The organism is Amycolatopsis sp. NPDC051045 (assembly GCF_040682955.1).
In the GTDB taxonomy this organism is placed as follows: domain Bacteria; phylum Actinomycetota; class Actinomycetes; order Mycobacteriales; family Pseudonocardiaceae; genus Amycolatopsis.
Map to the genome: position 1 here is coordinate 1 of NZ_JBFBCC010000033.1, position 54,584 is coordinate 54,584.

Consider the following 54,584-nt stretch of genomic DNA (forward strand, 5'->3'; position numbering starts at 1 on the left):
GTTTGTCTTCCGGTACTCCTTCAGGACCTCGGCAAGCAGCCCGGTGTTCAGTTCGACCTCGGTCGTCGACCTCGGCGAGAGCCATGGCTGGCTGTGCACAGCGGTCCCGCGCCGGGTGCTGCGTCCGGGTGAGGAGGCGGGCGTCACGGGTTCGGGACCTGCGGGCTGGGTATCCAGGCGGAGATCCCTCGCACCTGTGGAGGCCCAGTGCAGCCTTGGCCCGGTTCCCCCTACCCGCTCGGAGCCGACTATGACGGCGTCGGCACCAATTTCGCGCTCTTCTCCGAGGTCGCCGACCGCGTCGACCTCTGCCTGTTCGACCCCGACGGAACCGAGACCCGGATCCGGCTGCCGGAGGTCGACGGCTTCGTCCACCACGGCTACCTCACCGGGATCGGCCCCGGCCAGGAGTACGGCTTCCGGATCCACGGGCCGCACGACCCGGCCCGCGGGCTGCGGTGCAATCCCGCCAAGCTCCTGCTCGACCCGTACGCCAAGGCGGTCACCGGGCGGGTGGACTGGGACGAATCCGTGTTCGGCTACCGGTTCGGCCACCCCGAGGAGCGCAACGACGACGACTCGGCGGCGCACACCGTCCGCGGGGTCGTCGTCAACCCGTACTTCGACTGGGCGAACGACCGGCCGCCGAACGTGCCGTACAACGAGAGCGTCATCTACGAGGCCCACGTCCGCGGGCTGACCAAGCTCCACCCGGACATCCCGGAGGAGCTGCGGGGGACGTACTCCGGGCTGGCGCACCCGGTGATGATCGAGTACCTCAAGACCCTCGGGGTCACGGCCGTCGAGCTGATGCCGGTCCACCAGTTCCTGCACGACCACGCGCTCACCGAGCGCGGCCTCGCCAACTACTGGGGCTACAACACCATCGCCTACCTCGCGCCGCACAACGAATACGCCGCCTCGATCCTGCCCGCGACGCCGGGCAGCGAGGTGCACGAGTTCAAGGCGATGGTGCGGACGCTGCACGAAGCGGGTATCGAGGTCATCCTCGACGTCGTCTACAACCACACCGCCGAGGGCAACCACCTCGGGCCGACCCTGTCCATGCGCGGCATCGACAACCAGGCCTATTACCGGCTGGTGGAGAACGACCCGCAGTACTACATGGACTACACCGGCACCGGGAACTCGCTGAACGTCCGTCAGCCGCACACCCTGCAGCTCATCATGGACTCGCTGCGGTACTGGGTCACCGAGATGCACGTCGACGGCTTCCGGTTCGACCTCGCCGCCACCCTCGCCCGCGAGTTCTACGACGTCGACCGGCTGGCCACGTTCTTCGACCTGGTGCAGCAGGACCCGGTGGTGAGCCAGGTCAAGCTGATCGCCGAGCCCTGGGACGTCGGCCCCGGCGGCTACCAGGTCGGCAACTTCCCGCCGCTGTGGACCGAGTGGAACGGGGCCTACCGCGACACCGTCCGCGACTTCTGGCGCGGCGAGCCCGCGACGCTGGGCGAGTTCGCCTCCCGCATCACCGGGTCCTCGGACCTCTACCAGAACGACGGCCGCCGCCCGTTCGCGTCGATCAACTTCGTCACCGCCCACGACGGCTTCACCCTGAACGACCTGGTCTCCTACAACGAAAAGCACAACGAAGCCAACGGTGAGGACGGCCGCGACGGCGCCGACGACAACCGGTCGTGGAACTGCGGTGCGGAAGGCCCGACCGAGGACGAGAAGGTCCTCGACCTGCGGGCGCGCCAGCGCCGCAACCTGATCGCGACGCTGCTGCTGTCCCAGGGCGTGCCGATGCTCCTGCACGGCGACGAGCTCGGCCGCACCCAGCAGGGCAACAACAACGCCTACTGCCAGGACAACGAGCTGTCCTGGGTGGACTGGTCGCTGCTGGAGCGCCACCGCGAGCTGTTCGAGTTCACCTCGGCCGTCATCGACCTCCGCCACCAGCACCCGGTGTTCCGCCGTCGCCGGTTCTTCGCCGGGCGGCCGATCCGCCGGGGCGACGAGCTGCGGGACATCGCCTGGTTCACCCCGGCCGGCGACGAGATGACCGACCAGGACTGGGAGGCCGGCTTCGGCCGCAGCATCATGGTCTTCCTGAACGGCACGGCGATCCCCGACCTCGACGCCCGCGGCGAGCGGGTGGTGGACGACTCGTTCCTGCTCTGCTTCAACGCCCACGACGACGACATCACGATGACCGTCCCCGACGGCGAATACGGCGCGGAGTGGGCGATCGTGCTCGACTCGGCGACGGGCGAGGTGTTCCACCGGTCCGTCGGCGGCGTCCTGGTCGGCGGCGTGGCCGGCGACCAGCTGGCGACGCCCCGCACGGTGCCGGGCCAGGGCACGCTGGTGGTCGGCGGTCGGTCCCTCACCGTGCTGCTGCGCACCAAGGAGCACGACGCGTAAGCCCGGACACGCGGGGTAGCCGGGACGCGACGGGTCACCGCGACCCGGCTACCGCCGCGTGAACGAGAGGCACCCATGGACAAGGCAACGCACCACCTCGAGGTCGGAGCACCGGCCCAGGCCTGCTATGACTGGTGGCGGCCGCTGACCCGGCTCCCGGAGATCTTCTCCGACGTCGAATCGGTCGAGGCGGTCACCGGGGACGGGACGCGGACGCGCTGGAAGGTGGCGGGCCCGGCCGGTTCGACCGTCGAGTGGGAAGCGCGGATCACCGAAGACTCCCCGCCGCACCGGCTGGCGTGGACCACGGTCGCGCAGTCCGATCCCGACGTCACGAACTCCGGCGTCGTCCGTTTCGAGGACAAGGGCGACGGGCGCACCGAGCTGGAAGTCAGCCTCGAGTATTCGCTGCCGGGCGGGAAGCTCGGCGAGGCGGTCGCGGCGCTGCTGGCGAATCCGCAGCGCAAGGTCGAGCGCGCTTGCACCGAGTTCAAGCGGATCATCGAAACCCGCTGACCGGCGTGGGACGTCGGCGGGCCATGACCAGCAGCCGCCGACGTCCCTGGTGACCACGCGGTGCGTGGTGGGTCAGCCGAGGCCGGGACCCCGGGCGGCGTGCGGCCCCGAACCGGTGCGGCCCGCACGGGCGGTCAGCAGGCCGAGGGCGATCATGCCGACGCCCAGGACGAGGTGCAGCCAGTCGTCCGCGGTGTTGACGGGCACGAAGTTCGCGTCACTGCCGTGGTCGATGATCAGCCCGTACAGCCACAGGACCAGGTAGACGGCCCCGCCGGCGAGGAGGAACAACCGCGCGCCGCGCGCGGTGCGGGCCGAGACGAGCCCGGCGATCCCGAACAGCAGGTGGACGATGTTGTGCAGGATCGAGACCATGAACAGGCCCAGCAGCATGGCCATCGAGTCGTGACCGGCGAAGCTCAGCTGGTCGTAGTGGGTGGTGACGCCCGGGATGAACCCGAGCACGCCGACCAGCAGGAAGACGGCCGCGACGACCGCGGCGGCGACCTGCACGGGCGTTCTGGGGCGGGTGTTGGTGGCGGTGGACATGGACGTTCCTTTCGGCGATGGCGGCGGCCGACCGCGCTGAGGCGTGGTCCGGCCGGTGGACGGCGCTACGCCGGACGACGTACCCGGCCGGATCACCGCTAAGCGCCGATCCGGATCTCACTGAGGTTGCGGCTCGGCTTCACGAAGGCCCAGCCGCCGCGTCAGCTCGGCGAGCATCCCCGGATCCGCCCGGACGGCGGTTTCCAGCTCCACCTCGGCCGGGAGGCCGGGTCCGAGCGGCAGGAGGCTGTCGAGGAGCACGCCGGCCGCGCACAGCACGAGCTCGGTGTCCCCGACCGGCGGCAGGCCGGCGACCTCGCGCAGCCACGGCGTCAGCACGACGTCGAACGCGCCGGCGGGCCCGCCGCGGCAGCAGAACTCCACCCGGTACCGGAGGCCGTCGACCGGCCGCACCTGCCAGACCGTGCTCGACGCGCTGAGGGTCATGCCTCCCGGTACCCCGCCGCCCGACGGGCAAACGGCCGGAGTTCCGGGTGTGTCCGGCGGCGATCCGGGAAGCCGGGTCGGGACCGTGACACCACGAGAATCGAGGACCCGGCATGAAATGGCCGATCGGAGCACTCGCCGTGGCGGGGCTCGCGGCGGGCACCGTCGCGGCCCGGCGGAAGTCCGCGGAACCGGACCGCTGGCTCGGCGTGACCGTCAACCTGCCCCCGGACGAAGTGGAAAACGACCCGCGGCTGCGGGAGGCCTTCGCGACCCTCGCGGAGGACGCCGAGACGCGGCTGCGCCCGGCCCCCGGTGGACGCGGCACGGAGCTGGCGGCCAAGCCGCTGCAGCCGCCGGCCTCCGGGCTGGGCGGTGCCGCGCGGCGGCTGGCCGGGCGCGACCCGCGGCAGCCGGTGCGCAGCGCACTGCGGGACATCAAGTCGGTGCTCGAGACGGGGGAAGTGCTCCGCACCGACGCACCGACGACCGGGAAGCCCACGCCCGGCGGGATGCTCGTCCGCCTGGCCACCCGGCGCGCGGGCGGGGAGGGACGGTTGTGAAGGCGTTGTGCTGGGAAGGCGTCAACGAGCTTTCGGTGCGGCAGGTGCCCGACCCGGAGATCCGCAACGAGCAGGACGTGCTCCTCAAGGTCACCGCGACCACGACCTGCGGCTCGGACCTGCACCTCATCGGCGGGTACATCCCGGCGATGCAGGCCGGGGACGTGCTCGGCCACGAGTTCGTCGGGGAGGTCGTCGAGGTCGGCTCGCAGGTCCGCAAGCACCGGGTGGGCGACCGGGTGGTCGTCTGCTCGTTCATCGGCTGCGGCCGCTGCTGGTACTGCGCCCACGACCTGTGGTCGCTGTGCGACAACAGCAACACCAACCCGGGCATCGGCTCGGCGCTGTTCGGCTACGAAACCGGCGCCGTCTTCGGCTACTCGCACGCCATGGGTGGCTTCCGCGGCAGCCACGCCGAGTACGTCCGGGTCCCGTTCGCCGACTACGGCGCCTTCCCGGTGCCCGAGGGGCTCGACGACGACAGCGCGTTGTTCGCCTCCGACTCGGCCCCGACCGGCTGGATGGGCGCCGACCTCGGCGGCGTCCGGCCGGGTGACGTCGTCGCCGTGTGGGGCTGCGGCGCGGTCGGCCAGATGGCGGCCAAGGCGGCCATGCTGCTCGGCGCGGAGCGGGTGTTCTCGATCGACCGCTACCCCTACCGGCTGCGGCTGACCGAGCAGCACATCGGCTCCGAGCCGATCGACTACTCCAGCACCGACGTGGGTGCCGAGCTGCGGGAACGCACCGGCGGCCGCGGCCCGGACGTCTGCATCGAAGCCGTCGGCATGGAGGCGCACAGCGCCGGCGCGCACCACGCGTACGACCAGGTCAAGCAGCAGCTGCGGCTGGAGACCGACCGGCCGGACGCGGTCCGCGAGGCCATCTACGCCTGCCGCAAGGGCGGCACGGTGTTCGTCCTCGGCGTCTTCGCGGGCGTCGTCGACAAGTTCCCGCTCGGCGCGGTCATCAACAAGGGCCTCACCGTGCGCGGGGCCCAGCAGCACGGCCAGCGCTACGTGCCGATGCTGCTCGACCGGATGTCCCGCGGGGAGCTGCCGGTCGCGCACCTGGCCACCCACCGCATGCCGCTGGAGGAGGGGCAGCGGGCCTACGACCTGTTCAAGCACAAGAAGGACGGCTGCCTGCGCGCGGTCCTGCACCCGGGCGGCTGAACGCGCCCGGAAAACACCCGTTCGCCGCGTGTATCCGTACCCGGGTGCGGGTACGCGCGGCGCGACTCAGTCCGGCAGCGTCAGGTGGGAGTCCGATGACCGCAACTCCGGTGCGCCCCGCTCCGATCCCCCACCGGCCGGTGTGGCGGGGGCAGCGCGGCGCGACGATCCTGAAGACCATCCGCACGACCGATCACAAGACGATCGGCGTGCTGTACCTGACGACGTCGTTCGGGTTCTTCCTGATCGGTGGGCTGACCGCGTTGCTGATGCGGGGTGAGCTGGCCCGGCCCGGCCTGCAGTTCCTGTCGCCGGAGCAGTACAACCAGCTGTTCACCATGCACGGCACGATCATGCTGCTGCTCTACGCCACGCCGAACCTGTTCGGGTTCGCCAACTTCGTCCTGCCGCTGCAGATCGGTTCGCCGGACGTGGCGTTCCCCCGGCTCAACGCGTTCTCCTACTGGCTGTACCTGTTCGGCGGCACGATCGTCCTCTCCGCCTACGCCACGCCCGGCGGGCCGCCCGACTTCGGCTGGACCGCGTACACGCCGCTGTCCAACGCCATCCACAGTCCCGGCGTCGGCGGGGACCTGTGGATCTCGGGGCTGATCGTCACCGGCCTCGGCACCATCCTCGGCGCGGTCAACATGATCACGACCGTGGTGTGCCTGCGCTGTCCCGGGATGCTCATGTGGCGGATGCCGATCTTCACCTGGAACATCCTGTTCACCTCGATCCTGATCCTGCTCGCGTTCCCGATCCTCACCGCGGCGCTGTTCGCGCTCCTGGCCGACCGGCACCTCGGCGCGCACGTCTTCGACCCGGAAAACGGCGGCGCGATCCTGTGGCAGCACCTGTTCTGGTTCTTCGGCCATCCCGAGGTCTACGTGGTCGCGTTGCCCTACTTCGGGATCGTCACCGAGATCATCCCGGTGTTCAGCCGGAAACCGCTGTTCGGCTACAAGCTGATGGTGTTCGCGACCATCGGGATCACCGGGCTGTCGGCGGTGGTGTGGGCGCACCACATGTTCGCCACCGGCGCGGTGCTGCTGCCCTTCTTCTCGATCATGACGTTCCTCATCGCGGTGCCGACCGGGATCAAGTTCTTCAACTGGATCGGCACGATGTGGAAGGGGCAGCTGACGTTCGAGTCACCGATGCTGTGGTCGGTCGGCTTCCTCGTCACCTTCCTGCTCGGCGGCCTGACCGGGATCATCCTCGCGTCGCCGCCGCTGGACTTCCACGTCCACGACAGCTACTTCGTCGTCGCCCACTTCCACTACGTGCTCTTCGGCACGATCGTCTTCGCCACCTTCGCCGGCATCTACTTCTGGTTCCCCAAGATCACCGGCCGGATGCTCGACGAAGGGCTGGCGAAGTGGCACTTCTGGACGACGTTCATCGGCTTCCACACGACGTTCCTCATCCAGCACTGGCTCGGGGACGCGGGCATGCCCCGCCGCTACGCCGACTACCTGTCGAGCGACAACTTCACCTGGATGCACATGGTCTCCACCGTCGGCGCCTTCCTGCTGGGGCTTTCGGTGCTGCCGTTCATCTGGAACATCTTCAAGAGCTACCGCTACGGCGACCCCATCGACGTCGACGACCCGTGGGGCTTCGGCAATTCGCTCGAGTGGGCCACCACCAGCCCGCCGCCCCGGCACAACTTCCTCGAGCTGCCCCGCATCCGCTCCGAACGCCCCGCGTTCGAGCTGCACTACCCGCACATGGTCGAACGGATGCGCGCCGAAGGCCACATGACCCGCGGGCACCCCGGCAACTCCGCTGATCCGGCCGAGCTCGCGGCCGCCGCCACCCAGCCCGACGAACAGGGCGAAAGTGACGACCCCCGCGGCCGCTGACCCCGGCCCGCCGCTCGGAGCGTGGGAACGGCGGCGGCTGCGCGGGATCGAGCGGGGGCTGCGAACGACGGGCACCCGGGTGCGGCTGGTGCTGTGCCTGGGCGTGGACGCCGTCGCGCTGGCGCTGCTGGCCGCCGGGATCTTCCTGGCGCTGCCGTGGTTGTTCGCCGGGTGCGTCGTCGGCAACCTCGCCGTCTGCCTGCACTTCGAGCGGCGCAGCCCGCACCACCGAGCGAAGGGAAACCCATGGCCGAAGTGACCGTCGACGACCTGCGCGGGTTGCTGGAGTCCGACGTGCCGGATGCGGTGCTGGTCCTGACCGGCGGCCGGCTGGTGGTCGAACCGTCCGGGGACCGGACCGCGGGCGCGAGTGAGGTGATCACCCGCAGCGACCTGCGCAAGCAGGCGGAAGACCGCGGCCTGGACCTGATCGCCGCGACCCTCACCACGACGATCGTCCAGCGCGGGGGCTGAGCACCGGAAAGCCGCCGGAACCGACGGGTTCCGGCGGCTTTCCGGCCTGCCTGGTCGCTCAGAGGATCGGTGCACCGCCCGTCACCGCGACGCGCGCCCCGGACACGTAGCTGCCGTCGTCGGAGGCCAGCAGCACGTACACCGGCGCCAGCTCGGCCGGCTGGCCGGCGCGGCCCAGCGGTACCTGCTCACCGAAGGACTTCACCTGCTCCTCCGGCATGGTCGACGGGATCAGCGGCGTCCAGATGGGGCCCGGCGCGACGCTGTTGGCCCGGATGCCCTTCGGCCCCAGCATCTGCGCCAGCGCCGCGGTCATGTTGGCGATGCCCGCCTTCGTCACGTCGTAGGGCAGCAGCTGCGGGGTCGGGCTGTCGGAGTTCACCGACGAGCTGCCGATGATCGACGCCCCCGGCTTCATGTGCGGCACCGCCGCCTTGGCCAGGTGGAAGAACGCGCTCAGGTTGATGGCGAGGGTGCGGTCCCACTCCTCGTCCGGGATCTCCTCGAGCGTCTCGTGGCTCATCTGGAAGGCGGCGTTGTTCACCAGGACGTCGATCCGGCCGAACTCTTCGACCGTGCGGGCGACCAGGGCCCGGCAGTGCGCCGGATCGGCGACGTCACCGGGCACGACGACGGCCTTGCGCCCGGCTTCCTCCACCCAGCGCCGCGTCTCTTCCGCGTCCTCGTGCTCGTTCAGGTAGGAAATCAGCACGTCGGCGCCTTCGCGCGCGTACGCGATCGCCACCGCGCGGCCGATCCCGCTGTCCGCGCCGGTGATGAGCGCCGCCTTGCCGGTCAGCTTGCCGGAGCCGCGGTAGGTGTGCTCGCCGTGGTCGGGCCGGGGCGTCATCGCGGCGGTCGTCCCGGGCGGGGTCTGCTGCTGGGCGGGCTGCTCGGACACAGTGGCTCCTCGGATGACGGGGATGGATCTCTCCTCCCGTGTTCCCGGCGGTGGGCGATTCACACGCCGTCGATTTGTCATCTTGATGATGACTTTAGGCTTGTCATCGTTTGGATGACTTGTTAAAACAGAAGTGCGTGTTGACACGAACCGTCGAAGCCCAGAAGGAGGAGGACACGATGTTGATGCGCACCGACCCGTTCCGTGAGCTGGACCGCCTCACCCAGCAGGTCCTCGGCACCGCTGGAACCTGGTCGAAGCCGGCCGCGATGCCGATGGACGCCTACCGCGCCGGCGACGAGTTCGTGGTCTGCTTCGACCTGCCCGGCGTCGCCCCGGACGCGATCGAGCTCGACATCGAGCGCAACGTCCTGACGGTCAAGGCCGAGCGTCGCCCGCTCCCCGGCGGGAACGACGTGGAAATGCAGGTTTCCGAACGGCCGCTCGGCGTCTTCTCGCGCCAGCTGTTCCTCGGCGAAAGCCTCGACACCGAGCACATCGCCGCCGACTACGAAGCCGGCGTGCTGACGCTGCGCATCCCGGTGGCCGAGAAGGCCAAGCCGCGGCGCATCGAGATCAGCGGCGCCCAGTCGGACCGCAAGGAGATCCAGGCCTGAGCGGCGAACGATGAACGACCAGATCCGTGCCGCGGCGGAGAGGATCTTCGCCGCGGCCGCCGAACTCGGCACCACCCGCCAGGAGGCGATCCTGGTGACCCGGGCGGTCCACGCGGTCAAGAAGGGCCGCCCGACCGACGTCGCGCTCACGGACACGCCGCAGCACCGGCGACGCAAGCTGGCCCACGTCGTCGGCTGCGCGCTGTGGGACCCGGCCCTCGACGCGGACGCGGTGCTCGCCGCCGTCACCGGCGCCGGCCGCACGGCGCCGCGCGAGCACCGACCCTCGGTCGCCGCCTGACCCACCGCGCAAAGCGGCGTCCGACGCTACGGCACCGGGTCGGCGCGGCGCACGGTCACCGAGGGCCCGCTGCCGGTGCCGGACAGCGGGGTCGAGCCGAACCAGTCGAGGCACACGACCATCGCGTCGTCCTCGGCCTGCTTGCCGTGGCGGCGGGTGGAGAGCTCGCGCAGCACGGCGCCGGGCACGTGCGCCGCCGGCAGGTCGGCGGTCGCCGTGACCGCCTCCGCGAGCTCGCGGTCACCGTAGAGCTCGCCGTGCGGGCCGAGCGCGTTGTAGACGCCGTCGCTGACGAAGACGAACCGGTCGCCGTCGGCCGCCTGGAAGCCTTCGAGGCTGTAGATCGTGCCGTCGAACGTGCCGAGCGGGAGCTGTTCGTCGAAGAGGATCCGCTCGGCCTTGCCGTCCCGCAGCCGCCAGAGCCGGGGCGAGCCGGCGTCGACCACGGCCACCGCGCCGGTGCCGAGGTCGAACTCCAGCAGCAGCGCGGCCACGTGTTCGGCCCCCCGGTAGTGCGCGTAGACCGCTTGGTCGGCGAGCTCGGCTTGCGCGTCGAGCGGGATCCCGGCGCGCCGGGCGTTGCGCAGCGCGTTGATCGCGAGGTTGGTCAGCAGGGCCGCTTCGCTGCCTTCGCCCATGCCGTTGATCAGCGTGACGGCGAGCTTCCGGGCCGAAGCCGACCAGTCGAAGCAGTCGCCGTAGATGGCGTAGGCGGGCTCGAGCTGGCCGCCGAGCGCGAATTCGGCGCGGGTGCAGGCGCGCCCGGGCAGCAGCTGCCACTGCATTTCCGCGGCGAGCGTCAGCCGCGAAGACCGCCGGGCCTGGATGTAGAGGTCGGTGTCGCGGTCGGCGACGAACAGCTCGTGGCCCAGCGCTTCGGCGAACCGCTCGAGCTCGGCCCACACCGGCGGTTCGGGCTCGCGGGGCAGGGTGACGGCCAGGACGCCGAGCCGGTCGCCGCGGACGCTCACCGGCAGGTAGCCGGTGACGCGGTCGCCGTCGCGGGAGAACGTGGCCGCCTGCGCGAGGAACGCCGCGCCCGGGGTCGTGCCGTCGACCGGGATCGGCTCCGCCGTGTAGGGCTGCTCGCCCACCTGGCACAGCTCGGTCAGGGCGTAGTCGGCCATCAGCAGCTCGACCGCTTGGGCACCGAAGTGCTCGCCCAGGCCCGAGCGCAGCGCCCCGGGCAGGTCGTGCGGCGGTACGTCACGCAGGAGACGCTCCACCGCCAGGGATCTGTCCAACGCCTGCCTCCTGCTCACGGGTCCGCGCGCGTCGGCGCCGCGGTCGGTTCTGTCGAGTCTGCGCCGCTCCGGCGGGCCGGTCTACGGCGAGTCGCGTGAGCTGTGCTGCCGGTTCAGCATAGGGATGCCACAGTGGACGCCGTGGATCGATCCCGCGAGCAGCCCGGCCCGGACGGGACGGCTGCCGTGTCGAGCCTCGCCCGCCTCTTCGAGTCGGTGGTGGAGGGCGAGCGGGACGTGTCGCCGCGCCCGCTTTCGGTGTCGCAGCTGCGCGCGGTCGTCGCGCTGGATCGCCACGACGGGGTCAACCTGCGGGAGCTGGCCGAGCGGCTGGGCTCGACCCCGCCGCTGGTCAGCAGGCTGTGCGACCGGCTCGAGGCGGTCGGCTTCCTCGAACGCCTGCCCAGCGCGCGCAGCCGGCGGGAGCTGACCCTGCGCCTGTCCGACCGCGGCCGCGCCTACCTGCAGGATCTGCGGGCGCGACGCCGGGACCGCGTCGAGGCGCTGCTGGCGAAGATGAGCCCGGCGGGCCGGAGCGCACTGGCCGCGGGACTGGCCGAGTACCAGACCCTGGCCGAGGCGGCCGGGCAACCCCCCGAGTTGCATCACTGACATAATTGTTGTTATATAGCAATACTTAGGTCGGCGTACAGCAGAGCGCGCCCGAACACCGGAGGAGGAGTCGGTGCTGGGCACGGACGACAGCCAGGTCCGCACGGTCTTGGCGCGCATGCTGGAAGAGGACCGGTCCGCGCTGGCCCGCGACTGGGCCGGGCAGGAACCGCGTGACGGCGACCGGAGCGGGCAGGAACTGCGCCGCGAGGCCGTCGAGCTGCTGGTAGCCCTCCGGGAGGCGCTGACCGGCACGCTGCCGGTGTCCCGGATCGTCGATCAGGACCCCGCGGTGCGGGACGCGCTGACGTCGCTGTCGGAGCGCCGGGCCCGGGCGGGCGCCCAGCCGTCGGCCACGGCCATGGCGATCCTCGCCCTCAAACGCACGATGCTGAGCGCGATCGAGCGGCACACCGACGATTCCGCCTTGCGCTACCGGGCGGCCCTGCTGGTCAACGAGCTGCTCGACAGCGCGGGCGTACTGACCTTCGAAGTCTACTCGGCCGGCCGCGAACGCATCATCCGCGAGCAGCACAGCCAGATGCTGGAGCTGTCCACGCCGGTCGTGCGGCTGTGGCGCCACGTCCTCGCGGTGCCCCTGATCGGCACGCTCGACAGCGCCCGCACCCAGGTCGTGATGAACAGCCTCCTGGAAGCGATCCAGGCGAACGAGGCGCGGGTGGCCATCATCGACATCACCGGCGTCCCGACCGTCGACACCGCGGTCGCGCACCACCTGCTGCAGACCGTCAGCGCCGTCCGGCTGATGGGCGCGGAATGCGTGATCAGCGGCATCCGCCCGTCGATCGCCCAGACCATCACGCAGCTGGGCATCGACCTCTCGCACATCGTCACCCGGGGCTCGCTGGCCGACGCGCTGGCGACCGCGATGCAGCTGCTCGGCGACAGCGCCCACCCGGGCGCGGTGACCGGGTGAACGCCGGCCTCCCGATCCTGCGGCTCGGGGACATCCTGCTCGGCGGGTTGCCGAGCGACCTGGACGACAAGACCGCCCTCGCGCTCACCGACGAGCTGACCACGCGGATCGCGAACGAAGGCATCCGCGGGGTGATCATCGACATCTCGCGGCTGGAGATCATCGACTCGTTCGTCGCCCGCGTGCTCCTGCAGCTGGCCGGCACCGGGCGGCTGCTCGGCGCGCGGATGATCGTGGCGGGGATGCGCCCGGCCGTCGCACTGACCCTGACCGAGCTCGGGCTCCAGCTCACCGGCGTCCGGACCGCCCGCAACGCGGAACAGGCGATGGAACTGCTGGGCTGGCGCCGTCCCGGCGAGGCCGCCGAAGAGGCGCCTCATGCTTCCTGACGAGCGGACCGGCCACGGGCACGACGTCCCCTCCCGCGAGCACCCCGTCCGGGTCGAAGGAGACCTCCTCGCGGCCCGCCACGCCGTGCGGGCCGCCGCGGTCGCCGCCGGCTTCTCGATCATCGACCAGACGAAGATCGTCACCGCCGCCAGCGAGCTCGTCCGCAACGCCTACATCCACGGCGGGGGCGGCACCATGACCGTCGAGGCCGTGCGGGACCCGGCCGGGCGGCTCGGGCTCCGGCTCCGGGTGCGCGACGAGGGGCCCGGGATCCCCGACGTCGACCAGGCGATGACCGACGGGTTCAGCACCGGCGCCGGGCTCGGGCACGGCCTCGGCGGCACCCGCCGGCTGGTCGACGACTTCCACCTCGACACCGAGCCCGGTCGTGGCACCACCGTCACGGTCGTGCGCTGGAAGCCATGACCGCGATCACCGCCGGCGGCACGCACCAGATCCGCGTCGACCACCCCAGCGCCGGGTACGCCGCCGCCCGCGTCGCGCGGCGGACCGCGCACGACGCCGGGCTGGCGGACGTGCTGGCCGACCGCGCCGCGGTGGTGGCGGCCGAACTCGCCGGCAACATCGACAAGCACACCGGCGGCGGTTCGGTGTTCGTGCAGCGGTCGCTCACCGGCCGCGGGGTCGACGTGCTGGCCGCCGACGACGGCCCCGGCATGGCCGACCTCGACCACTGGCTGCTCGACGGCAACACGACCACCGCCACCCTCGGCACCGGCCTCGGCGCGGTGAAGCGGATGGCGACCGAATTCCGGATCACGTCCTCGCCCACGGCCGGGACGCTCGCCGCCGCCCGCCTGCTCGACCCCGCCGCGCCCCCGTCCCGCCGCGCGATCGGGCACTTCCGCCTGGCCCGCGACGGCGAGGAGCACTGCGGTGACGCCGTCGCGCTGGCCGACGTCACCGGCAGCCGGACCGCCGTCGTCGCCGACGGGCTCGGGCACGGACCCGACGCCGCCGAAGCCGCGGACGCCGCGCTGCGCGTGTTCACCGAGAACCCGGACCGCCCGCTGTCCCACCAGCTCACGAACATGCACCGGGCGCTGCGCACGACCCGCGGGGCCGCGGTCGCGCTCGTGCGGATCGCGCCGCGGCGGCTCGAGTTCTGCGGCGTCGGCAACGTCAGCGGCGCGAGCGTCGGCGACGGTCCGTCCCGGCTGCTGCTCAGCACCCCCGGCATCGTCGGGTTCACGCTCCCGGCGGCGCCGGTCCGGCACCTGGCGCTGGCCGACGACGACGTGGTGGTCCTGCACACCGACGGCGTCGGCACCGGCTGGCGGGTCCCCGGCCGGGCCCCGGACCTGCTGCTGCTCGCCGCGGACCTCGCCCACCGGCACCGGAACGCGCGCGACGACGCCGCCATGCTCGCCCTGCGCGCGGACCGGTCCGCCTGATGCGCCCCGACCTGGCCCGGATCCGGCGGCGGCTGCGCACGGCCTGCGTCGAGGCCGGCGTGCCCGCCGACGACCGCGGGCGGCTGGTGCTCGCCGTGACCCTGCTCGCCGAGCCCGCCCTGACCGCCGGCGAAACCGTCGACGTGGCGACGGCGGCTTCGGACCGGCGGCTCGCCGTCACCGTGCGGCTGGACCACGCCGTGAGCCAGGGCAGCCGCGACGCCCTGCCGCTGCTGCCCGAGCGGGGCGACGGCGAGACCCTCACCTGGCACCTCGCCGGCGGCAGGCCCGCCTCCCCGGCGGACCCCGACGACGACCGGGCCACGCGCGAAGAGATGCTCGCGCTGATCGCCCGCGCCGACACCCTCGCCCAGGAACAGCGGGACGTGAAGCACGAGCTCGCCGAAACCAACAGCGGCGTGCTGGCGATGTACGTCGAGCTCGAACAGCGGGACGAACAGCTCCGCCGCGCGCACGCGGCCATCTTCCGCGAGCTGGAGGACGCGCTGCGCCCGCGGCCGCCCGCCGTGCCGGGCCTGGAGCTGGCCGTCCACTACTCCCCGACCGACCAGGACTCCCCGACCGGCGGGGACCTCTACGACTGGTTCGTCCTGCCCGACGGGCAGGTCCACGTGACCCTGGTCGACGCGGTCGGCCACGGCGTCACCTCGACCCGGCACGCCCTCACCGTCACCCACGCGATCCGCACCCTGGCTCTGGAGGGGCACCCGTTCCCGGACCTGATCGCCCGGGCCTCGCTCACCCTGGCCGCGATCGAGCCCGGGCTGATGGCCACGGTCCTGCTCGCCCGCGTCGACCCGGCGACCGGCCGCACCCGCTTCGCCAACGGCGGCCACCCGGAGCCCGTGCTCGTCACCGCGGCCGGGCCGGCGCGGCTGCTGCCCGCCCCGGTGCCCGGCCGCGGGGTCGGCTTCCCCGATCCGGGCAGCCGCGAGCTCGTCGAGGTGGTCCTCGGCCCGGGCGACACGGTGCTGCTCTACACCGACGGCCTGGTGGAAAGCCGCAAGGACATCGGCGAAGGCCAGGCCCGGCTCCTGGCGCTGGCCGCGATCCACCGCTCCCGGCCGGCCGCGGGCCTGCCCCGGGAGCTGGTGACCCGGATGCACGACGTCGTCCTGCACGCCGACGACACGGTCGTCCTGGCCCTGCGCCGGACGGTCGTGGCGTAGGCCCTCCGGCGCCGGGTATCCCGTCGCATGGCTATCCTGACCACGTCCGGCCGCGTGCGAGCGCTTTCCGCCGGCATCGAACGCCCGGGTCGCCCGCCCGTCGTGCTGCTGCCGGGCCTCGGCGCGCCCGGCTACCTCGTGGACACGCTGCACGGGTGCGCCGCGGCCACCCGGAGCCACCTGCTCGACGTCCCCGGCTTCGGCGGGCCGGGTCCGCTCGCGTGCGAGCCGGAGATCGAAGCGATCGCCGGTACCGTCACCGCCTGGCTGGACCGGCCGTCTGTCCTGTTCGGACACTCGACGGCCGCGCAGGTCGCCATCGCCGTCGCGGTGCGGCGACCGGACCTCGTCCAGGCGCTGGTCCTGGCCGGGCCGACGTTTCCGCCCGCGCTGCGCCGCCTCGGCCCCCTGTCCGCGGCCTTCCTGGCCGACCTGGTCCACGAGTCGCCCTCGGCGCTGCCCGGCACCGTCCCGCACTACCTGCGCGCCGGGCCGCGGCGGCTGCTGCGGATGATCCGCTCGGCCCAGCGGGACGCACCGGAACGGGCGATGCCGCTGCTGCGGTGTCCCGTCCTGGTCGTGCGCGGCCGCCGCGACACGCTGAGCCCGGAGAACTGGGCGCGTTCCCTCGCCGGCGCCGCCCCGGACGGCTCGTTCGTCACCGTGCCCGGCGCACACACCTTCCCGGCCCGCTCCGGCGGCTCGACGTCGGCGTTGATCACGGAGTTCGCCGAGGGTTAGCCGCGGTGGGCCCGGGTATGCCGACGACCCGTCGGAAGGAGGCGCTGTGCGTGCGATGGTGTACCGCGGGCCGTACAAGATCCGTGTCGAAGAGAAGGACGTCCCCGCGATCGAACACCCCGGGGACGCGATCGTGCGGGTGACGCTGGCCGCGATCTGCGGTTCGGACCTGCACCTGTACCACGGGATGATGCCCGACACGCGCGTCGGCATGACGTTCGGGCACGAGTTCATCGGCGTCGTCGAGGAAGTCGGTTCGGGGGTGCAGAACCTGAAGCGTGGCGACCGCGTCATGGTGCCCTTCAACGTCTTCTGCGGCACCTGCTGGTTCTGTGCCCGAGGGTTGTACTCGAACTGCCACAACGTGAACCCGAACGCCACCGCCGTCGGCGGCATCTACGGCTACTCCCACACCTGCGGCGGCTACGACGGCGGGCAGGCCGAGTTCGTCCGGGTGCCCTTCGCCGACGTCGGGCCGACGCTGATCCCCGACTGGATGGACGACGAAGACGCCGTCCTGCTCACCGACGCGCTCGCCACCGGCTACTTCGGCGCCCAGCTCGGCGAGATCGTCGAAGGCGACGTCGTCGTGGTCTTCGGGGCCGGGCCGGTGGGCCTGTTCGCGGCGAAGTCGGCGTGGCTGATGGGCGCGGGCCGGGTGATCGTCATCGACCACCTGGAGAACCGCCTGGAGAAGGCGCGCACGTTCGCCCACGCCGAGACCTGCAACTTCACCGAACACGACGACATCGTCGTGCACCTGAAGAAGCTCACCGGCCACCTCGGTGCCGACGTCGCGATCGACGCGGTGGGCGCGGAGGCCGACGGCAACCTCACCCAGCACTTCACCTCGGCCAAGCTGAAGCTGCAGGGCGGCTCGCCGGTGGCGCTCAACTGGTGCATCGACGGCGTGCGCAAGGGCGGCACCGTTTCGGTGATGGGCGCCTACGGCCCGATGTTCAGCGCCGTCAAGTTCGGCGACGCGCTCAACAAGGGCCTCACGCTGCGGATGAACCAGTGCCCCGTGAAGCGGCAGTGGCCGCGGCTGTTCGAGCACATCCGCAACGGCTACCTCAAGCCGAGCGACATCGTCACCCACCGCATCCCGCTCGAGCACATCGCCGAGGGGTACCACATCTTCTCCGCCAAGCTGGACGGCTGCATCAAGCCGCTGATCGTCCCGAACGCCGGCTGAGGAAGGAACGACCATGACCTACACGTCGGAGCGGCCGCCGATCGCCGAATCGAGCGACAGCCTGCGCGCGCGGATCCCGGGCTGGGGCGCGGACCTGGACCCGAAGGACCGGCCGTCGGTGCCGAAGCTGCAGTGGCAGGAGGACAAGACCGGCGCGCACTGGGAATTCCCCGAACGGCAGCCGGAGAAGTGGCCGCGGGAACGCTCGATCGAGCACGCGTTCCTGACCCCGGTCTTCGGGACCTCGTGCCCGCCGAAGGGCCTTTCCGGTGCGCTGCGCAAGTACTCCTACCGGAAGTACAGCGAAGGGCGGGCCGCGCACTGGCTGCTCCTGCTGGCCGCCGACCGGGTGGACGCCTGGGAAAGCCACCTGCGCTCGTTCGCCACGCTCCGCCCGGACAACCCGATCACCGAGACCGGCGTGCTGAGCGAGTTCACCCGGCACGGTTTTTCCTCGCGGGTGGGGAAGAAGCGCGCGGACGTCAAGCACCACCTGGTGGACCCGGTCATCGTCGCGGGCCCCTGGGTGCTGGCGGCGGGGCTGGCGTATTCGGCGGTCCGGAAGGTGGTGCGATGGCGCCGGCGGTGACCGGCCGGCGCCGGCTCGCGGCGGTGGCCGCCGCGTTCCTCGCGCTCGCCGGGGCGGCCTGCGCCCCGGCGTGCGACCGGGACGCGACCGCACCGTCGAGGACTCCGAAGGCGCAGGGGATCGCCGTGCACGGCCGGCTGACCACGCCGGTGGGCGAGTTGCCGGATGTCCGGGAAACCGGGGGGTTGTCGGGTACGGGCCCGGGTACGCACGGCTGACGGTCACCGATTCCCCTGGAGAAGGCCATGAGCCCCAGCCACGTTCCCGCCCCCACCCGCGGGCCGGGCCGCGCCACCCGTGCAGCGGGGTCGGCCGCGGACGCCGCCGACCGGCGGCTGCGCGCGGCGGCCGGCCTGCGTCACCAGTTCAACAAGGTCTTCCCCACCCACTGGTCGTTCCTGCTCGGCGAAGTGGCGCTCTACAGCTTCCTGGTCCTGCTGCTGAGCGGGGTGTACCTGACGCTGTTCTTCGACCCGTCGATGCAAGAGGTCACCTACCAAGGCGCGTACGCGGACCTGCGCGGCGTGCCGATGTCGCGGGCGTTCGCGACGACGCTCGACCTGTCGTTCGAGGTCCGCGGCGGGCTCTTCATGCGGCAGCTGCACCACTGGGCGGCACTGATCTTCGTCGCCGCCATGATGGTGCACATGCTCCGGATCTTCTTCACCGGAGCCTTCCGCCGTCCCCGCGAAGCGAACTGGGTGATCGGTGCGCTGCTGCTGATCCTGGGCATGTTCGAAGGGTTCTTCGGCTACTCCCTGCCCGACGACCTGCTCTCGGGCACCGGCATCCGCGCCACGCTGTCCGGGATCGTGCTGTCCCTGCCGGTGATCGGGACGTGGCTGCACTGGGCGCTGTTCGGCGGCGAATTCCCCGGCGACGTCATCATCCCCCGGCTCTACACCATCCACATCCTGCTGATCCCCGGGGTCATGCTCGCCCTCGTCGGCGTGCACCTCGCCCTGGTCTGGTACCAGAAGCACACCCAGTTCCCCGGCGTCGGGCGGAAGGAGACCAACGTCGTCGGCGTCCGGATCCTGCCGGTGTTCGCGTTGAAGGGCGGCGCGTTCTTCGCGCTCGTCACCGGCATCCTCGCGCTGATGTCCGGGCTGTTCCAGATCAACCCGGTGTGGAAGTTCGGCCCCTACGACCCGTCGAAGGTCTCCGCGGGCTCCCAGCCGGACTGGTACATGGGTTTCGCCGACGGCCTCCTGCGCGTCTACCCGCCGTGGGAGCTGTTCCCCGGCAACCACACGATCCCGCAGCCGTTCTTCGCCGGCGTCGTCGGCATGACGGTGCTCTTCGTGGCGCTGATCGGTTATCCCTGGCTCGAACGCCGCCTGTCCGGCGACACCGCCCACCACAACCTCGTCCAGCGCGCCCGCGACGTCCCGGTGCGCACGAGCATCGGCATGATGGCGCTCGCCTTCTACGGCGTCCTGACGCTGTCGTCGTTCAACGACATCATCGCGCTGGAGTTCGACATCTCGCTCAACGCCACCACCTGGGCCGGGCGCATCGGGCTGCTGGTCGCCCCGCCCGTGGCGTACCTGCTCACCTACCGCATTTGCCTCGCCCTGCAGCGGTCGGACCGCGAGGTGCTCGAACACGGCGTCGAAACCGGGATCATCACCCGCAGCCCGGGCGGCACCTACCTCGAGATCCACCAGCCGCTCGACGGGAAGGCCCTGAGCTACCAAGGAGCGTCCGTGCCGAAGAAGCCCAACAAGCTCGGCGCCGCCGGGCACGCGGTCCCCGGCAGCCTGCTGCGGCCCGACCCGCCGGAGGAGACCGAGGCCCTGGAAGCGGCGGCCCGCCGCGGAACGATGCGCCAGGGCCTCGGCGGCGAACCCCGGGACGGGCAGGCCCGGCCGTGACCGGCGCGGCGATGCCGTCCCGCTGGCAGATCGACATCCTGGTCTACGAAGAGGAGTACTCCTACCCGGTGCTGCTCCTGCAGCCGGCTCGCCAGGACGACCACCGCCGGCTGCTCGGGCTCCTCGCCCGGGCGGGCCTGGTCGCCCCGACGACGTGGGAGTGGGAGCACGGCCTCTGGCCGCTGGCGGCGGGCTGCGAGGTCGAACTGGCCGACGGCCCGTCCGCGGTGACGGTGCACGCCGCCGGGCACAGCCTCACCGTCGGATTCCAGTTCACCGAACCCCCGCAGCCCTGGCTCGCGGCCGCCCGCCGGCAGCGGCAGGTGCTGTTCGTGCTGCTCCCACCCCGGCCCCACGCCGGCGAAGACGCCCTGATCATCGACGACGTGAGCAGGCTGATCTTCCCCCCGGAGCGCGACGGCTGCCTGACGGGCACCATCCCGCTCGCGGGTCACTGAGCCTCGCTACGGGCCGTTGGTCAGCGAAAGGTTGAACGTGTAGCGGGACGCGCGGTAGACGTGCCAGCCGTACTCGACCACGCGGCCCGTGTCGTCGTACGTCGTGCGCTGCATGGTGAGCAACGCCGCCCCCGGCTCTTCGTGCAGCAGTTCGGCGTCCTCTTCGGTCGCGAGCCGGGCGCCGATGTTCTGCTCGGCGGCGTGCAGCCGCACCCCCGCCGAGCGCAGGAGCTGGTAGAGCCCGCGCTCGCGCAGCTCGTCATCGGCCGGGTCGATGACGCCGTCCGGCAGGTAGTTGTTCATCAGCGCGAGCGGCTCGCCGTCGGTCGAGCGGAGCCGCTTCAGCCGTCGCACATGCGTCAAGCCGGGTGCTTCAAGCAGCTCGGCGACGTCCGCGCCGGCGTCTTCGACGCGGTTGACCAGCACCGCCGACTCCGGCTTGCCGCCCAGCCCGGCTAGGTCGTCGAACAGGCTGCTCAGCCGCAGCGGCCGGGCGACCTTGGTGCGCACGACCTGCGTGCCGATCCCGCGCCGTCGCACGAGCAGGCCCTGGTTGACCAGCGTCTGGATCGCCTGGCGGATCGTCGGCCGCGACAGGCGGAGGCTCGCGGCGAGGTCGACCTCGTTGCCCAGCCGTGCCCCCGCCGGCAGCCTGCCGTCTTCGATCGCGGCGCGCAGCTGCCGGGACACCTGGAAGTACAGCGGCTCGGGACTGCCCGGATCCAGGATGATCTCGCGGCCCGCGTCCCAGGCCGGGAAGGTGACGTCCGGCTTGTTCATCCCCGGAGCCTACCGCGCTCGCCACGCCCAGCCAGGATGACCTGTTGTCCATATGTCTTGACAAAGTCTTCGGCCGCTGGAATCGTCGAAGGCGGATCGACCGGGTACTACGCGAACTGGGAGCCGAACTGTGACCGACGTGCTGCGGCGCATCGTGGCCAAACGCGTGCACCACCCGGAAGCGATCGCCGAGGCGGCCGCGAGCCGCGTGCGGGCCGAGTCGCTCTTCAACGACAAGGGCCGCGTGATGATCATCGCCGCGGACCACCCCGCCCGTGGCGCGAACGCGGTGGGCGGCCACCCTTCGGCGATGGCCGACCGGGGCGAACTGCTGGACCGGCTGTGCCTCGCGCTGGACCGCCCCGGCGTCACCGGTGTGCTGGCGACCGCGGACGTCATCGACGACCTGCTGCTGCTCGGCGTGCTGGACGGCAAGACGGTGATCGGGTCGATGAACCGCACCGGGCTGGCCGGATCGAGCTTCGAAATCGACGACCGCTTCGCCTGCTACGACGCGGAAGCGATCGAGCGGATGCGGTTCGACGGCGGCAAGGCGCTCACCCGGATCTGCCTCGACGACCCGGCCACGCCGAGCGTCCTGGAGAACACCGCGAAGGCGGTCGACGAGCTGGCCGACCGCAAGCTGATCGCGCTGGTCGAGCCGTTCCTGTCGACGTGGGTGGACGGGCGCGTCCACAACGACCTCTCCCCCGACGCCGTCATCAAGTCGATCACGATCGCCGCCGGGCTCGGCCGGTCCTCGGCCTACACCTGGCTCAAGCTCCCCGTGGTGGACGACATGGAGCGCGTGCTCGCGTCCTCGACCCTGCCGGCCGTGCTGCTCGGCGGCGAGGTCAAGGACCCGGACGCGGCCTTCGCCGCCTGGCAGCGGGCACTGACCCAGCCGACCGTGCAGGGCCTGGTGGTCGGGCGTTCGCTGCTCTACCCGCACGACGGGGACGTCGCCAAGGCCGTCGACACCGCGGTGGGGCTGCTGTGAAGGGGCACCACCACCGCCACTACGAAGTAGGAGCACCGTGAACACCATCGAACACTGGATCGACGGCACCCCCACGCGGGCGGGTTCGACCCGCACGGCGCCGGTGTACGACCCGGCCACCGGGCGGCCGCAGGCCGAAGTGCTCCTCGCCGAGCCGTCGGACGTCGACACCGCGGTCGCCGCCGCGAGCAAGGCCTTCGAGTCGTGGGGCGACTCCTCGCTGTCGCAGCGCACCAAGGTGATGTTCGCCTTCCGCGAGCTGCTCGTGCAGCACGAGGACGAGCTCGCCCGGATCATCTCGAGCGAACACGGGAAGGTGATCGAAGACGCCCGCGGCGAGATCGTCCGCGGCCGCGAGGTCGTCGAGTACGCGTGCGGCATCGCCGACGCACTCAAGGGCAGCTTCTCCGACCAGGTCTCCCGTGACGTCGACGTGCACGACTTCCGCACGCCGTTGGGCGTGGTCGCCGGGATCACGCCGTTCAACTTCCCGATCATGGTGCCGCTGTGGATGCACCCGATCGCGATCGCGACCGGCAACACCTTCGTCCTCAAGCCCAGCGAACGCGACCCGTCGGCCTCGAACCTCGTCGCACGGCTGTACGCCGAGGCCGGGCTGCCCGAGGGCGTCTTCAACGTCGTGCACGGCGACAAGGTGGCGGTCGACGCGATCCTCGGGCACCCGGACATCGCGGCGGTGTCGTTCGTCGGCTCGACCCCGATCGCCAAGTACGTGCACGAGCGCGGCACCGCCGCCGGCAAGCGCGTCCAGGCCCTCGGCGGCGCGAAGAACCACGCGGTCGTCCTGCCCGACGCCGACCTGGAGTACGCCGCCGACCACCTCACCGCCGCCGCGTTCGGCTCGGCCGGGCAGCGGTGCATGGCGATCTCGGTCGGCGTCGCGGTCGGCCCGGCCGGCGACGAACTGGTGGAGATCCTCGAACGCAAGGCCCGCGAAATCCGGGTGGGCCCCGGCACCGACCCGGCCAGCGACATGGGACCGGTCGTCACCGAGGCCGCCCGCGAGCGCGTGGTGCACTCCGTCGCCCGCGGCGCGGAGCAGGGCGCGAAGGTCGTGGTCGACGGCCGCGATCTGAAGGTCGACGGTTACGAGGAGGGCTTCTTCGTCGGGCCGTCCCTGCTGGACAGCGTGACCACCGAGATGGACGCCTACCGCGAGGAGATCTTCGGCCCGGTCCTGGTGATCGTCCGCGCCGAGACGGTCGACGAAGCGATCGCCGTCATCAACGCCAACCCGTACGGCAACGGCACCGCGATCTTCACCGGCAGCGGGGAGGCGGCCCGCAAGTTCCAGCGCGCGGTGAAGGTCGGCATGATCGGCGTCAACGTGCCGATCCCGGTTCCGATGTCGTACTACTCCTTCGGCGGCTGGAAGGACTCCCTCATCGGCGACAGCCCCATCCACGGCCCCGCGGGCGTCCGGTTCTACACCCGCGCCAAGGTCGTCACCACCCGCTGGCCGCACCCGAATGCCACCACGGCGGCGTTCACCTTCCCCACGTCCAGCTGAGGCAACCGGAACATCTTTCTCCGGTTTCCGGTACCGTGGCGGCAGCCCCGAAGGAGGCAGCCGTGGGATACCGAGGCCCGCTCCCGAAAAACGCGGTCCGCCGCGTCAACACGTGCGTCGGCACGCTCCGGACGTCCCCGCGCTGGGGACGGCTGGTCCGCCGCCACCTGACCCAGGTCACCTACACGGGCCGGCGGTCGGGACGCACCTTCAGCACCCCCGTCGGCTACCGGCGCAGGGGTGACGTCGTCACGATCGGCGTCCGGCTGCCCGACGCGAAGTCGTGGTGGCGCAACTTCACCGGCGACGGCGCTCCGCTGACCCTCGACCTCGACGACGCCGGCCGCACCGGCCACGCGGTGGCGCGCCGCGACGAAAAGGGCCGGGTCACCGTGACCGTCCACCTCGACGGCGAAGCCTAGCGGGCCATCCCGTGCCAGATGAGGTCGGCGAGGCTCGCCGCTTCGCTGCGCCAGTCGCCGTCCGGGTCGAGCAGCAGCAACCCCGCCAGGCCGCGCAGCACCACCAGCGGACCGAGGTCCGGCCGCACGGTCCCGGCCTCGACGTTCGCCTCCAGCAACGTCGAGATCGCACCGACGAGCGCCTCGTAGGCGTTCGCGGGCAGCTCGCCCCGGGACGCCGTCGCGCGGCGAAGGGCGTCGGCCAGCCCCTTCTTCGTCATCATGTAGTGCGCGAGGTGGTCGGTCACCCACACCCGGAACGCTTCTTCCGGAGCGTGCTTCTTCAGCAGCACCGGCACGATCTCCACGATCTGCCGGACCTCGCGCCGGTAGACCGCCAGGATCAGCGCCTCGGGCGTCGGGAAGTGCCGGTAGACGGTGCCGACGCCGACCTCGGCCTGCTTCGCGATCGCGTTGAACGAGACCTCGCCCGTCTCGGCCAGCGACGCCGCGGCCGCCACGAGGATGCGCTCGTGGTTGCGCCGGGTGTCCGCGCGCCGGGGACTGACCGATCCCGTCGTCATCGTCCCTCCCGGTGCTCGTGCCGTCCTGGTGAATCTAGCCGAGGGCTGGAGCAACTCCAGCGTGCGCACTTCGTTGCGAAGCGGATTGTAATCCGCTAGCCTCGCGACCGAGTGAAGCGGATGAGTATCCGCTCCCCTGACACCGCCCCACCACACCGTCGGGCTGCCCGCCCGGCTCCGCGGAAAGAGACCAGTTGGACATCTCACTCGAAGTCAACGGCAGAACCGAACAATTGGACGTCGATCCCGGCGTGACCCTCCTGGACGCGCTGCGCGAGCGCCTCGCCGTCACCGGCCCCAAGAAGGGCTGCGACCGCGGGCAGTGCGGCGCCTGCACCGTGCACGTCGGCGGCAAGCCCGTGCTGTCGTGCCTCACCCTGGCCGCGACCGTCAAGCAGCCGGTGACCACCGTCGAAGGACTGTCCACAGAGGACGGGCTGCACCCGGTGCAGCAGGCGTTCGTCGACCAGGACGCCCTGCAGTGCGGGTTCTGCACCGCCGGGCAGATCATGTCGGCGGTCGCGGCCGTCGAGCAGGACGTCGAGGACGTGCGGGAGTTCATGTCCGGCAACCTCTGCCGGTGCGCGGCCTACCCGAACATCGTCAAGGCCGTCGAGCAGGCGAGGCGGGCCGATGCGTCCCTTTGAGCTGACCGCACCCACCACCGTCGAAGCGGCGGTCGCCACGCCCGGCACCTACCTCGCCGGCGGGACCACCCTGGTCGACCTCATGAAGCTCGACGTCATGACGCCGCAGCACGTCCTGGACATCAACGAGGTGCCGCTGCGCGGCATCGACACGACCGACGGGCTGCGCTTCGGCTCGCTGGAGCGGATGAGCGCGATCGCCGCGCACCCCGGCGTCTACCCGGCGATCTCGCGCGCGCTGCTGCTGAGCGCGTCCCAGCAGCTGCGGAACATGGCCAGCATCGGCGGGAACCTGCTGCAACGCACGCGCTGCTCGTACTTCCGCGACGTCGCCATGCCGTGCAACAAGCGTGTTCCCGGCAGCGGCTGTTCCGCGATCACCGGCGCGAACCGGATGCACGCGATCCTCGGCACCAGCGAGTCGTGCGTGGCGACGCACGCCAGTGACGTCGCCGTCGCCTTGGTCGCGCTCGACGCGCGCCTGCGGCTGGCGGACGCGACCGGCACCCGCGAGGTCGCGCTCGACGGCTTCTACCGGCTGCCCGGCGACACCCCCGCCGCGGAGAACGACCTGCGCCCCGGTGAACTGATCACCGAGGTGATCGTGCCCCGGCTGGACTGGGCCGCGAACTCCACCTACGTCAAGGTGCGCGACCGGCAGTCCTACGAGTTCGCCCTGTGCTCCGCCGCCGTCGCACTGGACGTCCGGGACGGGATCGTCGCCGACGCCCGGATCGCGGCCGGCGGGGTCGGGACGGTGCCGTGGCGGCTGACGGGCGTCGAAGCGGCCCTGCGGGGCGCCCCGGCGACCCAGGCCACGTTCGAAGAGGCCGCGGCCGTGGCGGCCGACGGTGCGCGACCGCTGTCCGAGAACGGGTTCAAGGTGCCGCTGCTGAAGCGGACCATCATCCGAGCGCTGCTCGAACTGACCGAGGGGAGCTCCCGATGATCACCCGGCTGGACGCGCCGCTGAAGGTCACCGGCGAGGCCAAGTACGGCGCCGACCACACCTTCACCGGCATGGCCTACGGCTACGTCGTGCTCAGCACGATCGCCCACGGCGAGATCGAGGCCATGGACGCCACCGCGGCGAAGAGCGCACCCGGCGTGCTCGAGGTCTACACGCCGTTCGACCCGCTGACGCTGCAGACGCCGAGCATGCCGCCCTTCGGCGAGACGTGGGTTCCGTTGCAGGACAAGGAAGTCACCTACTACGGTCAGCCGATCGGCTTCGTCGTCGCGGAGACGTTCGAGCAGGCCCGGGACGCCGCGGCCCTCGTCGAAGTCGCCTACCGAGAGCGGCCCGCCCGGACCTCGCTCACCGAGCACCTGGACACGGCCGAAATGGCGCCACCAGGCATGGACGGCGCTCCCCCCGAAATCGAGGTGCTCGAAGAAGGCGTCGAATCCTTCGACGCCGCCTTGGCCGCGAGCCCGGTGGTCGTCGAAGCGACCTACACGACCGCGACGCAGAACCACGCCGCGATGGAGCCGCACTCCGCGGTCGCGGTGTGGGACGACGGCGAGCTGACCGTCTACAGCGGAAACCAGGCGTCCCACATGCAGGCGGCGGAACTGGCCATGGCGTTCGAGCTGGCCCCGGACACCGTCCACGCGATCAACCCGTTCGTCGGCGGCGCGTTCGGCGGCAAGGGGCGGACGTCCACGCCGGCGTTCCTGGCCGCGGCGGCGGCCCGCGCCCTAGGCCGGCCGGTGAAGGCGGCGCTCGCCCGCGAACAGGTCTTCACCGCGACGGCCGGCCGGGCCGCGACGGTCCAGAAGCTCACGATCGGCGCCGAGCCGGACGGCACCCTGGTCGCCCTGCGGCACGACTCGTGGTGTCACACCGACACCGCCCGGTCGTTCGTCGAACCGACGTCGCACGGCACCTCGCGCGAGTGGTACGCCACCAAGAACCTCTCGATCACCCAGCGGATCGTGCCGCTCAACGTCCCGCCGACCACGTTCATGCGGGCCCCCGGCGAGGCCCCCGGCTCGTTCGCGCTGGAGAGCGCGATCGACGAACTCGCCGTGAAGCTGGGCATGGACCCGATCGAGCTGCGCGTCCGCAACAACTCGACCGCCCCGCCCGGCCACGACCTGCAGTGGTCGAGCAAGCACCTCGACGAGTGCTTCCGCATCGGCGCGGACCGCTTCGGCTGGGCGCACCGCCCGGCGGGCATGCGCACCGACGGCGACTGGCTCGTCGGCACCGGTGTCGCCACCGCGGTGTTCCCCGCCTTGCGGTTCCCGGCCACCGTGGGCATCACGCTGCGGGCGGACGAAACCGCCGTCGTCGCGACCAGCGGCGCGGACCCCGGCACCGGCCTGCTGACCGTGCTCTCCCTGGTGGGCGCCGAATCGCTGGACATCCCGGCGGACCGGATCACCCCGCGCCTCGGCGACTCGGCCCTCCCGCCGGGCGGCATGTCCGGCGGCTCGACGGCGACGGCGAGCGCCGGCACGGCGATCATGCTCGCCGCGACCAAGGCGATCGACGAACTGACCGCGCTCGCCGCCGACCCCGGCGCGCCGTTCGCCGGGCGCCAGGTCACCTACGCCGACGGCCGCGTCTTCGCCGACGGCGACTCGATGACCTTCGGCGAGCTGCTGCGGGCCGTGGGACGCGAATCGCTCGAGGTGACCGGCACCTCGGCGCCCGGCGAGGAGATGACCAAGCACTCGTTCGCCTCGTGGGGCGCGCAGTTCTGCGAGGTCCGGGTCCACCAGTGGACGCGCGAGGCCCGCGTGTCCCGGATGCTCGGGGTGTTCGACGCGGGCCGGATCATCAACGACAAGGCGGCCCGCAGCCAGCTCATGGGCGGCATGATCTGGGGCGTGTCGGCCGCGCTGCACGAGGGCCTGGAGATCGAGGCGAACGGCCGGCTCGCCAACGGCGACTTCGCGAGCTACCTGCTGCCGGTCAACGCCGACATCCCGGAGGTCGACGTCCACTTCGTGGAGTACCCCGACACCCTGCACAACGCGGTCGGCGCGCGGGGCCTCGGCGAAATCGGCACGGTCGGCATGGCGGCCGCGGTCGCCAACGCCGTGTACAACGCCACCGGCATCCGGGTCCGGCACATCCCGATCACCATCGAGGACCTCCTCGAAGGCTGAAGCCGCGGGCGGGGCGTCGACGGCGCCCCGCCCGCGGGGCAGCCGGAATACACGGCGTCTTCGCCCGCTCGGCACCGGCGGGCCGGGCGCCGTTATCCATCCGCGACAACGCCGGAGACGATCCGCCCATGACGGCGGCCCGTCCGCGGTCCTAGGCTGACGGGCGCTTCCCCCGAAAGTCCACGAAGGGACCCTCCGCATGACCGACCCCGTCGTCCCCACCACGTCCGGCGCGGTCCGCGGTCAGGTCACCCCCGCCGGCGTGGCGCTCTTCCGCGGCATCCCCTACGCCGCCGCGCCCGACGGCGAACTGCGCTTCGCCGAGCCCGTTCCGGTCCAGCCGTGGGAGGGCGTCCGCGACACCCGGAGACCCGGGCCGACGGCGCCGCAGCGCCGTCACGACGTGCCCGGCCTCGACCTGACCCCGCTCACCGGCACCGGCTGGCGCCCGGGGCCGGAGTACCTCACGGTCGACGTCTGGACCCCGCAGCCGGGCGCCGCTTCGCTGCCGGTGCTGGTGTTCGTGCACGGCGGCGGGTTCATCGGGGGCACCGGGTCCGCCGCGGTCCACGACGGCACCGCGTTCGCCAGGGCCGGCGCGGTACTGGTGACCGTGCAGTACCGGCTGGGCATCGACGGGTTCCTCCCCCTCGACGGCGGCGCGACCAACCTCGGGCTGCGCGACCAGCTCGCGGCCCTGCACTGGGTCCAGGAAAACATCGCCGCGTTCGGCGGCGACCCCGCCAACGTCACCCTCTTCGGCGCGGCTTCCGGCGCGGTCAGCGTCGCCTGCCTGCTCGGATCGCCGCTGTCGCCGGGGCTCTTCCACCGCGCCATCGTCCAAAGCGGACACCCGGACATGGTCCGCGACGGCGTCCAGGCGCGACGGCTGGCCAAGGTGGTCGCCGACGAGCTGAAGGCGGAACCGACCGCGGAGGCACTCCGGAAGGTGTCGACCGAGCAGCTGCTCGACGCGCAGGACGCCGTCCTGCGGCCGGGCGGCGCGCCCGATCTGCGCGACGCGCTGGGGTACGACCGCGGGTACGGGCTGAGCCCGTTCCTGCCGGTGGTCGGCGACGACGTGCTGCCGCAGCACCCGGGCAAGGCGATCCGGGCGGGCGCCGGGCGCGACGTCGACCTGATCGCCGGCAGCTGCAGCGAAGAGATGCGGCTCTACCTCGTGCCCACCGGCGCACTCGAAGCGGTCACCGACGACCAGGCCGTGGCGTCGCTGGCGGTGTCGCACCCCGACCCGGCCGGCGTGCTGACCGCCTACGGCCTCGGCTCCGGCCGGACGGCGGGCGAGGTCCTCGTCGAAGCCCTGACCGACCTGGTCTTCCGGGACGGGGTGCGCGACCTCGCCGAGCACCACACCGGCCGGACGTTCCGGTACGAGTTCGAATGGGGCTCGCCCCTGCTCGACGGCAGGCTGGGCGCGTGCCACGGGCTCGAACTGCCGTTCGTGTTCGACGCGCTGGACGTGGTGTCCGGGCCGCGCGGCCTGCTCGGCGAGAACCCGCCGCGGGAGCTGGCCGACGACCTGAACGGCGCCTGGCACCGCTTCGCCACCACGGGGTCGCCGGGCTGGCCGGAGTACACGGGCGAGGACACGATGTTCCACGCGTACTGACCGCGGCGGCGCGCCGGCGGCCCGCCGCACCGCACCGCTCGATCACCGGATCACGAACCGGTTTCCCCCCTTGCTCCAGCGGGCTGGCTCCGCGCCGGGACGGTTGACTATCCCCCCGCCGCGCTGCCAGGCTCAGGCCGCCCGGACGGCCGGATGAATGGGGACCACCGATGCCCGAGGCGGGCTCTGCCGCACCGCCGCGCACCTTCGTCCGCACGCTGGTCCGCAGCGGCACACCCGCGGAGCCGGCCGAGCCCCTTCCCGACAGCGGCGACCTCACCGCCGTGGGGGACGCGACGCTCGCCCGGGCCTCGCGCTACTGGGTCCTGGTCCCGCTGGCGTACCGGATCGCGGCGTTCGTCAAGGTGTTCATCGGGTTCACCGCCGCGAACGGCGGGCTCGGGCTCGGGCCGGTGCTGGGCGCCACCGCGTTCGCCGTCGCCGCCAACACCGTCGCGGCGGTCTGGGTGCTGCGCTCGGGCGGGCTGCGGGCCCGCGTCACCGGCCGCGCTCTCAGCCTCGACCTGGCCGTCGGCGTCGTGCTCAACTTCGTGGTGGCCATGACGGCGCCGGCCGCGGTGCAGCCGTTCGCCGTCGACGTCTCCTGGACCTGGCTCGTCGGCGCGGTCGCCATGTGGGCGGGCACGTCCGGGCTGCCCGCGGCCCTGTGGCTGTTCGCGGCGGCGGTCCCGCTCCGGGCGGCACTGACCCTGGCCGGCGGCGTGCCACTGGGCAACCAGCTCGCCCTCACGCGGTCGATCGGCTGCCTGGTGGCGCTGGCGGTGGCGATCGTGCTCGCCGTGGCGATCCTGATCCTGCTCGGCGTCGGCACGCGGTTCGCGGTGGACATCGGGCTGCGGCGCGGGCGCGAAGCCGAACGCCGCCGGACCCGGCGCATCATGCACGACAGCGTGCTGCAGACGCTCGAAGCGCTGGCCATTTCGGCGCCGGGGGACGACGCCCAGGCCGCCGCGCGGCTGTCGGAGCTGCGTTCGGTCGCCAAGGCGGAAGCGGCCGAGCTGCGCCGCCGGATCACCGAGCCGGTGCCGAGCGGGCCGACCCGGAGTTTCGCGGTCGAACTCGCCGACGTCGCCACCGAGCTGACGCGCGACGGCCTGCGCACCCAGCTCGTCGCCGCGGACTTCGCCGACGAGAACCAGGTTTCCCGGGACCGGCGCACCGCGTTGGTCGAAGCGGTCCGGGAAGCCTTGCGCAACACCGTGAAGCACTCGGGGACCAAGCAGGTCGTGCTGCGCGTGGAGGAGCGCGACGGCGGGATCGCGGTGGTGGCCCGGGACCAGGGCCAGGGCTTCGACGTCCGCGACCGGCCACCGGGCTTCGGGATCAGCCAATCCATCGTGGCGCGGCTGGCCGAGGTCGGCGGGCACGGCACGGTGGACTCGCAGCCGGGCCGCGGCACCCGCGTCACGATGTGGGTCCCCGGCTGAGACGTCCGCTGCGCTCGGGCCGCGGCGGCCGGCCGACGAGTCCGGTTCGGACACGCCGGTCTCCGCCGAGCTGGCCGGAGCTGCTCGGGCTCTGCGACCGGATCTGCGCGCCGGCCGGTGCCTAGACCGCGAGCGGCACCCGGACCGCCACGAAGTCCGGCCGGCGCCGCAGGGCGAAGCCCAGGGAGAGGTAGAGGCGGATCGCGGAGGTGTTCTCCGCCGCCGCGTGCATGATCGGGGTCTCGCCGCGCTCGCGGATCCCCGCGGCCACCGCGAGCACCAGCCGCGTCGCGAGGCCCTGCCCCCGGTACGCCGGGTCCGTGCAGACCGCGCTGATCTCGGTGTACCCCGGCGGGTGCAGCCGCTCGCCGGCCATCGCGACCAGTGCGCCGCCCCGCCGGATGCCGAGGTAGGTGCCGAGCTCGACGGTCCGCTTCCGGAACGGGCCCGGCCGCGTCCGCTCGACGAGGTCCAGCATCTCCGGCACGTCCGCGGAGCCGAGCCGCACGGCCTCCGGCTCCGGCGCCGCCGCGACGCCTTCGTCGACCAGCTGCACGCCGGGGATCTCGTCGAGCACCTCCCACCCGGACGGCGGCCGCGCGGCGGGGGCGGCGAGCACGACGACCGCCCCCGGCCCGGCGAGCCCGGCGACGTCCAGCCAGTCCTGCTCGCCGGGGTCGTCGGGCAGCGCCAGGAACGGCGCGACGTCCTCCGGGTAGCGCAGCACGCGCCCCCGTCGTTCCGCGAAGCCGGCGTGCGGGCCGGTCAGGGACGCCAGGGTCGGGTTGCCGAGCGGTGAAGCCATGGCTCCAGCATGCGGACCCCGGCGGCGGACCGCCGCCGGTCCCACATCCTGGGTGGGGGCGCCTGCTGTCTCAGCCGACCGTGGTCAGCTCTTCGTCCACGAGCACCTCGGACCCGGCCGACACCACCAGCCGGCCGCCGCCGACCTGGTAGCGGTAGTCGCCGTTCACCGCGACGAAGCCGTCGCCCGCGGCCTGGGCCGGCAACATGATGTGGGTGTCGTCGGAGGCCGCTTGCCCGCGGGCCTGGCCGTCGTAGAAGATGCGGCCGTCGGGGATCCGGCAGATCGTGACGAGCGACTTCGCGGTCTGCGCCACGAGCAGCGCCGTCCCCGCGCCGCCGGGCAGGTAGCGCGCGGCGTCCCCCGGGCACGGCTTGCCCGTCGAGGTGCTCGTCGACGTGCTCGTCGTCGGTGTGCTGGGCGGGACGGCGCCGTTCGCCGTCGTGACCACGGTCTTGGTGGTCGGCAACTCGGGCGTCGTGTACTGCGGGAACGGGCCCGACGCCGACGGCGACGGCGAGTCCCGGGTGAACAGCAGGACCCCGCCCACCGCGACGCCGGCCACCACCATCAGGGTCAGCAGCACCCACAGCGCCCGCGCGCGAGCCCGGCCCGGGGCCAGCCCCGCGCAGGTGCCGCAGCGCCGGGCCGCGGGGTCGTTGACCGCGCCGCACTGCGCACACGTCCAGGGAAAACCCGCCATCGGGCCTCCTTCGGCCCGGCGCCACGCCACGCCGGTGCCTCCATCGTCACCGACGAGGGCACCGGCTGCAACGGCTCGTGGCTAGCCGTGCACGACGTTGACCATCCAGGGGATGCCGAACTTGTCGACGCAGGCGCCGAATTCGTCGCCCCACATCTGCTTTTCGAACGGAACCGTCACGGTGCCGCCGTCGCTCAGCTTTTCCCAGTAGCCGTGCAGGTCGTCGGCGTCGTCCCCGCTGAGGCTCACCGAGATGTTCGTGCCGGGGTTGTGCTCCATCCCGGCCGGGGTGTCCGACGCCATCAGCGTGAAGCCGTTCTCGGCCTCCAGCTGGGCGTGCATGACCTTGTCCGCGTCCGCCCCTTCGGGCGAACCGAATTCCCCGAACGTGTTGAGGGTGAGTGTGCCGCCGAAGACGCCCTTGTAGAACTCCATGGCCTGCCGCGCGTCGTCGCGGAAGCTCAGGTAGGGGTTGAGACGAGAAGCCACGGCCATCTCCTTCGATCGGACGAGAGCAGCATCCTCGCAGAACACCCGGGCTGCGCCAATCAGCGGATTTTCAGCGCGCCGGTCAGAGCACGAACCGCCGCTCGGCGACCGGTTCCATCGGCAGCGCGCCGTGCAACGCGGCCCGGGCGCGCAGCTCCAGCGCCCGGTCGAGCGGCCGGCTTCCCGGCGCCGCGGTGTGGAACGTGCCGCGATCGAACAGGTACACCAGCGCGAGCTTCGCTTCGCGGCGCCCGGCCGGCTCGGCGAACTCGACGGTCGCGAACCGCAGGCAGCCGCCGTAGCCCGCCCTGGCGAGCCGGTTCGCGACGTCCACCAGATCGCCGGTCAGCACGCGCAGGTCGTGGTTGCGGCGCCAGCACCGGACCGTCGAGCGGCCGTGGAGGTCCTGCGTCACCAGCGGGTGCACCGGCAGCCGCGCCGACGTGGCGGCGATCACCTCCGCTCGGGTGCGGGCCAGCGCGTCCCCGTCCACCTGGAAGTCGACCGTGCCGCCGCCGGTGGGCGTGAGACCGAGCGCGGCACGCATCCGCGGGGCGGCCGCGGCGAGGGTGTAGAGGGACTGCAGGTGCGGGCGGGAGGTCCAGCACCGGACGAGCTTGCTGTCCAGCAGGGTCACGACGAACGTTCCTATTCTCATCTCGGAAGACGGCCGGACCGGGCGCACTGGCAGTGTCCACTGTGGACGTCAGACGCGGGGTCGCGGGGTCGGAGAGGACAGCATGCGCCCGCGCCGGGAGTTCCGCAGCGGAACCGGGCGACTACGCGGCGAACGGCACCGGGCCGCCGCCGAACGGTCATCGGTGAAGCAGTTCAGCCGATCAGCGGTATCCCTCGCCTCACGCGGTTCGCCCGACCCGGCCACCAGACATTGAGCATTGCTAATATCTGAGTCAGAGTTACATGGAGTCCATGACCGACCTCGCCGACCGGCTGCTGGGCGCCGTCCAGGGGATCCGCCGGGTGGTGCGCCGCCGGATCCGCGCCGGCGTGCCGGGCCCCCGCTGCCCGGCGCCCAGGTCGACCTCCTGCGCGTGGTGGCCGACCACCCCGGCATCGGCGTCGCCGCGGCCGCACGCGAACTGCACCTGGCGAACAACTCGGTCAGCACGCTGGTGAACCAGCTCGCCGACGCCGGGTTGCTGCGCCGCGAGGCCGATCCCGCCGACCGGCGCGCGGCCCGGCTGGAGATCACCGCCGCGGCCGCCGACCGGATGGCGGCCTGGCGCCGCGCCCGGACCGGGCTCGTCGCCGACGCCCTCGCGCAACTGTCCGGAGAGGACATCACGGTGATCGAACAGGCGTTGCCGGCGCTCGAGAAGCTCATGGGCATCCTGAAGGAGCAACCATGACCGAACCCGCGGCGGTGCGCTGCACCGGTCGGCGTTGTTCATCGCGATCTTCTACGGCATCCAGATCATCTGGGAGCGCGACGCGGGCGTGCTCGCCAAGCTCCTGGTGACCCCGACGCCACGCGCGGCGCTCGTCGCGGGGAAGGCGTTCGCCGCCGGGGTCCGCGCGCTCGTCCAGGCGCTGATGGTGCTGGTACTGGCCGCGGTCCTCGGCGTCGGGCTGACCGCGAACCCGCTGAAGCTGCTCGCCATGGCCGCCGCCCTCGTGCTCGGCTCGGCGTTCTTCTGCGGCCTGTCCATCGTGATCGCCGGGATCGTGCTGTCGCGGGAGCGGCTGATGGGCATCGGGCAGGCGATCACGATGCCGCTGTTCTTCGGCTCGAACGCGCTGTACCCGGTGGACTTGATGCCGCCGTGGCTGAAGGTGCTCAGCCACGTCAACCCGCTGAGCTACCAGGTCGACGCGCTGCGCGGCCTGCTCATCGGACACCCGCCCACCTCGGGACGGACTTCGCCGTGCTGGCCGTGGCGACGGTGGCGGCGATTTCGGTCGCCTCGGCCCTGCTCGGCCGGTTGGCCCGGTGAGGCACACGTCTCACCGAACGGAAGCTTCATCTCCCGATGCCTAATCTGGCATTCGTGAAACGTCGCCGGGGCGTGGTCCCTTTTGCCGGGTTGTGTGTGCTCGCCGGAATTCTGGTGGCCGGGACGGTGGCGCCCGCCGCCATCGGGGCGGGCCTGCTGTCGAATCAGGTCAGCGATTCCGTGAACGCCATTTCCGCGCAGCTCGCCGCGGCCGATCCGCCGTTGACCACCACGGTCACCGACCGCGACGGCACCCCGATCGCGACGCTCTACGCGCAGTACCGCCTGCCGGCCACGGCGGCCGGGATCGCGACCACGATGAAGGCCGCGATCATTGCGATCGAGGACCGCCGCTTCTACACCGAAGGCGGCGTCGACCTGCAAAGCATGCTCCGCGCGGCGGTCAACGACAGCGCCGGCGGCGCGCTGCAGGGCGCGTCGACGATCACGCAGCAGTACGTCAAGAACTACCTGATCAACGTCGTCGACCGGACCGACCCGGCGGCCCAGCAGGCCGACCGCGAGGATTCGCTCGCCCGCAAGCTGCGGGAGGCGAAAATGGCCGTCGAGCTCAACGACACGACGAGCAAGGACGACATTCTCGCCGATTACCTGAACGTCGTGGAATTCAGCGGAATGGTGTACGGGGTCGGCGCGGCGGCAAAAGCGTATTTCGGGACGACAGCGGACAAACTGACCGTGCCACAGGCGGCGCTGCTCGCCGGAATGGTGAACAACCCCAGCGTCTACAACCCGTACACGCACCCGGGCAAAGCGCTGCAGCGCCGCAACCTCGTCATCGACGACATGGTCACCAACGGCTCCATCCCCGCCTCGTACGCGGCGACAGCGAAGGCGGCCCCGCTCGGCCTGCTGCCGGACGGGCCCGTCACGCCGTCCGCCTCGTGCCTGGGCGCGGCGCCGGACGCCGGGTTCTTCTGCGCCTACGCGGAGAGCTACCTGGTGCACGCCGGGTTCACCGCCGACCGGCTGGCCACCGGCGGGTACACGATCAAGACCACCCTCGACCCGCGCGTCTCGCAGGTGGCCAAGGACGCCGTCGACGCGAACGTGCCGACCACCCAGGACGGCGTGGCCAACACCTTCGCCGTCGTCCAGCCGGGCCAAAGCGGGCACCAGGTGCTCGCCATGGTCGCCAACCGCGACTACGGCACCGACCCGGACCGGGGCGAGACGTCGACGGACATCGTCGCCGACGCGAGCAACGAGTTCGGCGCGGGTTCGTCGTTCAAGATCTTCACCTCGGCGGCGGCGCTCGTCACCGGGAAGGCGGGGCTGAACACCCCGCTGCCCAACCCGGACGGCCAGTGCTTCGCGCCGCCGGACGCCGACAGCCACACGGCCTGCTACACCGTCCACAACGACGGCCACTACGCGGATCCGATCACCCTCGCCGACGGGCTGGCGACGTCGCCGAACGTCGCGTTCGTCGGGCTCGAGAGCCAGGTCGGGATGCCCGCCGTGCTCGACATGGCGGACAAGCTCGGGCTGCGGAACACCCTCGCGACCAACGACGCCGGCCGCACGCCGGACCCGAAGTCGGGCAACCCGCAGTACAGCGAGCCGCAGTCGCAGTACTTCCGGAACCTGCTGTCGTTCACGCTCGGCAACAGCCCGGTCAGCCCGCTGGAAATGGCGAACGTCTCGGCGACGCTGATGAGCGGCGGCGTGTGGTGCCCGCCGAACCCGATCCTGTCGGTGACCGACCGGAACGGCAACGCCGTTCCGGTCGGTCAGCAGGCGTGCGAACAAGTCATCCCGACGGGCGTCGCGAACACCCTGGAAGCGGGCCTGAGCAAGGACACCACGAGCGGCACGTCCGCCGAAGCGGCCCGCGCGGCCGGCTGGACCCGGCCCGACATCGGCAAGACGGGCACGACCCAGCTGAGCGAATCGGTCGCGTTCGTCGGCGGTGTCGACGACTACGCGGTGTCGTCCATGGTCTTCGCCGACGGGCCGCACCCGCGCGAGATCTGCCCGGGCCCACCGGTGCACCTCGGCGCCTGCGGTCACGGCGCGTTCGGCGGCACGGTCGCGGCGCCGCCGTACTTCCACGCCATGAGCCGGCTGCTGGCCGGGGTCCCGGACCGGCCGATCCCCGCGGCCGACCCGGCGTACCTGGCGGCGCGGCCGTGAGCTACCGCGGTTCGAGGAAGACGAGCGGGATCTCGCGCTCGGTCTTCGTCTGGTACTGCGCGTAGTTCTTGAATTCGGCGGCGATCTTCGGCCACAGCTGCGCGCGCTCCCCGGCGTCGGCGATCCGGGCGTGCATCGGCCGCTTCGGGCCGCCCTTCAGCGAGACCTCGACGTCGGGGTGGTCGCGCAGGTTGAGGAACCACGCGGGGTGCGTGTCATCACCACCCCGCGAAGCGACGACGACGAGCGTTTCGCCCTCCTGGTGCGGCGAAGTCAGCAGCACCGACCGCGGCTGCCCGCTTTTGCGGCCGATCGTGGTCAGTTCCAGGACGGGCATGGCGACCTGCCACCCCACCCGCCCACCGGTGAGCTTGATCAGGCCGCGGTGCACGGCATTCATCGTCTTCAAGGTGAAGTTGCTCGGCATGATCCCAACCTAGCCCCGGGGCCGTTCGGCGCCGCGGTACGGGCCGAATGTCCCGTTTGCCGGGTCTTGGTCCGATCAGATCGGCAAAACCGCCCCGGCGAGCACCCATGGTGTGCGAGGCTGCGCGGCGAACAAGAGGACCGAAAGAGAGAAGACCGATGCTGATCTGGGGCTGGCGTACACGGATCTACGTGCTGGCGATGACGACCTTCTTGTGCGGCCGGTGCGGCAACCCCGCTTCGCACGCGGTGCGCAAGGCGGTCACGAAGTTCACGCTGTTCTTCATCCCGCTGTTCCCGATCAGCGTCAAGTACACCGCGCAGTGCACGTTCTGCGGGATCGAGAACCGCATCCCGAAGGAGGACGCCGTCCGCCTGCAGGCGCAGGAGGAGCAGGGCCAGGCCCAGCAGCAGGCGGCACCGGGGTACCCGCCGCACCCGTCGCAGCCGCAGGGCGCTCCGCAGGCGGGGTTCCAGCAGCCGCAGGGTTTCCAGCAGCCGCAGGGTTTCCAGCAGCCGCAGCACCCCTCCCAGCCCCAGGGTCTCCCGCAGCAGGGTCAGCACCCCCAGCAGGGACAGTTCCCGCAGCAGGGCCACTAGACCAGGACCCGGCGGTCCGACGAGCGATCCGGACCGCCCGTGCAGCCACTCACTGCCGTCCGCCCACTCGCGCGGCTCCCGCTCGGCCGCACCGGGCCCGGCATCTCCCCGCCGATCGGCAATTCCCGCTGGGCACGCGCGGCCACCGCGTGCGCGCCCAGCCGGGCCGCGTTTCCGACGGCACGGGTCCGCCCGCATGGGCGACGTCCCGCGCAAGACCACCCGTCCGAGTGAGATCCGCGGCGGCGTGGCCGGCCGCCCTCCCGCGCGCGGGCAGGGCCCGCCTGGTCCTCGCACGCGGCCCCGGACGCAGCCACTGCCGCGGTCTGCTCCCGCGCACGTCCGCCCAGCGTGTGGTCGCTTTCCAGCGCCGAGCGCGTGGCCTCTTCGAGCGCGCTCGCGACCAGGTCGTCCAGGTCCGACGGGCGGTGGGTGAGCGTCACGAGCTCCTTCTCGAACGCCGTCGGCGTGGCGCCAGGAAACCCACCCGGCCGGGTGGCGGCAGCTCGTCACGCCGGCCCGGAATTGTCGGTCCCCCGTGCTCTCCTCATCGGCGAGAGCGGTGCACCCCGCACCCGGAGGAGAAGGAGAGACCGATGGCAGGCGAAACGACGGTCACCGTGATCGGCAACCTGACCGGCGACCCCGAACTGCGGTTCACCCCGGCCGGCTCGGCGGTCGCGAACTTCACGGTCGCGAGCACCCCGCGGGTGTTCGACCGCGAGTCCGGCGCCTGGCGCGACGGCGACCCGATGTTCCTGCGCTGCAGCCTGTGGCGGCAGTACGCGGAAAACGTCGCGGAGTCGCTCGTTCGCGGCACCCGCGTCGTCGTCCACGGCCGGCTGAGACAGCGGTCGTACGACACCAAGGAGGGCGAGAAGCGCACCGTGACGGAGCTGGAGGTCGACGAGATCGGGCCGTCCCTGCGGTACGCCACCGCCAAGGTGACCAAGACCAGCCGCGCGCCGGGCGGCGAGGGCAGCAGTTCCTGGACCCCGGAACCGGTGGCGGTGGGCAACCCGCCGTTCTGATCCCCATCCGTTCGCGGCCGGCCTCCGAACGCCCGTTGACGGGGGTTCGACCGGTGCTGGACCGCCTGCGGTGACGATGAGGGGACGCTCCGGCCGGGCCCGGTGTCGAAATCCCGCCCCCTGATTCGACGCATGGGTAGACGAGGCCGAACCACGAGCGGGAGGGACCGACATGAACGGGAACGAGAAGACCGGCGCACCGGCGGCGGCGCAGCCCGTGGTCAACCACCGGATGCGGGCGATGCTCCGAGCAGTCGGCGCCGGCCGCGGCCGGGTGTCCTGCAGCAGCGAACCGGACCTCTTCATCGACGGCCTGTCCTGCGGCGACCAGTTCGCGGCCCACGCACTGGCCCACCTGGGCCTGGTCCGCGCGGCCCGCCCCGGACGCCCCGGCGAGCTAGTCCCGGCCATCCTGACCCCGGCCGGCCACGCCATCATCACCGCCGACCAAAGATCGGCCGCCTGACCAGGCGACCGGCGCGATCTTTGACAACTCCACAAAGCAACCGGCACCCGCACGGCCATCGAGTTGGCGGCAGAGAGCCGCGCTCCTCTTCGGCAGCGGCGCCCGAGCCCGCTGCACCGCGACCGGCCCGCCCGGCAGCAGCGCTCAGCCCACACCAACCACGACCGGCCCGCCCGGCAGCAAGGCCCAAGTCCGCTGCACCGCGACCGGCCCGCCCGGCAGCAACACTCAGCCCGCGGCAACCACGACCGGCCCGCCCGGCAACAGCGCCTGCCGAGCAGCAGCGCCCAGCCCGGATGCCCCGCATCCCGGTCCGCCCCCGACGCGCCCGAACCACCCCAGCGGCCACACCTCGGCCCACCCACCCGCGCAGCCGCAACCCGGCTCGCCCGGCAACCGCGCACGGCACCAGCACCTCGCCCGGCCCGCGACCGCGCCGAACCACCCCAGCGGCCACACCCCGGCTGGCCCGGCAACCCCGCCCGCCACCCAGCAGCCCCACCCCGCCAACCCCGCCACCCAGCAACCAAACCCCACCCGGCGAGCCCGGCGACCCACCACCCGGCCGCGCCCCACCGCCCGCCACCCGTGACCCCGCCCACCACGCACCGGCGACAAACGCGACTACCGTGGCCGATATGAGCAACACCGAGGCCGCCCCCGCCGAGCTCGCCTGTGGCGACCGGCCGGCGGCCACCGACCCGGACCGCCCGGCCGTCGAGGTCCTCACCCCGCGCGAGGTTCCGCTGGGCGGCCCGCGGGCCATGCGGGTCCGGCGCACCCTCCCCCAGCGGTCGCGGTCGCTGATCGGCGCGTGGTGCTTCGCCGACCACTACGGCCCGGACGAGGTCACCGGGCCGGGCGCGATGGACGTCGCCCCGCACCCGCACACCGGTCTGCAGACGGTGAGCTGGCTGTTCGCCGGCGAGATCGAGCACCGCGACAGCCTGGGCACGCACGCGATGGTCCGGCCCGGCGAGCTGAACCTGATGACCGGCGGGCACGGCATCTGCCACTCGGAGGTCTCGACCGCGGCCACGAAGACGCTGCACGGCGTCCAGCTCTGGGTGGCGCTGCCCGAGCGGCATCGGCACGCGGCGCGGGCGTTCGACCACTACGTGCCCTCGGTGAACCGGATCGAAGGCGCGGAGATCCGGGTGTTCCTCGGGTCGCTGGCCGGCCGGACGTCCCCGATCCCGACGTTCACCCCGCTGCTGGGCGCAGAAGTCGTCCTGGGCCCGGACGCCCACATGTCCCTCGGCGTGGACCCCGGCTTCGAGCACGGCGTCCTGGTGGACACCGGCGATGTCTTCGTGGCCGGCACGCGCGTCCGCGCGGCGGAGCTGGGCTACGTCGGCACCGGGATGCGCTCCTTGACCCTGAGCAACCGCGGCACCGCCCCGGCCCGCTTCCTCCTGCTGGGCGGCACCCCGTTCGACGAAGAAATCGTGATGTGGTGGAACTTCGTCGGCCGCACCCACGAGGAGATCGCCGCGTTCCGCGAAGCGTGGCAAGCCGAGTCGGACCAGTTCGGCCGGGTCACGGGCTACCCGGGCACGCCCCGGCGCCTGCCGGCACCGGCGCTGCCGGCGGTCCGCATCAAACCCCGCCGCAACCCGGTCTCAGGCCAGAAACCCGCCCACAGCTGACCCGAAGGCGGGCGCGTCGTCCAGCCACGGGTAGTGCGCGGCACCGGGCAGCACGACGGCGTGGCCGTCCGGGAACAGTCCGGCGAAGCGGGCGGCGATGGCCGGGCTGGCGATCCAGTCCAGTTCACCGGCCAGCACCAGCACCGGCGCGGTGACGGCGCCGAGCGCGGCACGGGTCGTCTCGGGTTCGAAGGCGCCGGCGGAGTTGTAGATCCGGGCGGCCGCACCGTGGCGCTGACCGGGTTCCCCGGCCTGGTGCCGCCGGGACGCAGCATCCCAGCGGCCGTAGTACAGCGGTGCGAAGGCGGCCCAGTCGGCGCTGGTCGCCGTCTTCGCGGCGATCGACTCGTAGGCGGCGGTCGCGGCGGCGAACCAGGGAGCACCGGCTCGCCGAGCCATGATCCGCCGCCGTTCGTCGACCGGCAGCTCGAAGCCGACGGCCCGCGGGCTCGGCGTGATCAACGCGAGCCGGCGCAGGCGCTGCGGGTACCGCGCCGCGTACCGGACGGCCAGGCTCGCCCCGGCCGAGTGCCCGAGCAGGTCGAACCGTTCGAGGCCGAGGTGTTTGCGCAGCGCCTCGACGTCCTCGACCTGGCGGTCGCACCGGTAGGTGGCGGGGTCGGCGGGCTCCTCGGAGTCACCGGTGCCCCGCAGGTCCAGGACGGCGACGCGCCGCCGAGCGCTCAACCCGCCGAGATCCCCGAGGTAGATCCCGGCCCGCATCGGCCCACCGGGCAGGCACACCACCGGAGGCTCGGTACCGGAACCGGAGAGGCGAAAGGCAAGCCCGGTTCCGTCCGGCGCGGAGAAGATCGCCACGTCCCGACCCTGGCATCCCGCGGCCGGCGAAACAAGCTTCCCGCGGCGGCGGGCTGCCTCCACCGAAGGCCCGGCGAAGCCTCACCGGCCATCCCGAATCGGACCGCCCGCGCGCCGCCGGCCCGAAGCGCCGCAGCCCGCATATATGGTCCGCTGACGAACGACCCGCAGGAGGCGCGCCGATGCCGACACCCCCAGCCAGCCCGACCGCGGCCGACCTGATCGTCGACGGGCTGCGGGCCCACGGCGTGGACACCGTCTTCGGCCTGCCCGGCGTGCAGACCTACGACCTGTTCGACAGCCTCGCCCGCGCCGACGGCGAGATTCGCGTGATCGGCGCTCGGCACGAGCAGACCGTCGCCTACATGGCGTTCGGCTACGCCCAGGCGACCGGCCGCACCGGCGTCTGCACCGTGGTGCCCGGCCCCGGTGTCCTCAACGCCTCGGCGGCGCTGCTCTCGGCGTACGGGGCGAGCGCACCGGTGCTGTGCCTCACCAGCGAAATCCCGCGCGCGTACCTCGGCCGCGGGCTCGGGCACCTGCACGAGATGCCCGACCAGCTCGCGACGCTGCGCACGATCACGAAGTGGTCGGCGCTGGTCGAGCACCCGGCCGAGGTCCCGGACGCGCTGGCGACGGCGTTCCGGGAAGCGGCGGGCGGACGGCCGCGGCCGGTTTCGCTGGCCGTGCCTTGGGATGTGCTGGGACTGCGCGCCCCGGCCGAAGTCATCGGCCCGCTGGCGCTGCCCCGGCCGGTCGTCGACCCGGTCGCCGTGGGGAAGGCCGCCGAACTCCTGGACGGCGCGAAGCACCCGATGATCATGGTGGGCGGTGGGGCCCGGCACGCCGCCGCCGAGGTCCGGGCGCTGGCCGAGCGGCTGCAGGCGCCGGTGGTGCCGTTCCGCGGCGGGCGCGGCATCGTGGGCGACGACCACCCGCTCGGCTTCACGTGCGTCTCGGGCTTCGAGCGGTGGGCCGAGACCGACGTCGTGGTCGGCATCGGGTCGCGGATGGAGCTGTCCTGGTTCCGCTGGCCGGACAAGCCCGCCGGCCTGAAGTCGATCCTGCTCGACATCGACCCGCGGCAGGCGACCCGGCTCGAAGCGGACGTCGCGATCGTCGCCGACACCGCCGACGCCGCGGCCGCGCTCACCGGCGCCATCGGTCCACAACGGACGGACCGGACGGCGGAGTTCACCGCGCTGAAGGCCGCTGTGGCCGAGCGCTGCGCCGACGTCGGCCCGGAGCTGGCGTACCTCCGGGCGATCCGGGACGTGCTCCCGCGCGACGGCTTCTTCGTCGAGGAGATCTGCCAGGTCGGCTTCGCGTCCTACTTCGGGTTCGAGGTGTACGCGCCGCGCACCTTCGTCACCTGCGGCCACCAGGGCACCCTCGGCTTCGGCTATCCGACGGCGCTGGGCGTGCAGGCGGCCTTCCCCGGCCGTCCGGTGGTTTCGGTCGCCGGGGACGGCGGTTTCATGTTCGCCGCGCAGGAACTCGCCACGGCCGTCCAATACGGACTGAACGTGGTGGCGGTCGTGTTCGACAACGGCAGCTACGGCAACGTCCACCTCGACCAGGAGCGGCTGTTCGAGGGCCGCGCGCTGGGCGGGCGGCTGCGGAACCCGGACTTCGCCCGGCTCGCCGAGACGTTCGGCGCGCTCGGCCTGACCGCGCGCACCCCGGACGACCTGCGCGACGCGCTGGACAAGGCGTTCGCCGCGGGCCGGCCGGCGCTGGTGCACGTGCCCTGCGAACTGGGCGTCGGCGCCTCGCCGTGGAAGTACCTGATGCCGAAGTCGGACCGCAGCTAGCCGGCGGCCAGCCGCTCCAGCACGCCGAAGACCTGGTCGACGTCGGCCGTCGTCGTCCGCCAGTTGCTGAAGGCGGCACGCAGTGCGGGGCGGCCGCCGAAGACGGTCGGGGTCAGGAACGTGGTCCCGTCCTCGGCGATGGCGCGCACGAGAGCGTCGATCCGGTCCTGGGTGACCTCCCCGGCCGGGGTGAAGCAGACGACGTTGAGCCGCACCGGCGCGAGCAGTTGCCAGCGTGGCGAGCCGTCGAGCCGCGCGCCCAGGTCCCGGGCCAGGGAGACGCAGCGCTCGACGATCTCGCGGTGCCCGGCGCGGCCGTACGCCACGAGCGAGAACCAGGCCGGGAGTGCGCGCAGCCGCCGGGAGTTCTCCGGCGTGAGGTGCAGGAAGTCCGGGGTCTCGCCGATCTCGCCGAGGTAGGCCGCGTTGTTGCTGAACACGCGCAGCTGCAGGTCGCGGCGGCGGGTGAACTGGACGGCGGAGTCGTAAGGCACGTTGAGCCACTTGTGCAGGTCGATGACCACCGAGTCGGCCTGCTCGAGGCCCGCGGTGAGCGCCGCGTGCTCCGGTGCGAGCGCGGCGAACCCGCCGAACGCGGCGTCGACGTGCAGCCAGAAGTCGTACCGCTGCTTGAGCGCCGCGATCGCGCGCAGGTCGTCGAAGTCGACGGTGTTCACGGTCCCCGCGTTCGCGACGACGACGGCCGGCCCGTCCAGCGTCTCGAGCACCTCGGCGAGTTTCGCGACATCGACGGCTTCGCGGCCCGGGAGCACCGGCACCGTCCGCAGCGCGGAACGCCCCATCCCGAGGAACGACAATGCCTTCAGGACGCTCGAGTGCGGCGAACCGGACAGCACGGTGACGGGTCCGAGCGCGGTCACGCCTTCATCGGAGACCGTCACTCCCGCCCGTTCGCCGAGCCACTCGCGGGCGATGGCCAGGCCGGTCACCGTGGACATGGTCGCCCCGGTGACGAAGGCGCCGGAGAACTCCGGGCCCAGCCCGAACAGTTCGGCCAGCCAGCCGACGGTCTCGCGTTCCAGGTCCTGCGCGGAGGAATCCATCCCGCTGGCGGGGTTCTGGTCGTAGGCGGCGGTGAGCCAGTCTCCGGCCAGAGAGGCCGGGGTCGCGCCGCCGGTCACGAAGCCGAGGTACCGCGGACCCGCACTGGCGGCGAAGCCGCCTTCCCAGCGCCGCGAGAACTCCTCCAGCGCACCCCTCGCGCCGGCGCCTTCGGCCGGCAGGGGCGCCGGGTCCACGGCAACGGGCGGGACGGCAGCCGCCCGCCCCTCCAGCCCGGCGAGCGCCTCACCCGCGAGTTTGCGGACGGAATCGAGGAGATCAGGCAGGGCGTTCAGGTCTTCGGCAAGCCTCGGGTCCATTCCCCGACGCTAGGCCGGGCCACGATCGTTGTCGCGGTCCAATCCCCCGAAACTGGCCCCGCTGCCCCGGCCGCGCAACCCCCGACCCACGTGAGGCCCCGCCAATCGCGCGAGCTGCCCGCTCAATCACGCGAGATACCCCGCCAGCCACGCGCAATGCCCCGCCGGCCACGCCGCCCGACCGCCCCGGTACGCAACCCGACCCGCTAGGCACGCAACCCGACCCGCCAGGCACGCAAGCCCACCCTCCCGGCACGCAAACCGGCCGCCCGGGCACGCATACCGACCCTCCAGTTACGCAACTCGACCCGCCAGCCACGCAACCCGACCCGCCAGGCACGCAAGCCCACCCGCCAGCCACGCGAACCGGCCACCCCGGCACGTCACCGGAGCGATCGCCGCCTCACCGCCGCGGCGTGCGTCCGGTCAACGCCGCCGGAGGCGGCGGACCCGGCTTTCGGCCGGGTCGAACGCCACCCGGCGCAACGGCCCCGCGAGCAGCAACACCACCGCCATCGCCGACAGGGCCGCCAGCACCATCGCGGCGACGAACTGGGCCGCGCCGGACGTCGCCGTCGCCAGGACCGCGAAGCCCGCCAGCACCAGCGCCGGTGGGGCCAGGAACCCCGTCAGCACCGGTACCAGCGGCACCCGGTCACCGTCGGGGCGGCGGGCGGACACCACCGCCGCCCCGGCGCAGGTGACCGCCGCGACCAGCAAGCAGCCGCCGACGGTGTCGCTCAACCGGTGCCAGCCCAGGGCCACCGCCGCTGCGGAGACCCAGGCGACGCCGAATCCGCCCGTCACCAGGGCCTGCCGGCGGAACCGGCGGGGCAGGACGATCGCGAGCGCCACCAGCACGGCCATCGCCGCGCTGACGTGCCCGCTCGGGAAGCTGTTGTGGCTCGCCACGCCGAGGCGGTCGCCGGTGCTCGGGCGCTCCAGGACGTACAGCTTGAGCAGTTGCGCCACCACCAGGGGCGCGGCGAGCAGGACCAGCGCCGGCACGCCGAGGGCCAGCCGCCTCCGCACCAGGCAGATCACCACGAGCAGCACCGCGACCCCGCCGAGCACGACCACCAGGTCGGCCTCTCGCAGCGGGGCAGCCCAGTCCACTGTGGTCCCCGCGGACTGGGCGCTGCGGACGACGCCGTTCTCGACGCCGCGGCCGGCCTCCGTGCGGACGAAGAGCAGGTAGGCCGCGACGAACGCGAGGGCGAACCCGGCCGCGCTCGCGGCGAGCACCGCCGCGCGGGACGCGGCGCGGGCCACCGGCGCGGTGCCGGCCGGGCGGGCGGCGGGAGGTGCCTCGAAGAAAATCACTGCCATGTCCCCGAGTCTGGGACGCGCGTTTCGGGATCCCGTCAGGGCGATGTCATGGTTTTGCTACAAGATCCGCCCGGGTCGCCATGACGTGCCCTTTTCCGAATAATGGCGCCGTGGCCGAGGTACTGGTGGTAGAGGACGACGCGGCGGTGCGGGAAGGCCTGCAGCTGGCCCTGCGCCGGCAGGGACACGTGGTGCACACCGCGGAATCGGGCGAACTCGGCATCGAGCTGCTCGTGCGCCACCGGCCCGACCTCGTCGTGCTCGACCTGATGCTGCCCGGCATGGACGGCTTCGAGACCTGCCGCCGGATGCGGGCGGCGGGCCCGGTCCCGATCATCATGCTCACCGCGCGCAGTGACGACTTCGACGTCGTGGCCGGGCTCGAGGCGGGCGCGGACGACTACGTCGCCAAGCCGGTCGAGCCGCGCGTGCTGGACGCGCGGATCCGGGCGGTCCTGCGCCGGGCGGTCAGCGAACGGCCGGGCGAGCCGGCCGCGGCCGAGGAGCGGCACGGCGACCTGGTGATCGACCGGGCCGCGCTCGAGGTGACCAAGCGCGGCGCACCGGTGTCGCTGACGCCGACCGAGCTGAAGCTGCTGCTGGAGCTCTCGCGCACGCCCGGTCAGGTGTACAGCCGCCAGCAGATCCTCTCCGCCGTGTGGGACCACGACTACCTCGGGGACTCCCGGCTCGTCGACGCGTGCGTGCAGCGGCTGCGCGCGAAGATCGAGGACGTGCCGGCGAAGCCGGAACACGTACAGACGGTCCGGGGGTTCGGCTACCGGTTCGGCCGGTCGTGAACCAGCGGATCCGGTCGTGGCTCGCCGGGCTGCGGCCCCGGCTGGTCGCCGCCTTCGCGGTGATCATGATCCTCGGCGCCACCGCCGCCGCGGGCGCCAGCTACGTCTCCGCGCGCCGGGCCATCCTGGAAGGCATCCAGGACCAGACGATGCTCAAGCTGCGGGACCAGATCGCCGCGTACCTGCCCACCCTGTCGATGCCGCCGTCCCAGGCCGCGCTCGACACGTTCGCGACGGCGCTCAAGTCCAGCAACGCACTCGTGGTCTACCGGGAACTGCACTCGTCGTCGGGCCCGGCACTCGACGACGTCCCGGCCGACCTGCGCCACGCCGTGGCCGCCAGTACCTACATCCAATTCCAGCGCGTCGACGTCCAGGGTTACCCGCTGTTCTTCGTCGGCGTCCCGGTGCAGACCGCCGGCGGCAGGCCGAGCGGTCTCGAGGTCTACGCGATGGCGCGGCTGACCGATCAGCAGGAGGCGATCGACGAGCTGGCCCGCAACGCCTGGAAGGTCTCCGCGCTCGTCCTGCCGTTCGCGGTGGGGCTCGGGCTGCTGGCGGCGCGGCAGGTGCTGCGGCCGGTGCGCGCGCTGAACACCGCGGCGAGCCAGCTCGGTCGCGGGCGGCTGGACGTGCGGTTGCGCGCGAAGGGGTCGGACGAGCTCGCGCAGCTGGTCACCACGTTCAACCACACCGCCGCCGAGCTGGAGCGCACGGTGAGCACCCTGCGGACGATGGAGGCCGACGCGCGGCGGTTCGTCGCCGACGTCTCCCACGAGCTCCGGACCCCGCTGGCGGCGATGAACGCGGTCACCGACGTCCTCGACGAGGACGCGGAGCAACTGCCGCCGGACACCGCGGTGGCGGCGCGGCTGGTATCGGCCGAGACGCGGCGGCTGACCCGGCTGGTGCAGGACCTGATCGAGATCTCCCGGTTCGACGCCGGGCGGGCGGAGCTGCGCCGGGAGGAGCTGGACGTCGCCGCGGCGATCACCGACAGCCTCGCCGCGCGCGGCTGGGAGCCCGGCGACGGCCTGGTCGCCGATCTGCCGGCCGGGATCACCGCGCGGCTCGACCGGCGGCGGCTCGACATCGTCGTGGCGAACCTGGTCGGCAACGCGCTGCGCCACGGCGCGCCGCCGGTCGAGGTGGTGCTGCGCCAGGAGCGCGGTGACGTCGTGCTCACCGTCACCGACCACGGGCCCGGGATCCCCGCCGACGTGCTGCCGCGGGTGTTCGACCGCTTCACCAAGGCCGACACCGCCCGCGCCCGGTCCGAGGGAAGCGGCCTCGGGCTGTCCATCGCGCGGGAGAACGCGCGGCTGCACGGCGGCGACATCGTCGCCGCCGACACCGGCGGCGGCGCCCGGTTCGAGCTGCGCCTGCCCCGGGAGGCGTGGTGAAGAAACTCGCCGTCCTGGCGGTGCTGCTGCTGGCGAGTGCGTGCGGGGTCAAACCGACGCCGGTGATCCCGGCCGGCCCTGCGCCGACCCTGCGCAGCCCCGCGAGCGACGGGCGCGGCAGCGACCTGATCCTCTACTTCGTCCTCGACGACCGGGTGGCCCCGGTGGCCCGGGCGGCCGAAGGCGTCGTGAGCGTCGAGGCAGCGCTGTCGATGCTGATGGACGGACCGTCCCTCGACGAGGAGGCCGACGGGTACACGACGGCCCTGCCGCGCCGGGCCGGGACGGTCGCCGTCACCCCCGGTTCGCGGGCGACGATCACCGTTTCGTTCCCGCTTCGGCCGCTCACCAGCGTCGGGATCAACCAGCTGGTCTGCACCGCGTTCGCGGCGCTGGCCGCCGAGGGCGGGTACTCGATCGACCGCACCATCGGTCTCGCCGGGCCGGACCTCGAGCTGCCGTACCAGACGTGCCAGGCGTGAGCGCCGGACCCGAGGTCGACTTGGCGGCCGGCGCCGGCCGGCCTCAGCCGGGGTAGGGGCGCGCCGCCCTGGCCTCCGTCAGCGACCGGGCCCACCAGCCCAATTGGTCGAGCATCGCCTTCGCCGCGACGGCCGCTCCGGCGTCGTTCGGCACGCCGTCGTCCCCGAACCGGGCGTGGGCGCCGTGGAAGCTGACCGTCTCGCGGATGGTCACGGCGTGCAGCTCCGCGAAGACCGCGCGCAGGTGCTCGACCGCGCGCAGGCCTCCCGAAATCCCGCCGTAGGACACGAAAGCGACCGGCTTGGCCCGCCATTCGGGCCGGTGCCAGTCGATGGCGTTCTTGAGCGAAGCCGGATAGCTGTGGTTGTACTCCGGGGTGACCACGACGAACGCGTCGGCGGCGTCGAGCCGCGGCGCCACCTTCGCGACCTCGGCGACGACCGTCTCCGGCGGCGCGGCGCCGAACGCCGGCATGACCAGCGGGAGGTCGGGCTCGGCGAGGTCGACGACGTCGACCTCGAAGCCGCCGTGCGCGTCCGCGACGCCGGCCAGCCAGTCCGCCACCACCGGGCCGAACCGTCCTTCCCGGACACTTCCCACGATCACCGCGACCCGCATCGGTGCTTCGGACACACTTTCCTCCTTGACAGGTGGGCATTGGCGCCCTCCGCACCAGGATGGGACTTCAAGCTGACTTGAAGTCAAGCGTGCCGCTGTGGTTGGGTGTGGATGGGACTTCAAGCTGACTTGAAGTCAAGCGTGCCGCTGTGGTTGGGTGTGGACCATGGGGAACGCCACGGCCCGGCCGCTGCCCGACCTGACGGTCGGCGAACTCTCCCGGCGCAGCGGGGTACCCGCGTCGGCTCTGCGCTTCTACGAAGACGAAGGCCTCATCCACAGCCGCCGCACCGCGGGCAACCAGCGGCGCTACCGCCGCGACACGCTGCGGCGGGTGACCTTCATCCGGATGTCCCAGCGGGTCGGCATGCCGCTGTCGAAGATCCGGGAAGTGCTCGCGCTGCTGTCCGACGACCGCACGCCCACCCGCACCGACTGGGCCCGGATCTCCCGCTGCTGGCAGGACGATCTCAACGCGCGGATCCGCCAGCTGGAACAGCTGCGCGACCAGCTGGGCGACTGCATCGGCTGCGGCTGCATGTCACTGGCCAAGTGCCGGCTCGCGAACCCGGGCGACCGCCTCGGGGGCGACGGCCCGGGTCCGCAGCGGCTCGCCGACCACCGCGGCGACGGCTACGAGGACTCCTGAGCTACCGGCGCTCGAGCAGGCCGCGGACGTACATCGCCTGGCCGGCGTGCTGGATGTCGTCGTCGAGGACGCTGATCAGGCGCACGCCCAGCGAGACCGGCGGGTCCCAGGCCTCGTCGACGATCCGGTCGAGGGAGCCGGCGTCGAGGCCGGTGACGAACCGGACGGTCTGCTCGTGGACGGCGTCGTAGTAGCCGGTGAGCAGGCCCGGTTCGTCGACCCGGACCGCCTCGACGTCGGCCGGGCGGTGGCCGTAGCCGGTGTCGCCCGCCGGGAACGGGAGGCCGAACCGGGAAAGCCAGTCCTGGCCGGTCCACACCTGCTCGGTCCCGGCCACGTCGGCGACGTGGTCGTCCTGGACCCGGGTCAGGTGCCACACCAGCCAGGCGATCGAGTTCGCGCCGTCGGCCGGCCGGGTCCCGAGCTGCTCGGCGGTGAGTCCGTCCACCGCTGCGTGCACCGTGCCCTGGACCCGGCCGAACCCGTCGACGAGCAGATCGGCCACGTTCATTCGGCTGCCTCCCGTTGCTGACACCGTTTGCCGGCGTGCGTACCCGATCATGCCCGCCGGCAAACGGTGTCCGCTAGCGCGGCAGCAGCTGGTCGAAGAACGAGCGGTAGCGGCGCAGCGCGATCCGCAGCTCCTCGGTGGCCGGTTCGCCCTGCTGCCACTGGGATTCCAGCTCGCTCTTGTGCTCGGCGAAGGTGGTGGCCAACGCGCTGATCACGGCGGCGACCAGTTCGTCGGCCTGCCGCACGGCCTGCTTCGGGTCGTCGACGAAGCCGACCTGGACGTTCTGCCAGCGGTCGCGGAACCCGGTGACCTTCTCCTCGTCGATCAGCCGCTGCGTTTCGACGTCGCCACCCGACTGGGCGGGGGTTTCCACGTCGCCGCCCGACTCCGCGGGCGTCTCGATGTCGCCACCGGACTCCGCGGGTGCTTCCACGTCGCCACCCGAGCCGGCCGGAGTGGTGTCGTGGGTGTCGTGCTGCCCGGCTGAGGCCAGGTCGGCGGTGCTCAGGTTCTGGTCGGCATCGCGCTCGTCGCCGGTGCCCGGCTCACGGAAGTCGGCCCGGTCCTGGCCGGGGACCCCGGCGGTGCTGTCGTCGCTGTCGTCCCGGAAGCCGCCGGTCTCGCGAACGTTTTCACGCCCGGGGAAGTCCTGGTCGTCCTCGGCGTTGTGCCGCGTCAGGTGCTCGGTCATGGTCAACGTCCTCCGTTTCGCTCGGTCTGCTGGTGCGCGGACGCCTGGCGTTCGGTGCCATGACCGTCGCTGTCACGACGATCGGTGGCGTGCCCCTCGGCGCTGTCGTGGTCGTTGCGGTCGTCGTCATTGCGGTCGTGGTCGTGACCGTTCCGGCGCTCGTGGTGGTCGTGGTGCTGCTCGTCGTCGGCGCCGTCGGTCAGCAGGTCCTCGAACACGGTGCGGTAGCGCACCATGGCGTCCCGGAGGTCCTCAGTGGACGCTCCGTCCCGCTTCTGCTGCGTGGCGTGCGCGGCCCGGTAGTGCTCCAGCGTCTTGGCGTGTCGCACGGAAAGGTCGGCCACCTGCTGCTCGTAGCCTTCGGTGGGGTACCCGCGTTCGGCCATCAGGGAGACCAGAACCTGGTCGGCCTCGGCGACGGCGGCGGACGGCTGATCGACGAACTTTTCCTGCACCTGCGCCCATTGCCGGGCGTAACGCTCGCGCGCCGACGCCGAAAGCGGCCGGATGTCGAGCTCCTTGTGCCGGCGTTCCCGCTCGGCGAGTTCGCGTTGTGCGGCACGAGGGCTGTCTTTTTCGGCGACCGTGCGGTCGTACTCGGGACCGAACCGCTGTTGCAGCCGTTTTCGTTGCATCTCCTGCGTCACCAGCCAGATCACGGCGCCGAGCACCGCGACGGCCACGACGACGATCAAGACGATCAGCCATGTGGGCATCGCACAAACTCCTTAAAGGATGTCAAGCCCCCGATGGTGGGGGTGTTCCCGGATTACCTCGGCCGAAAACGGGAAGGGCGCCCCGGACGCCGGGATTCGGCCGACCGGCGGCGGCGATACGGCCGGATGCCGTCACCCGGCGTAAGTAACAGCGGTAACAGCAGTCGACTAGCGCCGATACCATCATGGTGCTATCATCGATAACAGACCGAGCGAAGCGGCGCTACGGACGCCGCCCGGACGGAAAGAGAAACCGATGAGCACCCCCGACACCCGCGTCGCGATCGTCACCGGCGGCTCCCGCGGCATCGGCCGCCAGGTCGCCGAGCGCCTGGCCGCCGACGGCATGGCGGTCGTCGTCAACTACGCCGGCAACGAAAAGGAGGCCGCGGCCGTCGTCGAGGCCATCACCGCGCGCGGTGGCCGGGCGATCGCCGTCCGCGCCGACGTGGCCGAACCGGCCGCGGTCGCGGACCTGTTCGACACCGCGGAACGCACGTACGGCGGTGTCGACGTCGTCGCCCACCTGGCCGGCGTGATGAACCCGCCGACGCCGATCGCCGACATCGACTTCGAAGTCCTCGACCGGGTGCACCGGACCAACATCCGCGGCACGTTCGCGGTGGCCCAGCAGGCCGCGCGGCGGGTGCGCGAGGGCGGGGCCGTGATCACCACCTCGACGTCGGTGCTGGGGCTGAACCTGCCCGGCTACGGCGTCTACAACGCGACGAAGGGCGCGGTCGAGGCGATCACCATGATCCTGGCGCGCGAGCTGCGCGGCCGCGACATCACCGTGAACACCGTCGCGCCCGGCCCGACCGCGACCGCGCTGTTCCTCGACGGCAAGGACGAGGAGACCATCGACCGGATGGCCAAGCAGCCGCCGCTCGAGCGGCTGGGCCGGCCGGAGGACATCGCCGAGGTCGTCGCGTTCCTCGCCGGTCCGGCGCGCTGGGTGAACGGCCAGGTGCTGCGCGCCAACGGCGGCATCGTCTAACGGGTGAACCGGCTGACGATGACGTGGTCCTTGGCCGGCCCACGCACCGCCCACTCCTGCTGCCACCGCGCCGCGCCGGTCACGCGGTACTCCCCGCGGTAGTGGTCCGCGCGGCAGGGGTGGTCCGCCGTCCAGCGGCCTTCGCGCAGGTCGAGGTCGTGGAAGAAGCCGCCGTGGTCGAAGTGCACCGACGCGCGGCCGGGGCCCGCCGGGCGGTAGTGCAGGGTCCGCGTGACCGGCCCGGTGTGGCCGCCCAGCCGCAGCTCGCCCTCCTCGTGGTAGACGAGGACTCCCTCGGCCTCGGTGAAGGTGGCGGTGCCGGTGACCTCGCCCGCGGGGTCACCGTCCGCGGTGAGGATTTGCCGGTCCAGCCGCCACGCGCCGCCGAAATACGCGGCGAGATCGGGAACGGGCCAGTACTCCACCCGCCCATCCTGCCACCCGGCGGCGGGGCGGGCCGGGACTGTCGGACCCCCGCTCTATAGTCGGGCGGGTGGCAG

General features: G+C 72.3%; 60 protein-coding genes and 2 pseudogenes (1 of these 62 running past the window's edge). 43 read left to right on the plus strand and 19 right to left on the minus strand.

Annotated features, from left to right (window positions below; translation table 11 throughout):
- Window positions 1–207 precede the first annotated feature (207 nt).
- Both glgX and AB0M80_RS40340 read left to right on the plus strand, forming a co-directional pair.
- Window positions 208–2,391 (plus strand): glycogen debranching protein GlgX, encoded by a 2,184-nt coding sequence (glgX, locus tag AB0M80_RS40335; protein WP_364575480.1) that lies wholly within the window; start codon window positions 208–210, stop codon window positions 2,389–2,391.
- A gap of 75 nt (window positions 2,392–2,466) precedes the next feature.
- Window positions 2,467–2,907 carry an SRPBCC family protein gene (locus AB0M80_RS40340; RefSeq protein WP_364575482.1) on the plus strand — a complete coding sequence of 147 codons (441 nt, stop codon included), beginning with the start codon at window positions 2,467–2,469 and terminating at the stop codon, window positions 2,905–2,907.
- Between the two features lie 72 nt (window positions 2,908–2,979).
- Here AB0M80_RS40340 and AB0M80_RS40345 read toward each other — a convergent pair whose 3' ends face one another.
- Together AB0M80_RS40345 and AB0M80_RS40350 are read right to left on the minus strand one after the other, a co-directional pair.
- Window positions 2,980–3,456, minus strand: coding sequence for a DUF4383 domain-containing protein (locus AB0M80_RS40345; protein WP_364575483.1), 477 nt, complete (start codon window positions 3,454–3,456; stop codon window positions 2,980–2,982).
- Window positions 3,457–3,573: 117 nt separating this feature from the next.
- Window positions 3,574–3,903: a hypothetical protein gene (locus tag AB0M80_RS40350; RefSeq protein ID WP_364575485.1), complete on the minus strand. Its 330-nt coding sequence runs from the start codon at window positions 3,901–3,903 to the stop codon at window positions 3,574–3,576.
- A 113-nt stretch (window positions 3,904–4,016) separates the two neighbouring features.
- Between AB0M80_RS40350 and AB0M80_RS40355 the strand changes: the two genes are divergently transcribed.
- The 5 genes from AB0M80_RS40355 (at window position 4,017) to AB0M80_RS40375 (ending at window position 7,980) form a co-directional block, all read left to right on the plus strand.
- Window positions 4,017–4,466, plus strand: a complete 450-nt coding sequence (locus tag AB0M80_RS40355) for a hypothetical protein (protein ID WP_364575487.1) — start codon at window positions 4,017–4,019, stop codon at window positions 4,464–4,466.
- A complete protein-coding gene (locus AB0M80_RS40360; RefSeq protein WP_364575489.1) occupies window positions 4,463–5,638 on the plus strand; it encodes a zinc-dependent alcohol dehydrogenase in 1,176 nt (391 codons plus the stop codon). Before AB0M80_RS40355 ends, AB0M80_RS40360 begins: the two co-directional genes overlap by 4 nt.
- Before the next feature lie 95 nt (window positions 5,639–5,733).
- Window positions 5,734–7,506 (plus strand): cytochrome c oxidase subunit I, encoded by a 1,773-nt coding sequence (gene ctaD, locus AB0M80_RS40365; RefSeq protein WP_364575491.1) that lies wholly within the window; start codon window positions 5,734–5,736, stop codon window positions 7,504–7,506.
- The gene (locus AB0M80_RS40370; protein ID WP_364575493.1) at window positions 7,484–7,765 is read left to right on the plus strand and encodes a hypothetical protein; all 282 of its coding nucleotides are present in this window, start codon (window positions 7,484–7,486) and stop codon (window positions 7,763–7,765) included. Before ctaD ends, AB0M80_RS40370 begins: the two co-directional genes overlap by 23 nt.
- Complete coding sequence (locus AB0M80_RS40375; RefSeq protein ID WP_364575495.1) at window positions 7,753–7,980, plus strand: hypothetical protein; 228 nt, start codon at window positions 7,753–7,755, stop codon at window positions 7,978–7,980. The genes AB0M80_RS40370 and AB0M80_RS40375 overlap by 13 nt, the downstream gene beginning before the upstream one ends.
- A gap of 58 nt (window positions 7,981–8,038) precedes the next feature.
- On the opposite strand, the gene AB0M80_RS40380 is transcribed toward AB0M80_RS40375, so the two are convergent.
- Window positions 8,039–8,881, minus strand: coding sequence for an SDR family oxidoreductase (locus AB0M80_RS40380; protein WP_364575497.1), 843 nt, complete (start codon window positions 8,879–8,881; stop codon window positions 8,039–8,041).
- A 179-nt stretch (window positions 8,882–9,060) separates the two neighbouring features.
- Between AB0M80_RS40380 and AB0M80_RS40385 the strand changes: the two genes are divergently transcribed.
- A complete protein-coding gene (locus AB0M80_RS40385) occupies window positions 9,061–9,498 on the plus strand; it encodes an Hsp20/alpha crystallin family protein (RefSeq protein ID WP_364575608.1) in 438 nt (145 codons plus the stop codon).
- Window positions 9,499–9,508: 10 nt separating this feature from the next.
- Window positions 9,509–9,799: a hypothetical protein gene (locus AB0M80_RS40390; protein ID WP_364575499.1), complete on the plus strand. Its 291-nt coding sequence runs from the start codon at window positions 9,509–9,511 to the stop codon at window positions 9,797–9,799.
- A 26-nt stretch (window positions 9,800–9,825) separates the two neighbouring features.
- On the opposite strand, the gene AB0M80_RS40395 is transcribed toward AB0M80_RS40390, so the two are convergent.
- Complete coding sequence (locus AB0M80_RS40395) at window positions 9,826–11,043, minus strand: PP2C family protein-serine/threonine phosphatase (protein WP_364575501.1); 1,218 nt, start codon at window positions 11,041–11,043, stop codon at window positions 9,826–9,828.
- Window positions 11,044–11,229: 186 nt separating this feature from the next.
- Here AB0M80_RS40395 and AB0M80_RS40400 point away from each other — a divergent pair, with 186 nt between their 5' ends.
- The 12 genes from AB0M80_RS40400 to AB0M80_RS40455 all read left to right on the plus strand — a co-directional run bounded on the left by AB0M80_RS40400 (window position 11,230) and on the right by AB0M80_RS40455 (window position 20,447).
- Window positions 11,230–11,655 carry a MarR family transcriptional regulator gene (locus tag AB0M80_RS40400; protein WP_364575610.1) on the plus strand — a complete coding sequence of 142 codons (426 nt, stop codon included), beginning with the start codon at window positions 11,230–11,232 and terminating at the stop codon, window positions 11,653–11,655.
- Window positions 11,656–11,728: 73 nt separating this feature from the next.
- The gene (locus tag AB0M80_RS40405; protein WP_364575503.1) at window positions 11,729–12,592 is read left to right on the plus strand and encodes an STAS domain-containing protein; all 864 of its coding nucleotides are present in this window, start codon (window positions 11,729–11,731) and stop codon (window positions 12,590–12,592) included.
- Window positions 12,589–12,981 carry an STAS domain-containing protein gene (locus AB0M80_RS40410; RefSeq protein WP_364575505.1) on the plus strand — a complete coding sequence of 131 codons (393 nt, stop codon included), beginning with the start codon at window positions 12,589–12,591 and terminating at the stop codon, window positions 12,979–12,981. Before AB0M80_RS40405 ends, AB0M80_RS40410 begins: the two co-directional genes overlap by 4 nt.
- The gene (locus AB0M80_RS40415) at window positions 12,971–13,408 is read left to right on the plus strand and encodes an ATP-binding protein (protein ID WP_364575507.1); all 438 of its coding nucleotides are present in this window, start codon (window positions 12,971–12,973) and stop codon (window positions 13,406–13,408) included. The genes AB0M80_RS40410 and AB0M80_RS40415 overlap by 11 nt, the downstream gene beginning before the upstream one ends.
- A complete protein-coding gene (locus AB0M80_RS40420; protein WP_364575509.1) occupies window positions 13,405–14,397 on the plus strand; it encodes a SpoIIE family protein phosphatase in 993 nt (330 codons plus the stop codon). Before AB0M80_RS40415 ends, AB0M80_RS40420 begins: the two co-directional genes overlap by 4 nt.
- On the plus strand, window positions 14,397–15,587 hold the full coding sequence (locus AB0M80_RS40425; RefSeq protein WP_364575511.1) for a PP2C family protein-serine/threonine phosphatase: 1,191 nt from the start codon (window positions 14,397–14,399) through the stop codon (window positions 15,585–15,587). Before AB0M80_RS40420 ends, AB0M80_RS40425 begins: the two co-directional genes overlap by 1 nt.
- A gap of 27 nt (window positions 15,588–15,614) precedes the next feature.
- Window positions 15,615–16,328 carry an alpha/beta hydrolase gene (locus AB0M80_RS40430; protein ID WP_364575512.1) on the plus strand — a complete coding sequence of 238 codons (714 nt, stop codon included), beginning with the start codon at window positions 15,615–15,617 and terminating at the stop codon, window positions 16,326–16,328.
- 55 nt (window positions 16,329–16,383) lie between these two features.
- Complete coding sequence (locus AB0M80_RS40435) at window positions 16,384–17,523, plus strand: zinc-dependent alcohol dehydrogenase (protein WP_364575612.1); 1,140 nt, start codon at window positions 16,384–16,386, stop codon at window positions 17,521–17,523.
- A gap of 13 nt (window positions 17,524–17,536) precedes the next feature.
- Window positions 17,537–18,112: a hypothetical protein gene (locus tag AB0M80_RS40440; protein WP_364575514.1), complete on the plus strand. Its 576-nt coding sequence runs from the start codon at window positions 17,537–17,539 to the stop codon at window positions 18,110–18,112.
- Entirely contained in the window at window positions 18,097–18,330 is a 234-nt protein-coding gene (locus AB0M80_RS40445) for a hypothetical protein (protein ID WP_364575516.1), read from the plus strand. The genes AB0M80_RS40440 and AB0M80_RS40445 overlap by 16 nt, the downstream gene beginning before the upstream one ends.
- A gap of 27 nt (window positions 18,331–18,357) precedes the next feature.
- Window positions 18,358–19,989, plus strand: a complete 1,632-nt coding sequence (locus AB0M80_RS40450) for a ubiquinol-cytochrome c reductase cytochrome b subunit (protein ID WP_364575518.1) — start codon at window positions 18,358–18,360, stop codon at window positions 19,987–19,989.
- A complete protein-coding gene (locus AB0M80_RS40455) occupies window positions 19,986–20,447 on the plus strand; it encodes a hypothetical protein (protein ID WP_364575520.1) in 462 nt (153 codons plus the stop codon). Before AB0M80_RS40450 ends, AB0M80_RS40455 begins: the two co-directional genes overlap by 4 nt.
- A gap of 6 nt (window positions 20,448–20,453) precedes the next feature.
- On the opposite strand, the gene AB0M80_RS40460 is transcribed toward AB0M80_RS40455, so the two are convergent.
- The gene (locus AB0M80_RS40460) at window positions 20,454–21,227 is read right to left on the minus strand and encodes a GntR family transcriptional regulator (RefSeq protein ID WP_364575522.1); all 774 of its coding nucleotides are present in this window, start codon (window positions 21,225–21,227) and stop codon (window positions 20,454–20,456) included.
- A 130-nt stretch (window positions 21,228–21,357) separates the two neighbouring features.
- On the opposite strand from AB0M80_RS40460, the gene AB0M80_RS40465 reads away from it, so the two are divergent.
- From AB0M80_RS40465 to AB0M80_RS40475, 3 genes are all read left to right on the plus strand, one after another.
- A complete protein-coding gene (locus tag AB0M80_RS40465; RefSeq protein WP_364575524.1) occupies window positions 21,358–22,227 on the plus strand; it encodes an aldolase in 870 nt (289 codons plus the stop codon).
- A gap of 37 nt (window positions 22,228–22,264) precedes the next feature.
- The gene (locus AB0M80_RS40470) at window positions 22,265–23,758 is read left to right on the plus strand and encodes a CoA-acylating methylmalonate-semialdehyde dehydrogenase (protein WP_364575526.1); all 1,494 of its coding nucleotides are present in this window, start codon (window positions 22,265–22,267) and stop codon (window positions 23,756–23,758) included.
- 62 nt (window positions 23,759–23,820) lie between these two features.
- Entirely contained in the window at window positions 23,821–24,180 is a 360-nt protein-coding gene (locus AB0M80_RS40475) for a hypothetical protein (protein WP_364575528.1), read from the plus strand.
- Here AB0M80_RS40475 and AB0M80_RS40480 read toward each other — a convergent pair.
- Window positions 24,177–24,743: a TetR/AcrR family transcriptional regulator gene (locus tag AB0M80_RS40480; RefSeq protein WP_364575530.1), complete on the minus strand. Its 567-nt coding sequence runs from the start codon at window positions 24,741–24,743 to the stop codon at window positions 24,177–24,179. The genes AB0M80_RS40475 and AB0M80_RS40480 overlap by 4 nt on opposite strands.
- Window positions 24,744–24,937: 194 nt before the next feature.
- Between AB0M80_RS40480 and AB0M80_RS40485 the strand changes: the two genes are divergently transcribed.
- The 5 genes from AB0M80_RS40485 to AB0M80_RS40505 all read left to right on the plus strand — a co-directional run bounded on the left by AB0M80_RS40485 (window position 24,938) and on the right by AB0M80_RS40505 (window position 31,588).
- Entirely contained in the window at window positions 24,938–25,390 is a 453-nt protein-coding gene (locus AB0M80_RS40485) for a (2Fe-2S)-binding protein (protein ID WP_364575532.1), read from the plus strand.
- On the plus strand, window positions 25,377–26,339 hold the full coding sequence (locus tag AB0M80_RS40490; protein ID WP_364575534.1) for a xanthine dehydrogenase family protein subunit M: 963 nt from the start codon (window positions 25,377–25,379) through the stop codon (window positions 26,337–26,339). The genes AB0M80_RS40485 and AB0M80_RS40490 overlap by 14 nt, the downstream gene beginning before the upstream one ends.
- Window positions 26,336–28,510: a xanthine dehydrogenase family protein molybdopterin-binding subunit gene (locus tag AB0M80_RS40495; RefSeq protein WP_364575536.1), complete on the plus strand. Its 2,175-nt coding sequence runs from the start codon at window positions 26,336–26,338 to the stop codon at window positions 28,508–28,510. Before AB0M80_RS40490 ends, AB0M80_RS40495 begins: the two co-directional genes overlap by 4 nt.
- Window positions 28,511–28,709: 199 nt before the next feature.
- Complete coding sequence (locus AB0M80_RS40500; protein ID WP_364575538.1) at window positions 28,710–30,140, plus strand: carboxylesterase family protein; 1,431 nt, start codon at window positions 28,710–28,712, stop codon at window positions 30,138–30,140.
- Between the two features lie 170 nt (window positions 30,141–30,310).
- On the plus strand, window positions 30,311–31,588 hold the full coding sequence (locus AB0M80_RS40505; RefSeq protein WP_364575540.1) for an ATP-binding protein: 1,278 nt from the start codon (window positions 30,311–30,313) through the stop codon (window positions 31,586–31,588).
- Window positions 31,589–31,709: 121 nt separating this feature from the next.
- Here AB0M80_RS40505 and AB0M80_RS40510 read toward each other — a convergent pair whose 3' ends face one another.
- The 4 genes from AB0M80_RS40510 to AB0M80_RS40525 form a co-directional block, all read right to left on the minus strand.
- Window positions 31,710–32,393: a GNAT family N-acetyltransferase gene (locus AB0M80_RS40510; protein WP_364575542.1), complete on the minus strand. Its 684-nt coding sequence runs from the start codon at window positions 32,391–32,393 to the stop codon at window positions 31,710–31,712.
- Between the two features lie 70 nt (window positions 32,394–32,463).
- On the minus strand, window positions 32,464–33,096 hold the full coding sequence (locus tag AB0M80_RS40515; RefSeq protein ID WP_364575544.1) for a hypothetical protein: 633 nt from the start codon (window positions 33,094–33,096) through the stop codon (window positions 32,464–32,466).
- 81 nt (window positions 33,097–33,177) lie between these two features.
- A complete protein-coding gene (locus tag AB0M80_RS40520) occupies window positions 33,178–33,585 on the minus strand; it encodes a VOC family protein (protein ID WP_364575545.1) in 408 nt (135 codons plus the stop codon).
- A gap of 82 nt (window positions 33,586–33,667) precedes the next feature.
- Window positions 33,668–34,222, minus strand: a complete 555-nt coding sequence (locus AB0M80_RS40525; protein ID WP_364575547.1) for a hypothetical protein — start codon at window positions 34,220–34,222, stop codon at window positions 33,668–33,670.
- 293 nt (window positions 34,223–34,515) lie between these two features.
- Between AB0M80_RS40525 and AB0M80_RS40530 the strand changes: the two are divergent.
- The 3 genes and pseudogenes from AB0M80_RS40530 to AB0M80_RS40540 all read left to right on the plus strand — a co-directional run bounded on the left by AB0M80_RS40530 (window position 34,516) and on the right by AB0M80_RS40540 (window position 37,697).
- A pseudogene (locus AB0M80_RS40530) lies at window positions 34,516–34,955 on the plus strand (helix-turn-helix domain-containing protein).
- A 25-nt stretch (window positions 34,956–34,980) separates the two neighbouring features.
- Window positions 34,981–35,540, plus strand: a pseudogene (locus AB0M80_RS40535) (ABC transporter permease); the annotation flags it as partial.
- 36 nt (window positions 35,541–35,576) lie between these two features.
- The gene (locus AB0M80_RS40540; protein ID WP_364575549.1) at window positions 35,577–37,697 is read left to right on the plus strand and encodes a transglycosylase domain-containing protein; all 2,121 of its coding nucleotides are present in this window, start codon (window positions 35,577–35,579) and stop codon (window positions 37,695–37,697) included.
- Window position 37,698: 1 nt separating this feature from the next.
- On the opposite strand, the gene AB0M80_RS40545 is transcribed toward AB0M80_RS40540, so the two are convergent.
- Entirely contained in the window at window positions 37,699–38,124 is a 426-nt protein-coding gene (locus AB0M80_RS40545) for a nitroreductase/quinone reductase family protein (RefSeq protein WP_364575551.1), read from the minus strand.
- A gap of 158 nt (window positions 38,125–38,282) precedes the next feature.
- On the opposite strand from AB0M80_RS40545, the gene AB0M80_RS40550 reads away from it, so the two are divergent.
- The 4 genes from AB0M80_RS40550 (at window position 38,283) to AB0M80_RS40565 (ending at window position 41,869) form a co-directional block, all read left to right on the plus strand.
- Window positions 38,283–38,723: a zinc-ribbon domain-containing protein gene (locus AB0M80_RS40550; RefSeq protein WP_364575553.1), complete on the plus strand. Its 441-nt coding sequence runs from the start codon at window positions 38,283–38,285 to the stop codon at window positions 38,721–38,723.
- Window positions 38,724–39,319: 596 nt separating this feature from the next.
- The gene (locus tag AB0M80_RS40555) at window positions 39,320–39,754 is read left to right on the plus strand and encodes a single-stranded DNA-binding protein (RefSeq protein WP_364575555.1); all 435 of its coding nucleotides are present in this window, start codon (window positions 39,320–39,322) and stop codon (window positions 39,752–39,754) included.
- Between the two features lie 172 nt (window positions 39,755–39,926).
- A complete protein-coding gene (locus AB0M80_RS40560; RefSeq protein ID WP_364575557.1) occupies window positions 39,927–40,220 on the plus strand; it encodes a hypothetical protein in 294 nt (97 codons plus the stop codon).
- Between the two features lie 638 nt (window positions 40,221–40,858).
- The gene (locus AB0M80_RS40565) at window positions 40,859–41,869 is read left to right on the plus strand and encodes a pirin family protein (RefSeq protein WP_364575558.1); all 1,011 of its coding nucleotides are present in this window, start codon (window positions 40,859–40,861) and stop codon (window positions 41,867–41,869) included.
- On the opposite strand, the gene AB0M80_RS40570 is transcribed toward AB0M80_RS40565, so the two are convergent.
- On the minus strand, window positions 41,843–42,688 hold the full coding sequence (locus tag AB0M80_RS40570; RefSeq protein WP_364575559.1) for an alpha/beta hydrolase: 846 nt from the start codon (window positions 42,686–42,688) through the stop codon (window positions 41,843–41,845). The genes AB0M80_RS40565 and AB0M80_RS40570 overlap by 27 nt on opposite strands.
- A gap of 182 nt (window positions 42,689–42,870) precedes the next feature.
- On the opposite strand from AB0M80_RS40570, the gene AB0M80_RS40575 reads away from it, so the two are divergent.
- On the plus strand, window positions 42,871–44,502 hold the full coding sequence (locus tag AB0M80_RS40575; RefSeq protein WP_364575561.1) for a thiamine pyrophosphate-dependent enzyme: 1,632 nt from the start codon (window positions 42,871–42,873) through the stop codon (window positions 44,500–44,502).
- On the opposite strand, the gene AB0M80_RS40580 is transcribed toward AB0M80_RS40575, so the two are convergent.
- Both AB0M80_RS40580 and AB0M80_RS40585 read right to left on the minus strand, forming a co-directional pair.
- Window positions 44,499–45,884: a pyridoxal-dependent decarboxylase gene (locus tag AB0M80_RS40580; RefSeq protein ID WP_364575563.1), complete on the minus strand. Its 1,386-nt coding sequence runs from the start codon at window positions 45,882–45,884 to the stop codon at window positions 44,499–44,501. The genes AB0M80_RS40575 and AB0M80_RS40580 overlap by 4 nt on opposite strands.
- Before the next feature lie 426 nt (window positions 45,885–46,310).
- On the minus strand, window positions 46,311–47,207 hold the full coding sequence (locus AB0M80_RS40585) for a phosphatase PAP2 family protein (protein ID WP_364575614.1): 897 nt from the start codon (window positions 47,205–47,207) through the stop codon (window positions 46,311–46,313).
- 116 nt (window positions 47,208–47,323) lie between these two features.
- Here AB0M80_RS40585 and AB0M80_RS40590 point away from each other — a divergent pair, with 116 nt between their 5' ends.
- From AB0M80_RS40590 to AB0M80_RS40600, 3 genes are read left to right on the plus strand one after another with little or no spacing between them, the layout of a single operon-like run.
- Window positions 47,324–48,013, plus strand: a complete 690-nt coding sequence (locus tag AB0M80_RS40590; protein WP_364575565.1) for a response regulator transcription factor — start codon at window positions 47,324–47,326, stop codon at window positions 48,011–48,013.
- A complete protein-coding gene (locus AB0M80_RS40595; protein ID WP_364575567.1) occupies window positions 48,010–49,416 on the plus strand; it encodes a HAMP domain-containing sensor histidine kinase in 1,407 nt (468 codons plus the stop codon). The genes AB0M80_RS40590 and AB0M80_RS40595 overlap by 4 nt, the downstream gene beginning before the upstream one ends.
- Window positions 49,413–49,898 (plus strand): hypothetical protein, encoded by a 486-nt coding sequence (locus AB0M80_RS40600; protein WP_364575569.1) that lies wholly within the window; start codon window positions 49,413–49,415, stop codon window positions 49,896–49,898. Before AB0M80_RS40595 ends, AB0M80_RS40600 begins: the two co-directional genes overlap by 4 nt.
- Window positions 49,899–49,941: 43 nt before the next feature.
- Here the strand turns inward: AB0M80_RS40600 and AB0M80_RS40605 are convergent, their stop codons facing one another.
- Window positions 49,942–50,532 carry an NAD(P)H-dependent oxidoreductase gene (locus AB0M80_RS40605; RefSeq protein ID WP_364575571.1) on the minus strand — a complete coding sequence of 197 codons (591 nt, stop codon included), beginning with the start codon at window positions 50,530–50,532 and terminating at the stop codon, window positions 49,942–49,944.
- 151 nt (window positions 50,533–50,683) lie between these two features.
- On the opposite strand from AB0M80_RS40605, the gene soxR reads away from it, so the two are divergent.
- A complete protein-coding gene (gene soxR, locus AB0M80_RS40610; RefSeq protein WP_364575573.1) occupies window positions 50,684–51,166 on the plus strand; it encodes a redox-sensitive transcriptional activator SoxR in 483 nt (160 codons plus the stop codon).
- Window position 51,167: 1 nt separating this feature from the next.
- On the opposite strand, the gene AB0M80_RS40615 is transcribed toward soxR, so the two are convergent.
- The 3 genes from AB0M80_RS40615 to AB0M80_RS40625 form a co-directional block, all read right to left on the minus strand.
- Window positions 51,168–51,677, minus strand: coding sequence for a DUF664 domain-containing protein (locus AB0M80_RS40615; RefSeq protein WP_364575575.1), 510 nt, complete (start codon window positions 51,675–51,677; stop codon window positions 51,168–51,170).
- Window positions 51,678–51,750: 73 nt separating this feature from the next.
- Entirely contained in the window at window positions 51,751–52,371 is a 621-nt protein-coding gene (locus AB0M80_RS40620) for a hypothetical protein (protein ID WP_364575577.1), read from the minus strand.
- A gap of 2 nt (window positions 52,372–52,373) precedes the next feature.
- Window positions 52,374–53,087, minus strand: a complete 714-nt coding sequence (locus AB0M80_RS40625) for a hypothetical protein (protein ID WP_364575579.1) — start codon at window positions 53,085–53,087, stop codon at window positions 52,374–52,376.
- Window positions 53,088–53,343: 256 nt separating this feature from the next.
- On the opposite strand from AB0M80_RS40625, the gene AB0M80_RS40630 reads away from it, so the two are divergent.
- Window positions 53,344–54,084, plus strand: a complete 741-nt coding sequence (locus AB0M80_RS40630) for an SDR family oxidoreductase (protein ID WP_364575581.1) — start codon at window positions 53,344–53,346, stop codon at window positions 54,082–54,084.
- Here the strand turns inward: AB0M80_RS40630 and AB0M80_RS40635 are convergent.
- A complete protein-coding gene (locus AB0M80_RS40635; RefSeq protein WP_364575583.1) occupies window positions 54,081–54,509 on the minus strand; it encodes a DUF6314 family protein in 429 nt (142 codons plus the stop codon). The genes AB0M80_RS40630 and AB0M80_RS40635 overlap by 4 nt on opposite strands.
- A gap of 68 nt (window positions 54,510–54,577) precedes the next feature.
- Here AB0M80_RS40635 and recQ point away from each other — a divergent pair, with 68 nt between their 5' ends.
- Window positions 54,578–54,584, plus strand: the beginning of a protein-coding gene (recQ, locus tag AB0M80_RS40640; RefSeq protein ID WP_364575585.1) for a DNA helicase RecQ. It continues 1,829 nt past the right edge of the window; only the first 7 of its 1,836 coding nucleotides appear in the window; the start codon lies at window positions 54,578–54,580; the stop codon falls past the right edge of the window.

Excerpts from the sequence above, each read along its gene's own strand:
- AB0M80_RS40580 (WP_364575563.1), bottom strand. The coding sequence starts at position 45,884 with ATGGACCCGAGGCTTGCCGAAGACCTGAACGCCCTGCCTGATCTCCTC.
- ctaD (WP_364575491.1), top strand. The coding sequence starts at position 5,734 with ATGACCGCAACTCCGGTGCGCCCCGCTCCGATCCCCCACCGGCCGGTG.
- AB0M80_RS40500 (WP_364575538.1), top strand. The coding sequence starts at position 28,710 with ATGACCGACCCCGTCGTCCCCACCACGTCCGGCGCGGTCCGCGGTCAG.
- AB0M80_RS40450 (WP_364575518.1), top strand. The coding sequence starts at position 18,358 with ATGAGCCCCAGCCACGTTCCCGCCCCCACCCGCGGGCCGGGCCGCGCC.
- AB0M80_RS40420 (WP_364575509.1), top strand. The coding sequence starts at position 13,405 with ATGACCGCGATCACCGCCGGCGGCACGCACCAGATCCGCGTCGACCAC.
- AB0M80_RS40625 (WP_364575579.1), bottom strand. The coding sequence starts at position 53,087 with ATGCCCACATGGCTGATCGTCTTGATCGTCGTCGTGGCCGTCGCGGTG.
- soxR (WP_364575573.1), top strand. The coding sequence starts at position 50,684 with ATGGGGAACGCCACGGCCCGGCCGCTGCCCGACCTGACGGTCGGCGAA.
- AB0M80_RS40490 (WP_364575534.1), top strand. The coding sequence starts at position 25,377 with ATGCGTCCCTTTGAGCTGACCGCACCCACCACCGTCGAAGCGGCGGTC.
- AB0M80_RS40355 (WP_364575487.1), top strand. The coding sequence starts at position 4,017 with ATGAAATGGCCGATCGGAGCACTCGCCGTGGCGGGGCTCGCGGCGGGC.
- AB0M80_RS40560 (WP_364575557.1), top strand. The coding sequence starts at position 39,927 with ATGAACGGGAACGAGAAGACCGGCGCACCGGCGGCGGCGCAGCCCGTG.
- AB0M80_RS40350 (WP_364575485.1), bottom strand. The coding sequence starts at position 3,903 with ATGACCCTCAGCGCGTCGAGCACGGTCTGGCAGGTGCGGCCGGTCGAC.
- AB0M80_RS40555 (WP_364575555.1), top strand. The coding sequence starts at position 39,320 with ATGGCAGGCGAAACGACGGTCACCGTGATCGGCAACCTGACCGGCGAC.
- AB0M80_RS40495 (WP_364575536.1), top strand. The coding sequence starts at position 26,336 with ATGATCACCCGGCTGGACGCGCCGCTGAAGGTCACCGGCGAGGCCAAG.
- AB0M80_RS40510 (WP_364575542.1), bottom strand. The coding sequence starts at position 32,393 with ATGGCTTCACCGCTCGGCAACCCGACCCTGGCGTCCCTGACCGGCCCG.
- AB0M80_RS40445 (WP_364575516.1), top strand. The coding sequence starts at position 18,097 with ATGGCGCCGGCGGTGACCGGCCGGCGCCGGCTCGCGGCGGTGGCCGCC.
- AB0M80_RS40575 (WP_364575561.1), top strand. The coding sequence starts at position 42,871 with ATGCCGACACCCCCAGCCAGCCCGACCGCGGCCGACCTGATCGTCGAC.
- AB0M80_RS40435 (WP_364575612.1), top strand. The coding sequence starts at position 16,384 with ATGGTGTACCGCGGGCCGTACAAGATCCGTGTCGAAGAGAAGGACGTC.
- AB0M80_RS40545 (WP_364575551.1), bottom strand. The coding sequence starts at position 38,124 with ATGCCGAGCAACTTCACCTTGAAGACGATGAATGCCGTGCACCGCGGC.
- AB0M80_RS40340 (WP_364575482.1), top strand. The coding sequence starts at position 2,467 with ATGGACAAGGCAACGCACCACCTCGAGGTCGGAGCACCGGCCCAGGCC.
- AB0M80_RS40415 (WP_364575507.1), top strand. The coding sequence starts at position 12,971 with ATGCTTCCTGACGAGCGGACCGGCCACGGGCACGACGTCCCCTCCCGC.
- AB0M80_RS40540 (WP_364575549.1), top strand. The coding sequence starts at position 35,577 with ATGCCTAATCTGGCATTCGTGAAACGTCGCCGGGGCGTGGTCCCTTTT.
- AB0M80_RS40630 (WP_364575581.1), top strand. The coding sequence starts at position 53,344 with ATGAGCACCCCCGACACCCGCGTCGCGATCGTCACCGGCGGCTCCCGC.
- AB0M80_RS40425 (WP_364575511.1), top strand. The coding sequence starts at position 14,397 with ATGCGCCCCGACCTGGCCCGGATCCGGCGGCGGCTGCGCACGGCCTGC.
- AB0M80_RS40345 (WP_364575483.1), bottom strand. The coding sequence starts at position 3,456 with ATGTCCACCGCCACCAACACCCGCCCCAGAACGCCCGTGCAGGTCGCC.
- AB0M80_RS40440 (WP_364575514.1), top strand. The coding sequence starts at position 17,537 with ATGACCTACACGTCGGAGCGGCCGCCGATCGCCGAATCGAGCGACAGC.
- AB0M80_RS40460 (WP_364575522.1), bottom strand. The coding sequence starts at position 21,227 with ATGAACAAGCCGGACGTCACCTTCCCGGCCTGGGACGCGGGCCGCGAG.
- AB0M80_RS40565 (WP_364575558.1), top strand. The coding sequence starts at position 40,859 with ATGAGCAACACCGAGGCCGCCCCCGCCGAGCTCGCCTGTGGCGACCGG.
- AB0M80_RS40505 (WP_364575540.1), top strand. The coding sequence starts at position 30,311 with ATGCCCGAGGCGGGCTCTGCCGCACCGCCGCGCACCTTCGTCCGCACG.
- AB0M80_RS40375 (WP_364575495.1), top strand. The coding sequence starts at position 7,753 with ATGGCCGAAGTGACCGTCGACGACCTGCGCGGGTTGCTGGAGTCCGAC.
- AB0M80_RS40615 (WP_364575575.1), bottom strand. The coding sequence starts at position 51,677 with ATGAACGTGGCCGATCTGCTCGTCGACGGGTTCGGCCGGGTCCAGGGC.
- AB0M80_RS40430 (WP_364575512.1), top strand. The coding sequence starts at position 15,615 with ATGGCTATCCTGACCACGTCCGGCCGCGTGCGAGCGCTTTCCGCCGGC.
- AB0M80_RS40515 (WP_364575544.1), bottom strand. The coding sequence starts at position 33,096 with ATGGCGGGTTTTCCCTGGACGTGTGCGCAGTGCGGCGCGGTCAACGAC.
- AB0M80_RS40620 (WP_364575577.1), bottom strand. The coding sequence starts at position 52,371 with ATGACCGAGCACCTGACGCGGCACAACGCCGAGGACGACCAGGACTTC.
- AB0M80_RS40480 (WP_364575530.1), bottom strand. The coding sequence starts at position 24,743 with ATGACGACGGGATCGGTCAGTCCCCGGCGCGCGGACACCCGGCGCAAC.
- AB0M80_RS40550 (WP_364575553.1), top strand. The coding sequence starts at position 38,283 with ATGCTGATCTGGGGCTGGCGTACACGGATCTACGTGCTGGCGATGACG.
- AB0M80_RS40385 (WP_364575608.1), top strand. The coding sequence starts at position 9,061 with ATGTTGATGCGCACCGACCCGTTCCGTGAGCTGGACCGCCTCACCCAG.
- AB0M80_RS40390 (WP_364575499.1), top strand. The coding sequence starts at position 9,509 with ATGAACGACCAGATCCGTGCCGCGGCGGAGAGGATCTTCGCCGCGGCC.